This is a genomic window from Nocardia sp. NPDC005998 (assembly GCF_040614395.1).
In the GTDB taxonomy this organism is placed as follows: domain Bacteria; phylum Actinomycetota; class Actinomycetes; order Mycobacteriales; family Mycobacteriaceae; genus Nocardia.
In genome coordinates this window covers 309,856-367,526 of sequence record NZ_JBEXUI010000002.1, presented here as the reverse complement: position 1 = coordinate 367,526, position 57,671 = coordinate 309,856, and the positions used below count along the sequence as shown (strand labels likewise).

The window sequence follows — 57,671 nt, the reverse complement described above, 5'->3', positions numbered from 1 at the left end:
TCGAACTGGCCGGTGACGCGATCACTCCCGTCGCGGCGGTGGCGGCGATCAACCGCGCCACCGGCCGCACGGTGCGCTACGTCGAGGCGAGCGAGGCCGAAGCGGATGAACTCGGCGAACAGATCGGCAATACCTGGCGGCTCATCCGGCAAAACGGCGGCTGGCACGCCGACATCCCGGCGCTGCGCGAGATCTACCCCGCCCTCACCACACTCGAATCCTGGCTCACCACAACCGGAGCCGCCCTGATCAAGGCGCAATTCGACAACGACCGCCGCGTCGCCGCGCGCTGACCGAACAGCCGCACTCCTTGTCCGCGCCTTGCCGCGGCCGCAGTGCTGGTGGCCGTGGCAAGCTCCACGGGGTGAATGCAGCGCAGTAGCGCCCAGGTGCAAAGGCCGAAAGCGGGTGCGGCTGTAGTTCACCGGCTGCGGCGTACGCTCGATGTGGTGAATCTGCGCGAAAAGTGGACCAACCGCAAGCGCCGTGATCCGATCGGCGCCGAGGTCGACGAGATATTCAGCCCCGCGCGCAAGCACATTCACGAGCGCAAGGAATGGGTGGCGGTGGCCAAGTCGGACGACCGCGAATCCGCCGATGATCCGCTCGTCGACCTCGACTCCGGCGTCGCCACACTCCCCCCTCGGATAGGCCGATCGGCTCAGTAGTGCGGAAGGTGCGTATCCGGATCGCCATTGGTGCGGCCGAGCGCGCGGCGGATCCGGGTGAGCACGTCGAATCTGCTGGTGCTGCTGGCGATTCCATTGCGGCACGCGGCGCCGGTGCGGTGGGTGTCGGGGTGGTCCGGACCGAGGACCCGCAGTTGCACTTCGAGCAGTTGTTCGAATTCGACTGCGGCGGTCGCGGTGTCGCCAGCGTGGTGGCGCGCGTGGGCCAGGTGGTAGCGGGTGGCGAGGGTGCGCGGGTGGTCGACGCCGAGTATTCGACGTTCATCGGCGAGTAGCCGCTCGAGCTCACCGACGGCGGCACGGGAATCGCCGGATTCACAACGCCAGCGGGCCAATTCATTGCGATTCAGCAGTGTGTCGGGGTGATCGTCGCCGAGCACCCGGATGCGATCGGTGAGCAGTCCGGCCAACTCCGCTACCGCGGTGGCCGGATCACCGTCCGCGCCACGCCAGCACGCGAGATCGTGGCGGGTGCGGAAGGTGTTCGGATGCTGCGGTCCGTGCACCCGAATGCGATTGGCCAGTACGTACTCGAATTCCGGGAGCGCGGTGGCGATATCGCCGCTCTCGGCGCGGTAGTGCGCGAGATTGGCTCTGGTGCGCAGTGTGTCGGGATGGTCGGGGCCGAGTACCCGCTCGCGGGCCCGGAGCAGTTGCTCGAATTCGACAACGGCCGCGGCCGGGTCGCCGCTCTCGCCGCGCCAATATGCGAGATTGTGCAGTGAGGTCAGCGTGTCGTGGTGGTCGGCTCCGAGTATCCGACGCCGGTCGTCCAGCAGTTCTCGGTATTCGGCTATGGCGGTGGCGTAGTGGCCCGCTTCACCGCGCCACCTGGCCAGATTGTGCCGGGTGCGCAGGGTATCGGGATGCTCGGGTCCGAGCACACGCAGCCGGACCGGCAGTAGCTCCTCGAGTGCGGCGAGCGCGGCGGTGAGATCGCCGCCCTCGCCGCGCCAGAGCGCGAGGCGGTGCCAGGTGTGCAGGGTTTCGGGGTGGTCGGGCCCGAGGATCATGCGTTCGTCGTCGAGCAGCTGCTCGTATTCGGTAATAGCGGTGCCGATCTGACCGCTCTGACCGCGGAAGAATGCGAGACTGTGCCGGGTGCTGAAGGTCTCGGGGTGGTGCGGACCGAGGACCGCGAGTTCATCGCGGAGCAGCTGCTCGTAGTCCGCTACCGCGGTGGCGGGGTCGCCGCTTTCCCCACGCCAGTACGCCACGGCGTGGCGGGTGCGCAGGGTATCGGGATGGTCGATCGGCAGCACCCGCTGCCGATCGGCGAGCAGTTGTTGGTATTCCTCGACCGCGGTGGCCGGATTGCCACTCTCCCCGCGCCAGCAGGCCAGTTCGTGCCTGGTGCGCAGGGTATGGGGATGGTCGGGGCCCAGGATGCGGATCCGGATCGGAAGTATCTGTTCGAATTCGGCTACGGCGGTGAGATAGTGACCGATTTCGCCGTACAGGTGGGCCAGGTTGTGGCGCGAGAGCAGGGTAATCGGATGGTCGAGGCCGAGGATCCGCCGCTCATCGGCGATCAGCGCCACGAACTCCGCGATGGCGCTGCGGTGATCACCGCTTTCGCCCCGCCAGTAGGCGATGTTGTTGCGGGTGCGCAATGTGCGCGGATGCTCGGGTCCGAGAATGCGCGTCCGGTCGGTGAGCAATTGCTGGAATTCCGCGATGGCGGTGACGTGGTCACCGCTCACGCCGCGCCAGCGGGCGACGTCGTTGCGGGTGATCAGGGTGTGCGGATGGTCGGGTCCGAGCACGCGCTCCTGCTCGGCCAATAGCTGTTGGAACTCGGTGATCGCCCGCACATGATCGCCGCTCTCGGCGTGCAGCTGGGTAACCCGGTGACGGGTCTTGAAGAAGGCCGGATCGGCAGTGCCGGAGATGCGCTGCTGATCGACGAGCAGCTGGTGCAGCTCGATAATGGCGGTATCGATATCACCGCTTTCGCTGCGCCAGTAGGCGAGTTCGTAACGAGCGGTGAGCGCGTCGGGATGATCCGGCCCGAGTACGGCGAGTCGATCGGTGAACAGCCGCTGGAATTCGGCAATGGCCTCGGCCGTCTCGCCCTGCTCGCCACGAAAATGCGCGAGGTCGCCACGGGTCCGCAGGGTCGCCGGGTCATCGGCACCGAGCAGCCGGGTCCGGTCGGCGACCAACTGCTCGAATTCGGCTATGGCGGTGGGGAAAGCACCGCTCTCCCCGTGCCAGCGGGCGAGATTGGTGCGGATGGTCAGGGTGCCCAAGGCATCGGCGCCGAGCACCCGGGTGCTCTCGGCGAGTAGGTTCTGATGGTCGATGGTGGCGGTCGCCAGATCGCCGCTCTCTCCGCGCCAGAACGCGAGATTGTTTCGGGCGGTGAGGGTATCGGGGTGCTCCGGGCCGACCGACGCCTCGAACGCCGGAATCCAAGCGGCCCACAGATCGCGATTGTCCGCGGCGCGCGGGGTGTTCAACCGTTCCAGGAATATCAAGGCGGCGGCCGAATCGCCGTAGCCGAGATAGTGCCGCACGGCCGATCGACGGCTGTAATCAGTGATCTGGGGCGTGGGTCGGGTCGAGCGCGCGTCCTGCTCGAGTGCCTTTGCCAGCGCCCGATGCGCGTCTCGGCGCGCCACCGTGTGCCCCGCGGCGATGAGTGAGCGCCGAAACGCATTGTGCGCCAAGCCGAGCATTTCGCCCGAGGTGCCCGGGTGACCGCGGCTGACCAGTACCCCGAGCCGAACGACGAGATCACGAATTCGGTTGGTGCTCAACCCGATGCCGAGGAAATCCAGGGCACGTTCCAGCAGTTCGAGTGGCAGGATCGGGCCCGCGCCCGCCGCCACCAGGATGCCGAGCAGCGCGGAGACCGCCTGTGCCGTTGCGGGATCCGCATTGTCGACCACATCGCGAACCCGCCGCCGGACCAGGGCGTCCAGGCCGATCCCCCGGTCCAGATCCGAGGACGTGATATCGGAGTGGATCTCGATCAGCAGCCGGGCCAGCAGCCACCCACCGGTCGGAGTCTGCTGCAGCAGACCGTCGATCCACTCGCGCCAATTGGTGTGCTCGGTGTGGCCGCGGGCCGCCGCGACGGTATCGGCGATATCCGCAGTCGTCGGAGCTGGCACGTCGATGCGCCGCATATGGGCCAGCAGCGGCGAGTTCTCGATGCCGGTTCCCTCGCGGATGCCGACGATGAGATGCACGTGCCCAAGTTCCGGACGACGGGTCAACTCGGCGACCGCGTAGGACAGCAGGGTGCGACTGCCGCGCTTCGGATGATCGAGTCCGTCGACCAGGATGTGCACCGGTTTCGACGGGTCGAGCCGGGCCAGCGGCCGGAGGATCTTGATATCGAACTGGTCGAGTCGGCTGCTGTCCTGTTCGGCGAGGTCGAATTCGACCATGCGCGTTGCGGTTTTGAAGCCGTCGAGCCGCCTGCCGAGCTGCTGCGCCAACTCGGCGGTGAACGATTCCAATGAGCTGGTCACATCGAGAATCACCGCGGCCGTGATGTATTCGGCCTTGATCGGCAGCGTATCCACCCAGCCGGGCCGGATCAGCGTCGCGAGCAAGGTGGATTTGCCACAGCCCGCCGGGCCGACCACGCCGCGCAACCGATCCGCACCCGCGTCGACCACCTGGGCCAGCCGCTCGCGCAGCGGCTCCGAGATGACCAGACCGTTGATCAGTTGGTCGATGAATCCCGCGGCCGCGCTGCCGCTCACCGCATCCGCACGTCGTGCGACATTGGGCACCAGCCAGAGACCGGGATCGCTATTGGCCGTGCGGATTCCGGAGGTGAACGAGAACGACTGCGGCTCCAGCGCTGGGCATTGGCGCAGCGGTCGCACCAGATCCGAAGGCAGTAGGCTTTCACCGCCGTGCGGCACCCCCTTGCCGAATGTGGTGATGATCGTTCGAGTGAAACACCCGAAATAGGCGGGTCCATTACCGGTCGCGACCAACAGTTCGACACGTCCGTTCGGACCGGACGCCTCCGGCCAGCGCCGGGCCGCACCGCGCACGCCCTCCCCCGTCTCGCAGGCGTCGACCAGCACGATCAAACCGTCCAGCGTCGCGGCGCTGTTCAGGTGTTCCTGGATTTCCTGGGTCAAATGAAAGGCATTGCGCAGCTTGGGCAGCTGTGGGGAATCGTGGGCGAGCAGATAGAAATTCTCCGAGGCGGTCGTCATGCCGTGGCCGATAAAGCTGATCAGCAGCGTCGCTTGCTGATTCGAGGCGATCTCGAACGCATCGTCTACGGCGCGGGCCAATTCCTCGATCGTCGGATCCAACAGCGGCCCGCCGGTGCGGGTCGCCGATTGCCAACCCCCGAGCCCCCGCAGTTCGGTGTAGAGACCGGTGGCGAGTTCGCCGGTGAAACCCAATCTGGGCAGCGCTGCGCACTCCGAGCCAACTACCAGCGCCACCCTCCCGCCCATATTCGGCAACCTACTCCGCCCGTGCCCGCCCCAGGGCAACAACGGGAAATCGAAAAGGCCACGATCACAACGGCTTTGTTAGCAATTCGGCCCGATCAATCGTTCGACCACCCCGTAACGCCGTGCTTCCACCCCGCAGATATGCGCCGATTGCCCCGCTCAGCCCGCCGCCGCACCCACCGCGGCCAGATTCTCCCCGCGCAGGCGCTGACTGATCACCTGGGTAATGCCGTCCCCGCGCATGCTGACGCCGTAGAGGGCGTCGGCGATCTCCATGGTCGGCTTCTGGTGAGTGATGACGATCAGCTGACTCTTCTCGCGCAGCTGCTCGAACAGGCCGATGAGGCGGCGCAGGTTGGTATCGTCCAGCGCGGCTTCGACCTCGTCCATCACATAGAACGGCGAGGGTCGGGCGCGGAAGATGGCCACCAGCAGCGCAACCGCGGTCAGCGACTTCTCGCCACCTGATAGCAGCGACAGCCGCTTGACCTTCTTGCCGGGTGGGCGCGCCTCCACCTCGATACCGGTGGTCAGCATGTCCGACGGGTCGGTGAGTACCAGCCTGCCCTCGCCGCCAGGGAACAGCTTGGCGAAGACGCCGACGAATTCGCGTTCGACATCCTCATACGCCTCGGTGAAAACCTGCAGGATGCGCGCGTCCACATCGGCTACCACATCCAGCAGATCCTTGCGCGCGCTCTTGACGTCCTCGAGCTGGGTGGCGAGGAAGTTGTAGCGCTCCTCGAGTGCGGCGAACTCTTCCAGCGCAAGCGGATTCACCTTGCCCAGGGTGGTCAGATCCTTCTCGGCGCGTTTGGCGCGGCGTTCCTGGGTCTTGCGGTCATAGGGCATCGGCGTGGGCGCACTGACCTGCTCACCGCGCTCCTTGGCCTGCTCGTATTCCTGCCACTCCAGATCCGATGGCGGCAGCGGCACATCCGGACCGTACTCGGCGATGAGATCCGACAGCGCGATGCCGAACTGTTCGGCGATGGTCGCCTCGATCTGCTCGATACGCAGTGCCGCTTGGGCTTTGGCGACCTCGTCGCGGTGCACCGCGTCGGTGAGCTGGGCCAGCTGGGTGGTCAGCGCCCGGGCCCGCTCCTTGACCTGCTCGACCTGGGCGGCGCATTCGGTGCGGCGACGCACCAGTTCGTCGCGGCGCGCACCCGCTTGGGCCACAACAGATTCCAGTTCGGCGGCGACCTTCGCACCGGATTCGGCAACGGCGGCGGCGACGGCGGCGGCCTGTTTGCGCGCGGCCTGGGCACGTTCGGCACGGGCCCTGGTCTCGCGTTCGGCACGGGCCGCGCGACGCAACGAATCCGCTTTGCCGCGAACCGATTCCGCACGCTCCTCGGAGGTGCGCACCGCGAGGCGGGCCTCGACCTCCATGGATCGGGCCTCGGCCAATGCGGCGGCGGCCTCCTCCCGGTCGCGACCCGCCGATTCGGTACCCGCCATGCCCATACCGTCGTCGACATCGGATTCGAGTTCGGTACGGCGCAGCCGTTCTTCGAGATCGGCGAGCGCCGCCAGCGCCTCGTTCCGACCCGATTCGGTTTCCGCGCGCTGACCGGTGAGCCGGTCGACGTCGGCCTGGGCGGTGCGCGCCACCTCGCCGAGCCTGCCGAGCCGGTCGTAGATCACCACCAGGGCCTGATCGGATTCGTGTAGTGCGAGCAACGCCTGGTCGACGGCATCCTTGCGGTCGGCCTGTTCGGCCAGCGCACCGGAGAGAGCGGCCTCGAGTTCCTCGGCGCGGCGCTGGGCGGCGATCAGATCGGCCTTGGCGGCGTCGATATCGGCCTGGATCTCCAGCTGACTCGGTGCGCGATCGGATCCGCCGAGCACCCAACCGGTTCCGGTGAGATCGCCGTCGCGAGTGACCACACGCAATTCCGGCCGGGCGCGGACCAGTTCGGCTGCGGCGGCGAGATCGTCGACCACCGCGACACCGGCGGTCAGAGCGGCAATGGCGCCGCGCACGCTATCCGGGCCGTCCACCACGTCGGCGAGCCAGCGGGCCGCACCGGGCAATGCACCATTGGACCTCAGCGAACCACCGTGGGCATCGAACACGAGCGCGGCGCGACCGCCGTCGGCCTCCTTCAGCGCGCGCACCGCGGCATGGGCGGAGTCTCCGGTGTCCGCGGCAACGGCGTCGGCGAGTGGGCCGAGGGTCGCCGCGACCGCGGCCTCGAAACCACCGTGCACCCGAATCAGCCCGGACAGCGGACCGAGCAGTCCCTGCGCGCGATTCTCGACCAGCCAGGCCGCGCCGTCCTTGCGTGCCAGGCCCATGCCCAACGCTTCGATGCGGGCGCCGAGCGAGGCGACCCGCTTGGTGGCGTCGCGGTCCTGTGCACGCAGTTCGGTGACGCGCTGATCGGCCAAGGCAAGCGCCTGCACCGCATGCTCGTGCTGGGCGTCCAGACCCGCCTCACCGGCCTCGAGTTCACCGAGTTCGCCTTGGACGGTATCGAATTCGGCCTGGGCCGCCTCGCCGCGCTGCCGGGCCTCACCGATCGCGACGGTCAGCCGGGTGATCTCCGCATCCACCGACTGCGATCTAGTGCGCAGGGTCTCGACCTGACCCGAGAGCCGGGCCAGCCCCTCGCGCCGGTCGGCGATGGCGCGCACCGCGGCCAGATGCGCCTGTTCGGCGGCCTTGGCGGCCTGCTCGCGTTCGGCGAGTGCGTCGCGTGCCGCCTCCAGGGTTTCGGCCGCGATCTCGACGGCCTCGCGCAATTCGGCCTCCTCGGCCTCCACGCGGTCGGCCTCGGCCTCGAGCTGCTCGGGATCGCGGCCGCTGCCGACAGGCAGTTCGGTGTGCAGGTTGCGGGCCCGGTCGCCCGCGATGCGGATGGTGGCATTGACGCGCTCGGCCAGTGCGGACAGCTGGAACCAGATCTGCGCGGCGGCCTCGGCGCTCGGGGTGAGCCGGGACAGCTGGAACTCCTGCTGCGCCAGTGCGGCATTCGCGGCGTCGAGTTCGGTCTGCACGGTGATCTGCTGCTCGCGGGCGTAGGCCTCTTTGCTCTGCTGGCTCTCCAGCTCGTTTCGCCGGGTGACCAGATCGTCGGCGGCCAGGCGCAGGCGCGCGTCACGCAGGTCGGCCTGCACGGTCTGGGCACGGCGGGCCACCTCGGCCTGTCTACCGAGCGGCTTGAGCTGGCGGCGCAGTTCGGTGGTGAGGTCGGTGAGGCGGGCGAGGTTGGCCTGCATCGCCTCCAGTTTGCGGACCGCCTTCTCCTTGCGCTTGCGATGCTTGAGCACACCGGCGGCTTCCTCGACGAAGGCGCGGCGGTCCTCGGGGCGCGATTCCAGGATGGCGGACAGTTGGCCCTGTCCGACGATGACGTGCATTTCCCGGCCGATGCCGGAGTCGCTGAGCAGTTCCTGCACATCCATCAGACGGCAGGAGCTGCCGTTGATCTCGTATTCCCCCGCGCCGTCGCGGAACATGCGCCGGGTGATGGAAACCTCGGCGTAGTCGATCGGCAGCGCACCGTCGGAGTTGTCGATGGTCAGCGTGACCTCGGCGCGCCCGAGCGGCGCCCGGCCGGAGGTACCGGCGAAGATGACGTCCTGCATCTTGCCGCCGCGCAGCGCTTTCGCACCCTGTTCGCCCATCACCCAGGTGAGCGCGTCGACGACATTGGATTTGCCAGAACCGTTCGGGCCGACCACACAGGTGATGCCCGGTTCGAAGCGCAAGGTCGTCGCGGACGCGAAGGACTTGAATCCCTTCAACGTCAGACTCTTCAGGTGCAAATTCGACGACCCTTCCGTGCGCGGTGGTCGGACATACGTCGTCCCATGGAGCGACCAGCCATGCTATCGGTGCCCCACCCTGGACACTCGTAGGGTATCGACTCGCCCCGCGATATCCAGTATTTCAATGTGCGCTGGGTTTGCTCGGGCACGGGCTTGCGGTGGTGCGGCGGGCGATCCTGCATCGATTGCGCTTGCGCTATCGCCGAACTCCCGGGACGCATACGATCCAGTCTGATTCGCCAGGGAAACGTTCGTCGGGGAGTGCAGCGCATGCCATCGGCCAAGACCAGCACCGTACTCGGTCTGGTCCGTCATGCGACGACGCTGCGGCTGACCCGCATCGCCACGCTGGTCGCGGGCAGTCTGGTCTTTCTCTACGCATGTGAGGTCAGCCGGAAAAGCGATCTCTCCGATGTGTGGACCCAGCTCGCCATCGCCGCCGCGCTCGCCCTGACCGGCCTGATAACCGCCTGGTTCGAGGTGCGCGCCGCCGACCACGCGGTACTCCGTGCCCGCACCGAAATCCGCGGCTTCCTCATCGAATCCGATGGCATATCGGTGCGCGCCCGCATCACCCGCTCCGGCGACCTGGTCTTCCACGGCCACGATTCCACCGGGACCCACCCCGCGTACGAATGGGACTGGGCCTTCCGCGCCGGTACCTTTCCCGCCATCCGCGCCGCCCTCGGCGGCAAGGGTGACCTGCTGGAACTCCTGGAGTGCACGGTTCCGCACTGGGATCGCCGGGATCGCTACGACCCCGGCGCCTGGCTGCACAACCAGGGCATTCCCGCCGCCTTCCGCGAACGCGGCGACTCCTCCAGCCGCATCACTCGCGTCCTGCCCGTCATCAAGCCCGAACCCGAAATCGCCGACCATGATCGGGACGCCCCACCGTTCGGCGAATCCACCGGACCACAAGAACTGACGAGCACCCGACGCACCACATCGCCACACCGACGATCCCGCGCCGCAGACCACGATCGGCCCGAACGTTCGGGCCGCGGCCGCGAGCCAGCACCCGAACAAAGCGCACCAACGCCCACGCGCCGCAGAGCCCTCGCCGACCAACGCCGCTCCACCCCCTCGGCCGATGACCGCGCCGACCAACCGGCCGCACGCCGCGGCGAACTCCCAGCACGAAGACGCAACCAGCCGCCGAAAACCCAGCGATACGCACCCGCGAGCGACCCCTGGGACGCACCACTCAACGACGACTTCGACGAGCCACCCAACACCCGCTGGCACGAACCGCCTGGTGACCGTTGGGACGCACCATCGAGCGACCGCCACAACGAAGCACTCGGCGATCGCTGGGACGCACCGCTGAGCAGCGACCGGGACACACCATCGAGCGACCACCGAAGCGAACCATCGAGCGCCCGCTGGAATGCACCCCCGAACTCTCACTCGGATGCCCCGGCGAGTGACCGGTGGGAGGCGCAGCCGAGCGCCCGCTGGAACGAACCACCGAGCGACGGGTGGGACGTATCGCCGAGCGACCACCGGAACCAACCCCAGGCGTCCCGCCATGCGCGATCGGACACACCCGGCTACGTGCCATCGAACGATCGCCGCGCGGACCCACCAAGCCGACGCCGCGACGACTCACACCCTCGCAACACCGAAACCCCAAGTGGCAACTGGCCCGAGACACCGGACGCGCACCACCGCAACATCGCGCCGCGTCCCCGAAACCAAAACTCCGGGGCACACCGTCATGCCCTATCGGGCGCCAATAACCCCGAATCGCCGCACACGTCCGAATCGCAGAGCCAGCGATGGACCGAACCACCCGAACGCCGTCGCCGCAGATAAATCTCGCCATCCACCGCCCAGACCCCACATCGGCCGGGCCTGCGAACGCGGCTTGCCCGGTGGCCAACAGACCCGGGAGGCCCTGACCCGGGCAGGCGTGGATCGGGTTCTGACATCGCACTGATGCGCTGCGCCCGAAACGGGCTTGACATTCCACAATGGAGGGTGCATTCTGATTTCACCTTCCAATGTGGAATATGGATCTAGCTGTTAGGACCTGGACATGGAAATCTCGCCTGGTACTCGGGCCTCCGATGTGGAGCGCGAGAAGGTTGTGCGGCTGCTCGGGCGACATATGGCCGATGGTCGGATCGACCTCGCCGAATACGATCAGCGTGTCGCCCGCGTTTACGAGACCGGAGTGCGCGACGATCTGCAGCTGGTGCTGTCGGATCTGCCGAAACTGCCGAAAGAGTCCGCAGTACAGAAGAATTCGACCGCGCGCTTCCCGATCTGGCAGCAGATCGAAGGCACATCGTGGCTCGGCGTCAGCGTGCTGGTGCTCGCCATCTGGGGCGCGATCTCGATCAGCGTCGGTGAATTCACCTACCCGTGGCCGATCTGGGTCATCGGCCCGTGGGGTGCGGTGCTCGCCTTCCGGATGCTGGCCGGTTTCGAATCCGGCCGATTCGGGCGCCACACCAACTGACGTGCGGTCGCGGTCGGCAGCCGGGCACTGCTCGAGCCTTCAGCTGTGTCACACGGATGATGGTGTCGCACATCGGGTTTGCGCATCGATCCGCTGTGGTATTACGGAATCGTGAGGGCTTCAAAGTATTTGGCCTCGCTCGTGAGTGTGCTGGTGGCCGGTTTCGCGATTTCTGTTCTGACCGTTCGCCCTGCCGTCGCGGCGCCGCAGGTGGTCGATGAGGGTCCGCTGGATGGATCGGTATCGCGGGTGGATATCTATTCGCCGGCGATGGACCGAGTGGTGAGCAACAGGGTGATCCGGGCCGCGGGCGGTCCGGCACCGACGCTGTACCTGCTCACCGGTATCGGCGGTGGCACCGACGGCATCTCGTGGTGGGACGATACGGATGTCCGGCAGTTCTTCGCGGACAAGCATGTCAATGTGGTGATGCCGATCGGCGGGGCCTACAGCATGTACACCGACTGGCTCACCGACGATCCGGCGGTCGGCCGCAACCGGTGGCAGACCTACCTCTCCCGGGAACTCCCCGCGGTCCTCGACCCCCGGCTGGGCAGCACCGGTCGCAATGCGATCGCGGGTGTGTCGATGAGTGCGGGATCCGCGGTCGACCTGGCGATTCAGTCACCCGATGTGTACAGCGCGGTGGCGGCCTACAGCGGCTGCCCGTGGACCTCGGACGCGCTCGGGGTGGCGATGATCAGTGCGCAGGTGATCCGCGGTGGCGCCAATCCGGTCAATATGTGGGGCGAGCTGGGCCAAGGAATTTGGCGGGTGCACGACGCATTCACCAATGCCGCCGCGCTGACGGGCAAGACGATCTACCTGTCGGCCGCCACCGGCACCCCGGGCCCGATCGATGAGGGCGGGCTCGGCTTCCCGCCGATCGAGGCGATCGCCAGCTCGTGCACGGACGCGTTCGCCGACCGACTCCACGAGCTCGGGCTACCGGTCGTCCACGTCAACCGGCCCGAAGGGTCACATACCTGGGGTCAGTTCGAGACCGACCTGCACGATTCCTGGCCGCATCTGGCCCGCGCACTCGGCGTTTGATCGGGATTCGCCAGCCCGGCGACGCTACGGTGGGATGTCATGGACACCGTCGCCCGCCCGGAGCGCGCCGACGTCCCGTCCCCGCAGACCTCGCGAATGATCGGGCCGGTCCGGCCGGTTGTCGTCGCGGCCGGATGTCTCATCCTGCTGCAGTTGGCAGTTCGCTATTGGGTGGCCGATAGCGGTTACTTCTACTGGGACGACCTCATTCTGGTCGGCCGCGCGGGAACCTATCCGCTCTGGTCGACGGATCTGCTGCTGTACAACCACGATGGACATTTCATGCCGCTGGCCTTCGCCACGGCCTGGGTGGTGACCGCGGTGGCGCCGTTGACCTGGGCGGGGCCGGTGCTGTCGCTGCTGATCCTGCAACTCGGGGCGTCGGTGGCGGTGCTCCGGATGCTGATCGTGCTGGTCGGCGCGCGCTGGTCGATCCTGGTTCCGCTGGTGTTCTACCTGTTCTGCCCGCTGACACTGCCGGCATACGCATGGTGGGCCGCCGCCCTCAATGCGCTGCCGCTGCAATTCGCCCTCGCCTGGGTGATCGGCGATGCGGTGCGGCTGATCGACAGCGGTCGGCGCCGGTACGCGCTGTCGGGGACCGTGGTTTTCGCAGTAGCGCTGCTGTTCTTCGAGAAGTCGGCAATCGTCCCGTTTGCCGCCTTCGCCGTTGCCGTACTCACCCGCCACGTCGATGGTCTCGGATCCGCGATCCGCGTGGTTGTGCGGCGTGGCGCGGCGCTCTGGGCCGGATCCGGTGTGGTGATGCTCTGTTGGCTGGCCGGATATCTCACGGTCGTGAATGTTTCGGCGCTGCACAGCAGTCCGGGGGAACTGCGCGAGTTACTGCCCGGCGCAACATCATTGGGCATTGTGCCGACACTGTTCGGCGGGCCGTGGAGCTGGGAGCGCTGGCTGCCGTCGACGCCGTGGGCGAATCCGCCGGGCTGGGCGGTGGTGTTCGCGTGGGTCTGTTTGTCGGCCCTGGCGGTGCTGTCGATACGTGCCCGGCTTCGTATCGGGCCGGTGTGGGTGGCGACGGCGGTGTATGTGCTGGTGGCCCAAGTGCCGGTGGCGCTGGTCCGCAGTGGGCCGAATACCGCGGGCGAACTGCTGCAGTCCCTGCGCTACTTCGCCGATATGGCGGTGGTATTGACCGCGGCGGGTGCACTGATATTGCGTGCCCGCCCGCGTGACGTGTTGCGTGCCCGCCCGCGTGACGCGTTGCGTGCCCGCCCGCGTGACGCGTTGCGTGCCCGCCCGCGTGACGCGTTGCGTGCCCGCCCGCGTGACAACGTACCCGTGTTGCGTGACCAGGCGCCCGTGTTGGTTCCGGGCCCTGACGCCGACGCGCACCTCTCGCGTTTCTGGCCACGTGGCCGCGCCCGTATGTTGTTGTCCAGCTTGTGTGGCCGCACCTACGCGTTGCGGCTCGGTCCGCGCACCACTACCGCACTGACGGTGCTGTTCCTCGTGAGCAGCCTCTGGTCCACAACCACGTTCGTGCGCTCATGGCAGATAAACCCGACCAAAACCTATGTCACCAACGTGAAGTCGGCGTTGGCCCACTCCGACGGCGCACCCCTGCTCGAACAGGAAGTGCCGTGGACGGTCCTGAACCCGACGACATACCCCCAGAATCTGACCAGCCGCGTCCTCGCACCGCTCGCGTCCGGCACCACCTTCGCCGATTCGACAACACATCTGCGCATGATCACCGACAGCGGCACGATCGTCGAAGCGGCCGTCTGGTGGAACCGCAGCATCCTGCCCGGCCCGGACCCCAACTGCGGCTACCGCGTTCGAGGCCCCCAACCGACCGACATCCCGCTCGACGGCCCGATGCTCGAACACGAATGGACCGTCCAACTCAACTACCTCGCCAACCGAGACGACCGCATAACCGTCTCCTTCGAACACGGCGCCCCAGTCCCCGCCCCCGTCCGAACCGGCCTGAACACCGTCTACATCCGCGTAACCGGCAGCGGCTCCACCCTCCGAATCAGTCCCCGCACCCCCGGCCTCGACCTCTGCATCGGCGTCGGCCCCGTAGGCGTCGCCTCCTACGACAACTGACCACCCCACGGCGCATGCGTCATCTACCAGGAGGAACAGCCCCTACCACGGCATTCGCTACGCGCTTCAGCTCCGCACGTAATTCGGGCCGCCGACCGTTCTCGTGCACCGAAGCCTCGAATGTCACCGTTCCCGCTGCCAGGCCGGACTGCAGATTCCCAGCCACCTCGAATGCGATGTCGCAGAAGTAATCCGACTGCGCCCGATACAGCTGGACCGCAGGCCGGTCGCCGATTGTCAGCGGCGTACTCGCGCGACCGAGCGGACCGAACTACAGAATGGCGAAGGCGACGACCAGACCGAGCGCGAAGTGCGCCGCCGCCACCACGAGAACTTCGGTGGTGTAGGCATCGGCTGCCAGCACCGCACCGATATCGATGCCGAGTGCCCGCTCGATGACCCGGACCGAGATCACCTGCGCGACAATGCCGACCAACCCGTAGACGCTGGCGGCAATGAGCCCCTCGGACAGTTTGCCCGCCGAGGCGTAGGTCGCGAGCACCACGATGAGGGCCATGCTGACCATGCCCGCGGCGGTGACAATAATGGCATTGGGCTTACCCGCGGCGACCAGCGCGCGCAGTTTGCCGGGTGTGGTCAGATCGATGGCGTAGAAGCCGACGAGCATAAGGGCCAAGCCGACAATGGCGTAGAGGATGATGGCTCCGACGCCGGTGCCGAGCGAGTTCCAGTAACCCGATTCAAGGGCAACTGCGGTCATCGTGATCCTTCCGAGGTGAGGTCGCGTGCTGGCTTATTGCGTAATGCGGTGCGGGACAAAGGCGGAGCCATCGTCGGTGATCAATCCCGCGGTCTCGCGGATGCCAAGTCCGGCCGCATTGTCACCCACGATCCAAGCACCCAGAACGGGACGCATATCGTCGAATTCCGGCAGCGGGTCCAGCAATTGGTAGACGAAACCCTCTTCGCCGTAGACCCCGCCCGTCGCGGTCTCCAGCCCCGCGCCGACAATGGTCATATTCGCGCCCTCGCGCCCGAGTTTCGGCTTGCGGATATATTCGGTGAGCTCATTGGGCTGATCGAGGTAGGCGGGCAGCAGATTCGGATGTCCGGGGTACATCTCCCACAGCACCGCGAGAATCGCCTTATTGCTGAGCAATGTTTTCCATAGCGGTTCGACCCACATGGTCTGCGGCAGACTCGCGACCACCCGCTTGCCGAAATCGTCGTCGAGCACCCACTCCCACGGATAGAGCTTGAAGATCGCATCGATCGAGCCGTCGGCCAGATCGACGAAACGCTCCAGCTCGCTATCGAATCCGACCTCCTCGATGGGCAGCGCGATGGTGTCGAATCCGGCCTCGGCGGCGGTCTCCTGCATATACGCGGTGGTGACATTGTCCTCGCCGGTGGCATCCGCCCCGGACCAGGTGAAGTGCAGTTGCGACGAGGGCAGGATGTCGCGCAGCTCGGTCCAGCGCTCGACCAGCTTCTCGTGCAGTGAATTCCACTGATCGCCATCGGGATACAGCGCGGTCAGCCAGTGCCACTGCACAATTGCGGCCTCGAGCAGTGACGTCGGCGTATCGGCGTTGTACTCCAACAGTTTTGCGGGACGGCGCGCGTCATATCTCAGATCGAAGCGCCCGTAGACATGGGGGTCACTGCGCCGCCATGATTCGGCGATCGGCCCCCAACTCCACTCGGGCAGACCGAAATCCTTGTATCGCTCGGTGAGCACCACATGCTCGACCGCATTCAGGCACATCGAATGCAGCAATTCGACATCGGCCTCCAGCGCGAGAATCTCCGACATCTCGAATTCGTAGTGCACCGATTCGTCCCAGTACGGCCGGGGCAGACCACTCGCATCCCGTCCCGGTGCGCCGTAGACCAGCCCTTGCCCTTCGATGATCTGCTGCCACCCCGCTCGTGGGGCACTCCGTACTCGCCGCATTACGAACCACCGCCGCCGCTCTTGCTACTGGTGCCGAGACCGCCGCGGGTAACGGTGCTGCCGCTCTTGGTCGTGATCTGAGCGCCCTTGGGCTGCACCGTGGTTCCGCCCGTCGGCGGTTTGCCGACGGTATTGTTGCCGCCGTAGTAGTAGCGGTATTGGCTGCCGTTGTAGATGAATATCCCGTTGCTGAGCAGGTGCGCGCCGCCCGCCCCGGACCCGACGGCGTTCGAGGCCGTCTCGCACTGGTCGTCGGGTGTGACGATCTCCTGACCGTTCTGATCGATCACGGTGCAGTACGCGGTCACCTCGTCGGGCTTGGTCAGCGCCTTGTAGGCGAGGTAGCCACCGCCGACCAATCCCGCGACACCGACGATGGCGACACCGCCGATGAGCACGCGCTTGCGGGTGCGCTTCTTGTGCGCGGCGGCGGCCGCGGCCGCCTGCTGCGCCTCTTCGGCGCGCTTGCGGGCCTTGTCCCGCGCCCGCGCCTCGGCCACCGTCGGCGGACGCGGTTGGGTTACTCCGGGCTCTTGGCGCTGGATGCTGCCCGCTCGCGGCGGTGTTCCGAACCGACGGGGTTCGGTGCCCGGCGGTACCGGTGGGGGTGTTTCTGATTCGATGCCTGCGGAGCCGGGAGCTGCCGCGGAGTCGGCTGGACTCGGCTCTGATCCCGCCCCGGTTGCACCGGCGGCCGGTGCCGAAGGTACGACGCCCGGTGCGGATTCCGGTGCGGCCGACCGCGATCCAGCGGCATCAGCGCCCGGCGCCGAATCGGGCGCACCGGACGGCTCCGCATCGTCTCCCGTACCCGGACCCCCCGTACTCAACGATCACGTCCCTGGGTCGTCGCACCTACCACTAACGCTCCTCGAATCCGGACAAATCGCCCCGCGGGGGTTCCCAGCTTTCCACAACCAGGTCAACCCGACCAGGTGTATCACCCGAACGCAAGAGATCCAGCAACATTTCGCATGCGGGTCGCGGCCCCTCGGCCACCACATGCACCCGGCCGTCGCGCGAATTGGTGGCATATCCGACCACACCGAGCGCCAGCGCCCGCGAACGAGTCCACCAGCGGAAGCCAACGCCCTGCACGTATCCGTGCACCCACGCGCTCAGCCGGACCTGTTCCGGGTGCGGCGCCGCCATCACGCCTCGATATCGAAGGTCAGTGTCACCTTGGCACCCGCCTTCAGCGTCCGGCCGACGGTGCAGACCTTGTCGATGGCGCGCTGGACAGTGACCAGCAACCGCTCCCGCGCCTGCTCGTCCAGGTCGCTGAGGTCGAGTTCGAACACCTCGTCGAGCTGCGGGTACACCTCGTTCTCGCGGTCGGCGTCGCCGGAGACGCGAATGGTCGCGTCGAAACTGTCACCCAGCTTGCGCGCGAGCGGGACGTCCGCGCTCAGTCCGGAGCAGCCCGCCAGGGCGATCTTCAGCAGCTCACCCGGGGTGAACGCACCCGGTACGCCCTGCGATGCGATCAATACCTCGGCACCGCGCGAGCTGCGGCCGGTGTACGCCCTGGTCCCGGTGCGCTCGACCCACAGCGTGGTCGGCTCGGTCGCGGCGGGCGCGCTGGTCGGGGTCGCGGATGCGGTGGTCTGGTCAGCCATGGTTTCGATCCTGCCAGTTCCGCCTCTCCGAATATTCAGGCCATACCAGTTGGGTGCCCCTCGAGTCCGGCTCAGGTCCTGCGTCGTGTGCCTGGTCGGGTCTTGGGCGTACCCGACGAGTTACCCATGTTCTTCCGAAATCAGTTGTCATGTCGCTCGCAACAGCTGCCGCTACCGTCGCTATTCCTGGAAGCGGTATCCCATACCCGCCTCGGTCAGCAGATGCTTCGGATTCGATGGATCAACCTCGAGCTTGCGCCGCAACTGCGCGAGATATACCCGCAGATAATGGGTTTCGGTGGCATACGACGGTCCCCACACCTCGCGCAGTAGTTCACGCCGCCCGACCAGCTTGCCCCGATTGCGCACCAGCATCTCGAGCATCCCCCACTCGGTCGGGGTCAGATGCACCGGCTCACCGTTCTTGGTGACCTTCTTCGCGGCGAGGTCGACGGTGAACGAGGAGGTCACCACCACCGGATCGGCGGCATCGGTATCGGTGGCACCGCGCCGGACCGCGGCCCGCAGCCGCGCCAGCAGTTCGTCCATACCGAACGGTTTGGTGACGTAGTCGTCCGCGCCCGCGTCCAGCGCCTCCACCTTGTCGGTCGAATCGGTCCGCGCCGAGAGCACGATCACCGGCGCGGCGGTCCAGCCGCGCAGCCCGGCCAATACCTCGATACCGTCCATATCCGGCAGGCCGAGATCCAAGATGACCACATCGGGATGCTTATCAGCGGCAGCGCGCAATGCGGCGGCACCGGTGCCCGCGGTGATCACCTCATAGCCGCGCACCGACAGGTTGATGCGCAGGGCGCGCACGATCTGCGGTTCGTCATCGACCACCAGCACCTTGGTCGACGGTGCATCCTGCTTCTTGTCGGTCATCGCGACTTCCTGTGCGGTCCGGGGCAGCGGTGCTTCCACATCGGTTGTGATCATCATCGGCCGCTCACTTCGGTTTCGTCGGCAGGCAGGTCCACGATCATGGTCAATCCTCCGCCTGGTGTCGGTTCGGCGTGCACAGTGCCGCCCATCGCCTCGACGAATCCGCGCACCACCGACAGGCCGAGCCCGACTCCGGTGGTGTTGTCGCGATCGCCGAGCCGCTGGAACGGCTCGAACAATTGCTCCTCGGCCCCCGGCGGCACACCGGGGCCGACATCGATCACGGCGATCGACACGCGGTCGCCGTCACGTTCCGCGGTCACCCGCACGGGTGTGTCGCGCATCGAATGCCGCAGCGCATTATCGATCAAATTGGCGAGCACGCGCTCGAGCAGACCGCTGTCGGCCCGCACCGAGACCTCGCCGACCTCAACCTTCACCCGATCCATGGCCGCTCGTCGCAGCCCGCGCGCGCCCATCCCGACGCTCACCAGGGCCTGGTGCACCACCTCGTCCATGTACACCCGACGGAACTGCGGCTGTACAACACCGACCGCCAGGCGCGACGAATCGAGCAGATTGCCGACGAGCGCGGTCAGCTGATCCACCGATTCCTCGATCGTTTCCAGCAATTCGACGGTGTCCTCGGGCGAGAACTCGATGTCATCGCTGCGCAGGCTGGACACCGCGGCCTTGGCCCCGGCCAGCGGTGTGCGCAGGTCGTGGCTCACCGCGGACAGCAGCGCCCGACGCAACCGGTCGGCCTCGAGCAATGCCGCGGCGGCGCTGGCCTCCTCGGCGAGCCGGGATTGCCGGACCAACCCAGCCGCCTGGTTGGCGACCGCGTTGAGGACCGGTCGGTCGGTTGCGGCCAGTGGGCGTCCTGCCAGCAGCAACCAGCTCGTCGCATCGCCCGCCTGGATGGCGGTCTCGGCCTCCGATACGCGCTGCGGCGGACTGGTGCCGACCGCGGCGATCACCTCATCGCCGCACAGCATGCTGACCGCGCGCAGACCATAGGTTTCGCGGACCTGTTCCAGCAGATTGGGCAGATCCGCTCCGTGCAACACGGCACCGGCGAACAGCGTCAGCAACTCGGCCTGGTGGGAGGCCCGGCGCGCCTGGCGGGTCTGTTTAGCGGCCACATCCACCAGCGCCGCGACCGCCACTGCCACGATCAGCAACACCACAACCGTGACGAAACTGTCCGGTTCGGCAATCGTGAGGCTGTAGCGCGGCTCGACGAAGAACCAGTTCAACAGCATGCCCGACAGCAACGCCGACAGTGCCGCGGGGACAACGCCACCCAGCAGCGCGACCGCGACGACGCCGATGAAAAACAGCGCGCTGAGACCGCCGAGTTCGAGATAACCGTCGACCAGGGAGCAGATGACCGAGACCAGCATCGGTACCAGGACGGCCGCCAGCCAGGCCCGGATCGGCTGCCGCGGCATCAGCGAATAGCGGCGCATGCCACGGTGAGCTTCCTCATGCGTGACCATGTGCACGTCGATCTTGCCGGAGGCCTGCACCACCGCGGAGCCGATGCCCTCGTCGAGCATGCGCGCCCAGCGCGAGCGCCGCGACGTGCCGAGCACCAACTGCGTCGCGTTCACCTCGCGGGCGAACTCCAGCAGCGTATTCGGCACATCATCACCGGTGACCGTATGCAGCGACGCGTCCAGACTGGCGGCCAGTTCTCGCAATCGAGCCAGCCGCTCTGCCGACACACCCGCCAGTCCATCGCCGCGCACCACATGCACCAGCACCAGCTCGGCACTGGATTTGGTCGCAATCCGGCTGGCCCGGCGCACCACGGTCTCCGACTCCGGACCGCCGGTCACCGCGACGACGACGCGTTCGCGCGCCTCCCACAGATCCGTGATCTTGTGGTCGGCACGATATTTCGCCAGGGCGGCGTCGACCTGGTCGGCCAGCCATAGCAGCGCCAACTCGCGCAGCGCGGTGAGGTTACCCGGCCGGAAGTAGTTGCGCAGTGCCGCATCGACCCTGTCCGCGGCGTAGACATTGCCGTGGGACAGCCTGCGCCGCAACGCCTCCGGTGTGATGTCGACCAGTTCGACCTGGTCGGCACTGCGCACCACGGCGTCGGGCACCGTCTCCTTCTGCTGGATGCCGGTAATCTGCTCGACGACGTCGTTGAGGCTCTCCAAATGCTGCACATTGACCGTCGAGATCACATCGATCCCCGCGTTCAGCAAATCCTCGACGTCCTGCCAGCGCTTCTCGTGTTTGCTGCCGGGCGCATTGGTATGGGCGAGCTCGTCGACCAGCACCACCGTGGGCTGACGCCGCAGCACCGCCTCCACATCGAGTTCGGGCAGCGTGGTGCCGCGGTAGGCCACCATGCGCGGCGGGATCCGCTCGATACCTTCCAACAGCTCGGCGGTCTTGGCCCGACCGTGTGTCTCCACTACCCCAGCTACCACGTCGCGGCCGCGTTCGAGTCGGCGATGGGCCTCGCCCAACATCGCGTAGGTCTTACCGACTCCCGGGGCCGCACCGAGGTAGATGCGCAGTTGGCCGCGTTTCACTCTTTTATCATCGCGCGCCACGGCGTGTCGCCGGAGATCCGTACCGGGTCTGTCGCGGCAGCGGATTGCCATGCCCGCGCATCGCGCCCCTCCAACACCATCGACAGCGCGCGGATGGCCAGCGCGCACAGCACAAATCCGATGATCACCGCGACCGCGACAGCCGACATGACGACCCTTTCACCAACCGACAGAACCCCGGCCGCGCTGGATTGCTCCGCATGGCCGGACCATGACTTTCTACTCCCGTATAGGCCGCCCAACTCGATCTTTACGGTGTGTTGACGGCTTGTCGGCCGACCTTGACGGCATCCTTTCAACCGTGCCCGAACGGTTCGCGTAAATGAACCGTCAATGCTCTCCAATGGTCCGCTAAGGACCCGTAAACACACTCGGCACCAGCTCGAATGACCGCTTGACTCACCCTGTCGCGCTCCGTACAGGGAGCGCCATTGGAGGTTGTGTAAATGTCTGTCGTGGTGTTCACGGTGGTTACCGTGGCGATCTTCGCGCTGCTGGGTCTGGTCCAGCGGGGGGTGGAAAAACTGTGATCGCGAACCTGATCGGTTTGATTCTGGCCGTCCTCGTCGCGATCTACATGGTGGCGGCGCTGCTTTTCCCCGAGAGGTTCTAGGTGAACACGACCACAGCGGGGATCGCCTTCCTGGCGGCCCTGATCATCGCGCTCGCCCTGGTTCATGTGCCGCTCGGCGACTACATGTTCCGGGTCTACAGCGCCAAGAAACACTCCCGCGCCGAGCGGGTCATCTACAAGGCCATCGGTGTACAGCCCGAGGTCGAACAGAGCTGGGGCGTCTACGCCCGCAGCGTGCTGGCGTTCTCCGCGGTCAGCATTGTGTTCCTGTTCTTCTTCCAGCTGATCCAGGGCAAACTCCCACTGCATCTCAACGATCCGGGCACCGAGATGACCCCGGCGCTGGCGTGGAACACCGCGATCAGCTTCGTGACGAATACGAACTGGCAGAACTACTCCGGTGAGTCGACCCAGGGCCACCTGGTGCAGATGGCCGGGCTCGCGGTGCAGAACTTCGTCTCCGCGGCCGTCGGTATGGCGGTGGCGGTCGCGCTGGTGCGTGGCTTCGCCCGCAGGCACACCGGTGATCTGGGGAACTTCTGGGTGGATCTGGTGCGCGGCACCATTCGCATTCTGCTGCCGATCGCGTTCGTTTTTGCGATCGTGCTCGTCGCCGGTGGCGCGATCCAGAACTTCCACCTGCACGACCAGATCGCCCAGACCCTCAACGGCACCGAGCAAACGATCACGGGCGGGCCGGTGGCCAGCCAGGAGGTGATCAAGGAACTCGGCACCAACGGCGGTGGCTTCTACAACGCCAACTCCGCACACCCGTTCGAGAACCCCAACGCGTGGACCAACTGGCTCGAGATCTTCCTGCTGCTGGTAATCAGCTTCTCGCTGCCACGCACCTTCGGCCGGATGGTCGGCAGCAAGCGCCAGGGGTACGCGATCGTGGCGGTGATGGGCACGATCGCGCTGATCAGCGTGACCCTGCAGAACTTCTTCCAGCTGCAGCACCACGGCACCGTCCCGACCGCGATCGGCGCATCGCTGGAGGGTGTCGAAACCCGTTTCGGTGTGGCCGATTCCGCGACGTTCGCGACCGCGACCACGCTGACCTCGACCGGTGCGGTGGACTCCTTCCACGACTCCTACACCAGCCTCGGCGGCATGATGACCATGTTCAACATGCAGCTGGGTGAGGTCGCGCCAGGTGGTACCGGCTCGGGTCTGTACGGCATGCTCATCCTCGCGGTGATCACCGTCTTCGTCGCCGGTCTCATGGTCGGTCGCACCCCGGAATACCTCGGCAAGAAGATCACCCCGCGCGAGATCAAGCTCGCCGCTTCCTACTTCCTGATCAGCCCGCTCATCGTGCTGGTCGGCACGGCCGCCGCGATGGCCATGCCCGGACAACGCGCCGGAATGCTCAACTCCGGACCACACGGGTTGTCGGAAGTGCTCTACGCCTTCACCTCCGCGGCGAACAACAACGGCTCCGCCTTCGCGGGCCTGACCGGCAATACCGAGTGGTACAACACCGCCCTGGGCCTGGCCATGGTCTTCGGCCGCTTCCTGCCCATCATCTTCGTACTGGCCCTCGCCGGTTCACTCGCCCAACAGGGACAGACCCCCGAGTCGATCGGCACACTGCCGACGCACCGGCCACAGTTCGTCGGCATGGTCGTCGGCGTCACCGTGATCCTGGTCGCGCTGACCTTCCTGCCCGCACTCGCACTCGGGCCGCTCGCCGAAGGAATCCACTGATATGTCCACTACGACAACCGAACCGAACACCGCATCGGTCCACAATCGCGAGCGCAAACGTGGCGTCCAGCGGGGCGTGCTGGACCCGAAGATGCTGCTGACATCCATTCCCGACGCGGTGAAGAAGCTCGATCCGCGCGTCATGTGGCGCAATCCGGTCATGCTCATCGTCGAGATCGGCGCGGTCTGGTCGACCGTGCTCGCGCTGACCAAGCCGACGTTCTTCTCCTGGGCAATCGTCGTATGGCTTTGGCTCACTGTCATCTTCGCCAATCTGGCCGAGGCGGTGGCGGAGGGACGGGGTAAGGCGCAGGCCGATACTCTGCGTAAAGCCAAGACCGACACCATGGCTCGGCGACTGGTCAACTGGTCGCCCGGCGCGCGCATCGTCGAGGAAAGCGTCGGGGCTCCGACGCTGCAACGCGGCGACTATGTCGTGGTGGAGGCGGGCCAGGTCATCCCGGGTGACGGTGATGTCGTGGAAGGCATCGCCTCGGTGGACGAATCGGCCATCACCGGCGAATCCGCACCGGTCATCCGGGAATCCGGCGGTGACCGCTCGGCGGTCACCGGCGGCACCACGGTGCTCTCGGACCGGATCGTCGTCAAGATCACCCAGGAGCCGGGTGCGAGCTTCATCGACAAGATGATCGCCCTGGTCGAGGGCGCATCACGGCAGAAGACGCCGAACGAGATCGCGCTGAACATCCTGCTCGCGGCTTTGACCATCATCTTCGTCTTCGCGGTCGCCACACTGCAGCCGCTGGCGATATTCGCCAAGTCGAACAACCCAGGGGTGCCCGATACTTCGGCACTGGATGTGCACGGCGTCACCGGAATCGTGATGGTCTCGCTGCTGGTGTGTCTGATCCCGACCACCATCGGCGCGCTGCTGTCGGCCATCGGCATCGCCGGTATGGACCGTCTGGTCCAGCGCAACGTGCTCGCCATGTCCGGACGCGCCGTCGAGGCCGCCGGTGACGTGAACACCCTGCTGCTGGACAAGACCGGCACCATCACCCTCGGCAACCGCCAAGCCTCGGAATTCGTACCGATGCCCGGCATCCCGGATGACGAACTGGCCGATGCCGCACAGCTTTCCAGCCTCGCCGACGAAACCCCCGAGGGGCGCTCCATCGTCGTGTACGCGAAGCAGGCGTTCAACAAGCGTGAGCGCACACCGGGCGAGCTAACCGGCGCAACCTGGGTGGAATTCACCGCCCAGACCCGCATGTCGGGCGTGAACCTGGCCGACGGTCACCGGCTGCGCAAGGGAGCGGCGAGCGCCGTGACGGAATGGGTTCGCGCGCAAGGCGGGGACGTACCCAACGAGATCGGCGTGATCGTCGACGGCATCTCGGCCTCGGGTGGTACCCCGCTGGTCGTCGGTGAGGTCAATGACGGCAAGGCCCGGCTGCTCGGCGTGATCCACCTGAAAGACGTTGTGAAGCAGGGCATGCGGGAACGCTTCGACGAAATGCGCCGCATGGGCATCCGCACAGTGATGATCACCGGCGATAACCCGTTGACCGCCAAGGCAATTGCCGATGAGGCCGGTGTGGACGACTTCCTCGCCGAGGCCACACCAGAGGACAAGCTGGCGCTGATCAAGAAGGAGCAGGACGGCGGTCGGCTGGTCGCCATGACCGGTGACGGCACCAACGACGCCCCCGCATTGGCCCAAGCCGATGTCGGTGTCGCGATGAACACCGGCACCTCCGCAGCCAAAGAGGCCGGAAATATGGTGGATCTGGATTCGGATCCGACCAAGCTCATCGAAATCGTGGAGATCGGCAAACAGTTGCTCATCACCCGCGGTGCGCTGACCACGTTCTCGATCGCCAACGACATCGCCAAGTACTTCGCGATCATTCCCGCGTTGTTCGTGGCGCTGTTCCCGGGCCTCGACCTGCTCAATGTCATGCGTCTGTCGAGCCCGCAATCGGCGATCCTGTCGGCGGTCATCTTCAACGCGCTGGTCATCATCGCGCTGATCCCGCTGGCGCTGCGCGGGGTGAACTACACCCCCACCAACGCCTCGAAACTGTTGACCCGCAACCTGACGATCTACGGCCTCGGCGGCATCATCGCGCCGTTCATCGGCATCAAACTCATCGACCTCGTTGTCCAACTCCTCCCCGGGATGTCCTGATATGCGAATGTCAACTTGGATCCGGCAGCACCTGGCCGCGTTGCGTGCGCTACTGGTACTCACCGCGATCACCGGAATCGCCTACCCCATTGCGGTCTTCGCGGTCGCCCAGATTCCCGGCCTGCACGATAAGGCGGATGGATCGCTGATCACGGTCGACGGCAGAGTCGTCGGCTCCAGTCTGATCGGGCAGTCGTTCACCGATAAAGACGGCAACGCGCTGGCGCAGTACTTCCAGAGCCGCCCGTCGGCCGCGGGTGACGGCTACGACCCGCTCTCGACCGCGGCGAGCAACCTCGGCCCGGAGAGCATCGTGGACACCCTCGACGCGGATCCGGCGAACGTGAAGTTGAGCCTGCTCTCTACCGTGTGCTCGCGCAGCAAGGCGATCGGCGACCGTGAGGGGGTCGACGGCAGCCGTCCGTTCTGCACCAAAGACGGTGTGGGCGCGGTGCTCTCGGTGATCGGACCACGCGACGCCGACGGCGAGGTTTCGCATCCGGTGCAGGTCGTCAGCGTCAACGAGGCGTGCCCGACGACACCGTTCCTCGACACCTACAAAGGCGTCAAGGTCGAATGCGCCAAGCCTGGTGAGGACTACTCGGTCGGCCGGATCATCCCGATCCGCGGTGGCGCCTCGACCGACACCGCCGTGCCCACCGATGCGGTCACCGCGAGTGGTAGTGGCCTCGACCCGCACATCTCGCCGGAGTACGCCGCCATCCAGGTGACGCGAATCGCCAAGGCCCGCAATATCTCCGCAGATCAGGTACGTGAAGTCATCGACGCCCACACCGACGGCCGCACCCTTGGCTTCCTCGGTGAACCACGCGTCAACGTGGTCGAACTGAATATCGACCTCGACAGCAAGTACCCGTTCCGCGGGTAGGCCCAACATCGGCACGAGCGCCCATTCCCGAACGGAATCCACTGGATCACACCGGGAATGGGCGCTTCGCGCATTCCGGTCAGCTGTCCTCGACGCAACCGAAACAAAACGCCGCGGCGGCGAGATACTGACGGCATTCCGGGCCGTGCCCCGCGTGTGTACTGCAGATGAACCGCGCCCGGTCCAGATCCAGATCCATGATGGGCTCCGCGCTGCAATCACGGTGCTGTGTGATCCACAGATCCCTGATATCCAGTGATGTCTGCATCGTGCACCTCCAGCCTGCGAGTATCAGTGGAGAAGCATGGCAATTACCTGGCTGGCATACCCGATCCCGCGCGATTCATCCACATCAGGTGATCAACTGCCAGTCATCGGGCACGCGCGCGGCAGTGATCTGATCACCCTCCGCGACCAGATCGACCGTCACCGAATCCAACTTCAGATCGCTCAACGCGACCCTGCCCCACACCGATGGCAGCTGCGGATGCACGGTAAGCGTGCGGGCGGGTACGTCGGGATCCAAGCCGAAGAAGGCACGCACCAGCAGCAGCGGTGCCGCACTCGCCCAGGCCTGCGGTGAGCAGGAGGTCGGATACGGGACCGGAACCGCGAACTGGTCGCGCGGAAATCCGCAGAACAGCTCGGGCAGTCGACCGCCGAAAGACGCGGCCGCATCGAGTAATCCGCAAGCGAGCCGGGTGGCGAGCTCGACCGCGCCCGGTATATGCCGGTAGCGCAGTAGACCCGCGACAGCGATCGCGGTGTCATGCGGCCAGACCGAGCCGCAGTGATAGCTCATCGGGTTGTAGGCGCCCATCGTCGAGCCGAGCGTGCGCAGCCCGAAGCCGGTGTCCATCTCCGGGCCCCCCAGCCGCTCGATGAGTTGGGCGGCATGCTCGTCACTGGCGATGCCGGTCCAGAGACATTGCGCCGCATTGCTGGTCAGGGCGTCGACGTGCTGTTTGCGGCCGTCCAGCGCGACCGCATACCACCCTCGGCCCGGCAGCCAGAACTGTTCGGCGAATTTGCCGCGCAGTTCGGCGGCGCGCTCGCGCAACCGAGTCGCAGCACTCAGGTCGTCGAATGCCTCGGCCAACTCCGCGCGGGCCTGCAATGCGGCATACGCATAACCTTGCACCTCACACAGCGCGATCGGCGCCTCCGCGAGATGTCCTGCGGCATCGTTGATTCCGTCGAAACTATCCTTCCAGCCCTGATTGGCCAGGCCGCGGTCGGTGGCGCGACGGTATTCGATGAAGCCGTCGCCGTCGCGGTCGCCGAATTCGGTGATCCACTGCACCCCGGCGTCGGCGGCGGGCAGCAGTGCCTTGATCACCTCCGGATCCGCACCCCACCGATGACATTCCGCCAGCAGCATCACGAAAAGTGGGGTGGCGTCGGCGGTTCCGTAGTAGGTACTGCCGCCGAGCACGTGCCCGCTGGCCGGGCCGCGGCGCATTTCGTGCATGATCCGCCCCGGCTCCTCCTCGGTGAGCGGATCGACGCTCTGACCTTGCAGTTCGGCCAACTGCTGCAGTGTGCCCAGCGCGAGATCCACTTCCAACGGCAGCGCCATCCACGCGGTGAGCAGACTGTCCCGACCGAACAGGGTCATGAACCACGGCGCACCCGCCGCGACGAATGGACGGCTCTCGCCGGTTTCGTCGTGGATCTGCAAGGCGCCCAGGTCACTTTCCGAACGCCGCAACACCTGAGTGAGCACCGGATCCGCCGCGGTGATCTTCGTCGCCGTATGCCGCCAGGCCGCCATCTTCCGGCTCGGCGCACTGAGCCCATGGTGCTCCCCCGGCGCCAATGGCGCCTGCACCCGCTGATTGCCGACCGTCGGCTGGGCCACGATTTCGGTTTGCCAGGTTTCGCCTGGCGGCACGACAACCCGCCAGATCAGCGTGCCGGGCAGGAATACGGGCTCGACAGTCGCCGAGACCGAGAGCCCGCGGGTTCGATCGGCGCGGTCGTGCAGCAGCAATTCCCCTTCGGCCACCGTGACCTCGGCCCGACCGTGCGCGGCGCGGCCTTCCTTGACCGCGAACAGGTCGATGAAATCGGCGTCGACATGCAGTTCCAAGGCGACCGCAGTGGCCTCCCTACCCATATTCTGCAGGCTCAGCACCTCGTGCATGCCGTCGGCGACGAGACGTTCGCGCACCACCAGCAGTGTGCTGTCGGCCATTCCCGCCTGTGGCGGTCGGCGCAGCACAAATCTGGCGGCGAACGCCTCCGGGCTCAGCACCGACAGCGATTCGGCGGGTTTGCCGTCCACCAGCAACTCCCAGCGGGAGATGACGCGGGTGTCCCGGAAGAACAGCCCGTGCGGTCGCCCCGGTTCGACATCGCCGAGCCGGTCCGACAGACAGAAGGTGCCGCCCTCGACCAAGGTCACCGACCCCCCGCAGCCGCCGAATCCCGTTGGCTCACCGGCATTCAGCGGCGCGGGACTCGGCGTACTGCCGACTTCTGCGGTCATACTCGTTCGCTCGCCGGAATCCGGACCGGCATCGTCTCCCCGAGCAATCGTGCCGCACGAGTCTGTCGCCGCGAACGCAAGAGCTGGTGATAGACCTGCTCATAGCCGCGGCCCAGCGGACCAGCGCCGAAGTTCGCCTCGACGTGCGCGCGGCATACGGCCGGATCCACATCGCGCACTTCCTCTATCGCGGCGGGCAATTCGGCGGGATCATCGCAGATCCGGCCGGTGACACCGTCGATGACGACCTCCTCGACCGCGCCGCCGCGCAAAGCGACCACCGGCGTGCCGCAGACCATCGATTCGATCATCACCATGCCGAACGGTTCCTCCCACCTGATGGGGAACAGCAGGCAGCGCGCATTCGCGAGCAGTTTGCGCTTGGCCGTTGCGTCGGCCATGCCGAACAGATGATCTCGTTCGGTCAGCAGCGGGCGCACCTCTTTCTCGAAAAACGCCTGCTCGGGCGGTTCACTGCACTTGCCAGCGAGCACCAGCGGAATACCGGCCTCATGCGCGGCCTGCAACGCCAGATGCGGCCCCTTGGCCTCGGTGAAGCGCCCGAGGAACAGTGCGTAGTCGCCCTTCTCCACCTGGAACGGCCACTGGTCGACATGCAGGGCGTTGTGTACGCGACCGACCCAGTTCAGATCCGGAGCCAGTTCGCGCTGCCGGTCGCTGATGGCCACCAGCGACACTTCCTGGCCCAATTCGCGGTAATACCGGCGGGAATCGCCCTCGTCGACCGGCCCGTGCACGGTCACCACCGTGGGCAGGCCGAGGCCCATATAGGCCGGGGCGTTCAGCGGTCCGGCAAAGGTGTGGTCGTGCACCAGATCCACCCCGGAGGTGCTCGCGATCTGCTCGATCGCCCTTCGCACCTTCAATGCGTGGACGACCTCCGGGAACGGCTCGCCGAGCCGTTCGGGCAATGCGCGATCCCAGACCGGGATGAATTTAGCCTTGGTACCGGGTTCACCGGCACCGAACAAGGTCACGTCGTGGCCGCGGGCAACCAGTGCATCGACCAAATCGGCGACAACCGCCTCGACGCCCCCATAGGCCTTCGGCGGTACGTCGAAGTAGGGCGGAACAACCATGGCAATGCGGAATCGTTCACCGACGTGCTCAGTGGACAGCAGATCCGAAGAGGCAATGGGCGCCGCAAGCGGCGCGAATAAGCCTGCGCTCATGACCATCCTTCCAGGGACAACCTTGGGCACATCCACCCAGCGACTCGGTGCGCTGGGCGCCGAACAAGCTGGCCGCCGCGGCGGAGGTGGAGACAAAGCCTGCACCGCCGTCCATCAGGGCTCGGTTGGCCTGGTCACGCCGATCGCGCGAACAGGGGGGCCGCACCAAGACGTACCTCATCGCGACCCATTCAAACCAGGCAGTTTGTCCGAAATCTTACATAGTGAGATTTCAGACCGTGCTGACCGCCCTCGAAATCAAGGGGCCTTGCACGGTCTTGACATATATCGAAATGGTAGTGACGCCGGAGGCGGCCGGTCAGCGCGCAACCGTATCCGCGATGCCGCGCCGGACCTCGCCGGGGCTGTGCTCGACGCGCGGCACGGCTCGAGCGGCCGAGGAACGAAGTTGCCAAGGCACACTGGTCACCATCACCCCCGGCTCGAAGAGCAGGCGGGCCTTCAGCCGCAGTGAGCTCTGGTTGTGCAGCAGGTTCTCCCACCAGTGCCCGACCACGTACTCGGGGATGAAGATGCTGATCACATCGCGCGGCTGGGATTTGCGCATCCGCTTGATGTAATCGATGACCGGACGGGTGATTTCGCGGTAGGGCGATTCGATCACCTTGAGCGGTATGGCGACATCGTGGCGTTCCCAATCCTGGTGCAGCTGACGGGTATCGACGTCATCGACATTGACGGTGATCGCCGTGATGGTGTCCGGCCTGGTGGCACGGGCGAACTGAACGGCGCGCCGAGTTGCCTTGTGCCAGCCCGATACCAGCACCAGGGCATGTACCCGGGCGGGCAGGGTCTCCGACTCGTCATCGACATCGAGTTCGGCACGCACGGCGGTGTAGTGACGGTGGATCAGATACATCAGCACCACCAGGATCGGCATCGCGAAGACGACCAGATACGCGCCGTGGGAGAACTTGGTGATCATGACGACGACCAGGACGACGCCGGTGAAGCAGGCGCCGAACGCGTTGATCAGGCGCCCGCGATGGATGCGCAACTTCTCCGATGATGTTGTCGCGGTGGCCAGTTCGCGGTTCCAGTGCCGGACCATACCGGCCTGGCACAGGGTGAACGAGGTGAATACGCCGACGATATAGAGCTGGATCAGGCGTGTCGCCGAACCGTCGAAGGCGTAGATGAGTACGCCCGCGATGACCGCGAGCAGAATGATGCCATTGGAGAAGGCCAGCCGGTCGCCGCGGGTGTGCAACTGCCGCGGCATGTATCTGTGTTGCGCCAGAATCGAATTCAGCAGCGGAAAGCCGTTGTAGGCGGTGTTCGCCGCGAGGATCAGGATCAGCGCGGTCGTCACCATGAGGAAGTAGAACGGAATACTGTTGCCGCCGAAGACCGCGGCGGCGATCTGTGCGATCACGGTGCGTTGCGGATCGGCAGTGCAGTCGCCCGGAAATCCGATGAGATCGCAGGTGTTCTCGGTGACCCTGGTGTGGGTGATCATCGCGAGCGCGGTGACACCGCCGAACATGGCGATCGAGATGACACCCATCGCCGTCATCGTGCGGGCGGCATTGAGCGCCTTGGGCTTACGGAATGCGGGTACCCCATTGGAGATGGCCTCCGCGCCGGTCAGCGCGGTACAGCCGGACGAAAAGGCGCGCAGGACAAGGAAGGCCAACCCGGCCGCGCCGAGTCCGAACTGTTCGGCATGGATTTCGTAGTGCGCACTCTCGGCGACCGGCGCGTGCCCCAACGCAGTCTGGCCGAGTCCGACGACAACCATGACCATTACCCCGACCACGAACGCATAGGTCGGCACCGCGAACGCCCGCCCGGATTCCCGCACGCCGCGCAGATTCATTGCGGTCAGGAAGGCAATGAATACGATATTGATCGCGACCCGGTGTGCATTCAGATCGGGCACCGCGGAGATGATGTTGTCCACCCCAGCGGCGACCGAGACCGCCACCGTCATCACATAGTCGACGAGCAGCGCCGCCGCGACCACCAGGCCCGGCACCGCGCCCAGATTCTTGGCGACCACCTCATAGGAACCACCGCCGGACGGATAGGCCTGCACCACCTGCCGATAGGACAGCACGACGACGGCCAGCAGCACGATCACCGCACCGGCGACCCACGGCGCCAAATGCAGATAGGCCAGCCCGCCGAGGGTGAGAATGAGCAGGATTTCCTGTGTCGCATATGCCACCGAGGACAGCGGGTCGCTGGCGAAGATCGGCAGCGCGAGTCGCTTCGGCAAAAGCGTTTCACCGAGCCTGTCACTCCGGAACGGTCGCCCGAGAACGAGACGTTTGACGAGGTCGATCGGTGAAGCCACGATGGGCCAGCCTAAGGCCGCAGGATAGGCACGGCCGTGCCAGCAACCGTATTGATTTCGTAAAAATCGGTAGGGCGCTCCACAAAGATCTCATCAGGAACGGCCGCGTCGAGGGCCACGCGACTCGATCGATAGTCGCTCTACCATGCGCGGTATACGCATACATATAATATAGCCATGTTCGATCCGATCAGCCTCGCCGTCGGGGCCGCAATCGCCGGTGTCGGCTGGGCGGCCGGGCGCTTCGGGCGGCGCACGCCCGCCGAACCTGTCAAAGCGCGCTGCGGCTGCGGCCACGACCTCGCGCTACATGATCCCGAGGCGGGCGTCTGTCACTTCGAGACAAGTCGAAAGACCGGATACGGCATGCGCGCATGGGTTCGATGCGGTTGCCGCCGCTACACGGGTCCGATACCGGTCGAGGAATTCTTCAGTCGACCGATCATGCCGTCGACCGACTGATCAGGCATCGATCACCATGCACAGCGACCAGATGCCGGACGAGTTCGAACGGGGTCAGCTCGACCCGTTCCACCAGCATCTGGCGCAGCAGCGGGGTGCGGTTGAGCTGTCGCAGCGATAGTTCCGTCACGGCGCCCATTCTGGCCTAGGCGTAGCGATCGCTTGCTGGTCGCTCGAAAAGGCCAGCCACACCGACACATTGATCAGACAGCGGCGGGCTGCATGCGCAGCGGCACGCCGATCCGGTTCCACAGGTTGATCATCGCGGTGACCGCGACCAGACCGGCCCGCGCGCCCTCATCGAAGTTCTTCTCGACCTCGGCCCAGATCTCATCGCCGACACCGTGTTCGCCGAGCTTGGTGACCGCTTCCGCATAGGCGAGCGCGGCCCGTTCGGCCTCGGTGAATTTCACCGACTCCCGCCAGGCGTTGAGGTAATAGATCCGCTGTTCGGTCTCCCCCGACATCCGCGCGTCGGTGGTGTGCATATCGATACAGAACAGGCAGCCGTTGATCTGGGAGACGCGAATCTTGACGAGTTCCCGCACGACCGGGTCCAGCGGTCCGCGGCGGATGGCTTGTTCGGCGGCGAACCAGGCCTGATAGATCTCGGGTGCCACCTCGGCGAGCTGCATGCGTGACATAGGTCGTCCTCTCTCGATATCGCTTACCCGAGTTAGACGGGATGGCCGCCGAATCTGTGACAACGTCACGAAGTCGGCAGACAGCGACCGCGATCCGGCAGCTCACCGCACGGCTCATTGCCGTGCTCGCGCAGCACATCCTTACCCGTGAGATCGGTCAGGAAGTGCAGGAAGCTCGCGCCGAGCGAATCACCGGGGAGTTCGCCGTAGCTGTAGGCGTATTCGACGCCCCAGAACGGATAGGTGCGGTTGACGGCGGCGGCACGGTCGGCGGTTACGCCGCCGATGGCCAGGGTCTTGGCACCGGACTTCACCGCCTCGGAGAACTCGCTGTAGCCGATGGCACCCGGAATGTCGCTCACCGCCTTCTGCATATCCTTGGTGACCTGCACATCGCAATATCTGGCCGCCGAGGGCACCGAATCCTTGATCGCGACACAGCTGACATGCGGGCGATCGGGCTGCGGACCGCCGAGTATCCTGCGCTCCAACGTATTTCGGGTGCCGGATCCCGGTATCCGATTGACCAGCACAACGGGCAGGTCGGGACCGCCGAGTTCGCGCCAGTTGGTGATCCGGCCCTGATACAGATCCTGGATCTGCGCCACGGTCAGATCGGTGATGCCGACATCCTTGTGCACGATCATGGTGAACAGCGACAACGCGAGCGGACGGTCCAGCAACGGTTGATAGCCATCACCCTTCGGGCCGTCGCTGATCGTCAGCACATCGGGATCGTCCTTACCCTCTTCGGCGAGCCGGTCCAGACCGCGTTCGGTGCCCTCGAATCCGAAGGCGAATTCCGCTCCGGTGCAGCGCTTCCCATACTGGGCCGCCGCATCTCGTATGACAGGTTCGAACGCCGACGAACCAACCAACGTGAGTTTGCCTGCGGCACAATCCAATGGCGTCGGATCGGGCTCCACCGCGGATACGACCAGCTGGACGCCTATTACCGCGACCAGGAAGGCGACGAGCGCCACCATTACTCGCGAAATACCGGTGCGACTTTGGGTTTCGATGATCCGCCCACCCCTGATGCCACCGCGCAGCACCGGTGTCGCGTACTCCCCTGTGCCCTCCGAGCGCTGGAGAATCGCCAGGATCTTGTAGTGATCGGCGCGATTCAGCAGCACTCTCGGCAGATCAATGACACCGATATGCCCGGCCGTATCCTCGCGGACCGCGATGCCCGAATCGCGGTCCAGCGAATCGGCCAGCCCCGGATGGCTGAGCTCGGTCACCGCCATACCGATCACCCGGCGCTGCGGAAAGTTCAGATGTAGGCCGACCCGGCCCGCCTCGGGCGCCTGGTAGTCGTGCGTGTCGATCGGTGTCGCACCGCTGTTCTCGATGCGGACCAGCACCACCGACAGATCCTTCAGCGGCGGACTCACCCCATCGTGTTCCGGACGCAACTGGGGCAATACACCCGGAAAGACCGATTCGATCTCACCGGTGACCGGCGTATCCATCTGCACGCGATAGCCGAGTTCCTTGCGTCCGACGAATACGAACTCCCAGAGGAATGCGATGATCGGCACCACGATACCGATGAGCGCAAGCACGATTTCGATCGGAAATCCGCCCACCAGTGCAGCCACCCCCAAGAGATCTATGTGCCAACCATTTTCGGGCGTCATCCGGCCTGATCCCGAATCCCGCACGATTGTTCGGCAACAGTTAACCCGGCGGCCAACCCGGACGCGCGATCAGGTGTGTGTTACTGCGATGATTCGGTCGAGGTCGATCTGCCCACTCCGACGGCCACCGCGATCAAACCACGTCCGCGGTCGCCGACTCCGTCCATGCCAGCAGCTTGTCCACCGGCCAGGTATTGATAACCCGTTCCGCCGCAACACCATTCGCGACGGCGCGCTCGCAGCCGTAGCCCTGCCAATCCAATTGGCCCGGAGCATGCGCATCGGTGTCGATCGAGAAGTAACACCCCATCTCATCGGCCAGCCGCAGCAGCCGAGACGGCGGGTCGAGACGTTCGGGACGGCTGTTGATCTCCACGGCAGTGCCGTAACTCCGGCACGCCTCGAAGACCAACTCGGCATCGAAAGTCGACTCCGGCCGCGTGCCCCGCTCGCCGGTGATCAATCGGCCGGTGCAATGCCCGAGCACATCGACATTCGGATTCGCGACCGCGTACACCATCCGCTTGGTCATGGTCTCGCTCTCGGCGCGCAAATGCGAATGTACGCTCGCGACGACGATATCCAGCTCGGCGAGCAGATCTGCCTGCTGATCCAGGGTCCCGTCATCGAGGATGTCCACCTCGATCCCGGTGAGGATTCGAAACGGCGCCATCCGCTCGTTGAGCTCCGCGACCACATCCAGCTGCCGCCGCAGTCGGTCGGCGGAAAGTCCGTTCGCGACGGTCAGCCGCGGCGAATGATCGGTCAGTGCGCAGTATTCGTGACCGAGCGCGGCGGCGACACCCATCATCTCCGCGATCGGACTGCCGCCATCGGACCAATCGGAATGCGTATGCAGATCACCGCGCAACTGAGCCCGCAGCGGCTTACCGGGTGTGCCGATCGGCTGCGCGGCCTGCCGCAATTCGCTCAAATATGCTGGTACCGCGCCGGAATACGCCTGTTCGATGACGGCGGCGGTCTTCGGTCCGATGCCCGCGAGCTCGCGCCAGCTGCGCGCCGCACGATGGGTCGCGAGCTCGTCCTCCGGCATCCCCGCCACGATATCGGCGGCTCGCCGGTAGGCCTTCACCCGATGTGATTGCGCCCGTCCACGTTCGAGCCAGAAACCGATCTCGCGCAGCGCCTCCACCGGACCCGGACCATTGCCCGGATCCGGTACGGCGACCGAATCATCTTGCACCACAGCGGCTATCGAATCCTGCTGTACTTGATGAAGGCCACCCCGTCCTCGAATACCCGGCTGGTGATCACCCGGAACCTGGCCGCCTCCGGCAGTCGCGACCCGGAACCGAACAGTGAACGGCCACGGCCGAGTACGACCGGATACAGCTTCAGGAAGATCTGATCGATCTCCGGCAGCAACACCTGCGCCAGTTCCCCGCCGCCGCACAGCCAGATCCCGAGTCCGTTTTCCCGCTTCAGCTCTTGCACTTTCGCCAGCGGATCGGCCGAGATCAGCTCGACCGAAGGATCCGGGCTCTCCGGCAACGTCGTCGACACTACGAACTGCCGCAGATGCGCATACGGGCTCGAGGTTCCGGTGCGAACACCGAAGTCGTGGGTCTTGCGACCCATCAGCACGGTGTCGAAGTAACGGTTGCGCTTATCGATGCCGAGGGCCTCTCGCACCTTCGTCGGCAGGGTCTCGGGGTACTGCGCGGTGATCGCCGGGCCGTGATCGCCACCGACCGGAAAGAAGTCGACCGACCCCTCCTCGGTGGCGATGAACCCATCGATTGTCGAGGCGACGTAGTAGGTGAGTTTGCGCATTTGTCCTTCCTCCACGGCCGGTCTGGTTTCCGAACCGCCTAGAAGAACGGTAGCTCGCTAATGCGACCGGCGGCGGGCCTTCGGCTGGCAGCGCGGGCAGGAGTAGGAAGAACGATTCATGAACTTCTCGCGCAGGATGGGTGCACCGCAGCGACGGCAGGGTTCGTCTTCGCGGCCGTAGACCGCGAGCGCGCGTTCGAAGTAACCCGATTGGCCGTTGACATTGACATATAGCGCGTCGAAGGAGGTGCCACCGGCGGCAAGCGCCTCCCCCATCACGGCGCCGACCTCGGCGAGCAGGGTGCGCACGGCTGGTCTGGTCAAGCCGGACGCCAGCCGATTGCCATGGATTTTCGCGCGCCACAGCGATTCGTCGGCATAGATATTGCCGACCCCGGAGATCACCGTCTGATCGAGCAGAACGCGCTTGATCTCGGTCTGTTTGGCGCGCAGCGCAGCCACCACGACTTCGGGGTCATAGCGCGGATCGAGCGGATCCCGCGCGATATGCGCGACAGGCTCGGGCACCGAGGTGCCGTCCACCTCGACCAACGGCGCGAGCGACCACCCGCCGAAGGTGCGCTGGTCGACGAAGCGCAGCTGGCTGCCGTCGTCGAGGGTCGCCAGGATATGCGCGTGCTTCTCCACGGGGGCATCGGCAGGTTGCACCAGCATCTGCCCGCTCATTCCGAGATGGACCACCAGCGAGGTATCGGGTTCATCGAAGGTGAGCCACAAGTACTTGCCGCGACGTTCGGCAGCCGCGACCCGCAGACCCTTCATCCGAGCCGTCAGATCGTCGGCGCCTTCCAGATGGCGGCGCACCGACCTGGGGTGGGTCACCGTGACAGATTCGATGACCCGCCCGACGACATGTTCGGCGAGTCCGCGCCGAACGACCTCGACCTCGGGCAGTTCGGGCACGTCAGACTTCGTCGGTCAGCGACTGATAGGCGGCGCCCGCGGCCTTCTGCTCGGCTTCCTTCTTGGAGCGGCCGACGCCCTGACCGTACGGACGACCGCCGATCACGGTGGTCGCGGTGAATTCCTTGTCGTGGTCGGGACCTGTCGAGGTGATCTCGTAGCTGGGCACACCGAGACCGCGCTCGGCGGTGAGCTCCTGCAGACTGGTCTTCCAGTCGAGCCCCGCGCCCATTCTCGGGCCGCGCTCGAGCAGGTCGGCGAACAGCCGCAACACCACCTCACGCGCGACATCGATACCGTGCTCGAGATGCACCGCGCCGAGCAGTGACTCCATGCCATCGGCGAGAATGCTCGGCTTGTCCCGGCCGCCGGTGAGCTCTTCGCCCTTGCCGAGCAGCAGGTGCACGCCGAGCCCGCCTGCACCGAGCCCGCGCGCCACCTCGGCGAGCGCGTGCATATTCACCACGCTCGCCCGCAGCTTGGCCAGTTCGCCCTCGGACTTGTCCGGGTGCTCGTGGTACAGCCGCTCGGTAATGCTCAGGCCGAGGACCGAGTCGCCGAGGAATTCCAGACGCTCGTTGGTCGGCAGCCCGCCGTTCTCGTATGCGTACGACCGGTGCGTCAGCGCCAGCCGCAGCAGATCGGCCGACACGTCGACGCCGAGCGCCGCGAGTAGGCTCGCATGTTCACCGGACGGGCCGGGTTCGTCCTTGCTGGCGGTCACGTCGATACGACAGGTCGAACGATCAGACAGCAGCGGTAACCTGGCGGCCCTTGTAGGTGCCGCAGGAGGGGCACGCGATATGCGGCAGGGTCTTCTCGCCGCAGGCGCGGTTCGGGCACGTGATCAGGGTCGGCGCGGTGGCCTTCCACTGGCTGCGCCGCGACCTGGTGTTGGAACGGGACATCCGGCGCTTGGGAACGGCCACGACTACTTCTCCTCTTGTCCTATTGCTCGCCAGTTAGGCAGCACGGTCTTACTGGTCTGGTCTAAACGTCTGGGTCGGCACCCGCATCGGGGCTGCCGTTGCCGGGCGACTCGGCGGCGAACTTCGCCAACCCGGCCCAGCGAGGGTCAAGTATCTCATGCCGGTGGTCCGAACCCGCAATCGCCATCCTGACACCGCATTCCGGACACAGACCCGCGCAGTCCGGAGTGCACAGCGGCTGCAGCGGCAGCTCCAGACCGATCTGGTCCGTGATCACCGGTTCCAGGTCGATCTTGTCGTCCACCATGCGGTAGATCTCGTCGTCCTCGGTGGTCTGCTCGGTGGTGCTGTCCGGATAGGCGAACAGTTCCGTGAGGTGAATGTCCACCGTGCCGGTGAACGGTTCGAGGCAGCGCGAGCACTCCCCCGCCGTCGGCGTGGTGACCGTCCCGGTGACGAGCACCCCCTCGGACACCGCCTGCAACCGCAGATCGAGATCCACCTCGGCGCCCGCCGGAATGGCGATCAGATCCAGCCCGATCCGCTCGTCGGTGGTGACCACGCGATGCAGCTCTTTCATCGTGCCGGGGCGACGGCCCAGGCTGATGACATCCAGCACAAAACCCGCGTCCGGCGTGCGGCGCGAGGCCGTACGAGGACGCGATGCGGAACCGGAACCGGCGGACATCACGAACTCACTTCACATTCGAGGGGAAATGGGCAACCACTCCACAATACGCGAGAGCACGGTGTCCGCCCAAACCGTCTGAAACATGCCGAATCGGTGCGGAATATCAGCGGCGATAGTCGGCCGCGTAATCCGGAGCGCCCGCACCGGAACGCAGTTGGTGACGCCCGCCGCGGACGGTCCGCAGGGTGGCGTTGAGGTTCTCTTCGAAGTCGGCGAGCCTGCTGTCGACATAGTGGTCGCACTCGTCGCGCATCCGATCGACCTCTTCATGCGCCCCGTCGATGAGCCGGGCCGATTCGGCGTGCGCGGCGCGCACCACCTCGGTCTGCGTGACCAGGCGATCGCGCTCGGCCTCACCCTCGGCGACCGAGCGGCCATAGGAGGCCTTGCCCGCCTCGATCATCCGCTCGGATTCCACGCGCGCCCGGCCGGTGACGGCCTCGAATTCGGCATTGCCGTCGGCGACGATGCGGTCGGCCTCGGCCTGGGCGGTGTTGACGAGATGATCGGCGTGCGCACTGGCCTCGGCCACCATCCGGTCGGCGTGCGCCTTGGCGTCGGCAAGAATTCGGTCAGCCTCCTCGCGGGCCGATCCGATGGTCTGCTCGGCCTGTTCGTTCGCGGTCGTCACCGTGGTCTCGGCGGCGGAACGGGCATCGGAGACGATCTTGTCGCGATGGTCGAGCACATCCTGGGCGTCGTCGAGTTCGCCGGGCAGCGCATCGCGCACATCGTCGAGCAGTTCGAGCACGTCGCCGCGCGGGACGATACAGCTGCGGGTCGGCGGGATGCCGCGCGCTTCCTCGACAATGGCGACCAGCTCGTCGAGTGCTTCGAATACGCGATACATGCTCTTACCCCACTCTCCTGCAGACCTGCGGCGAAATTTCCGCCGAGGCCCAGTGTGCCCCTCGTCACGGCTCGTGCCGAGTCACCCATCGGTGTGTCGTGCGGGTGTCTCGTACGCCACAAAAACAAGTGGAGGATATGTCTCCACTTGGTGTTACATTTATCCAGAAGGTCCGAACAAGATCTTCTTAAGCGGATCGCAGGCCCCGACCGGGACTGTGGGGATAGAGGAGGCCAACCGGGCGGATTCCTTCGCCTCGACGATTGACTAGTTCCGATTGTTCAATACATACTGAACACACAATACGTGAGGAACCTCTCGAGAGTCGGCGGAAGGATGCGATGACCATCGCGGTTTTCCGTACCGAAGGCTCGTGTGGGATCGGAAAGACAATGACCGTACTGGAACTACCGCGGACGGCGGTACTGCCGACGAGTAGTTTGTACACGCCGTGGGTGGGGCCGTACCCGGTCCTGCGTATTGCGACGGCGTATCGGTTCGCCCAGCTCATGCAGTACCTGCGCGGCGACCGGGCGCTGGCCCAGTTGATCCGCTTCGCCCTGGTCGGCGGCTCCAGCAACGTTGCCTATGTGCTGTTGTTCTTCGCGATGCACGGCGTCGGCCCACTGGTCGCCAATATCGCCGGCTCGATCGTGAGCACCGTGATCGCCAATGAACTGCACCGTCAGCTCACCTTCCACGCGGCGGGCCGGGTCGGCTGGTTCACCGCACAGTGGGAGGGCGGCGGGCTTGCGCTGGTCGGGCTCGGCATCACCACCGCCGCGCTGGCCGCGCTCGAGGTATGGACCCCCGGTATGGGCGGCACGTTCCAGGCCACTGCCATCCTCGCCATTACCGCCGCGGTCGGCGGCATGCGCTTCCTCGCCCTGCGCGGCCTGGTCTTCTGAGATGCTCCCCCGCCTCCCCGCGCCATTTGCCGGTCGTAAGTGCCACGAAAATCACGTCGCGGACCGGCGGTTGGGAGTTGCATGTCGTTTGGGCGTACCCGGCGAGTTACCGTGTACGCACGAAATCAGTCGGCCAGTAACAGCCCTAATACGATTCGCCTCGGTCCCGAGCTTGGGACCGAGGCGAATCGTATTAAGAGCTCCGCTCAGCCTTTCCGTTCCGCCAGGCGATCGAGTAGGCGCTTGTGGACGGCGGGCGGGAGCATATCGGTGACATCGCCGCCGTAGGCCGCCACCTCCTTGACCAGCGAGCTGGACAGGTAGCTGAAGGCCGGGTTGGTGGCGATGAAGAAGGTGTCCACGCCGGAGAGCTTCTTGTTCATCTGAGCCATCTGCAGTTCGTAGCCGAAATCGGTGGCATCGCGCAGACCCTTGACGATTGCGGTGAGGCCCTCCTGCTTGGCGAAGTCCACGAGCAGGCCCTGCCAGGACTCCACCCGCACATTGGGCAGCTGCGCGGTGGCCTCACGCAGCATCTCCATGCGTTCCTCGACGCTGAACATGCCCTGCTTCTTGGGATTGACGCTGACGGTCACCACGACCTCGTCGAACTGCACCGCAGCCCGGGCGAAGACGTCGATATGTCCATTGGTCACCGGGTCGAATGAGCCCGGGCACATCGCTCCTGCCATGGACAGACGGTATCAGGAGCTCCGATGGCCACCTCGGACGCCGCGATGGCGGAGTTACTCCGGGGCGAATTCGGCTAGTTCGATGCGGGTTTCGCCATATTTACGCGCCTTCGCCGGGATATAGCCTGCGGGCCAGACGATCTCGGGTGAGCGGCTGGAGCGCTCGACGGCGACGAATGCGCCGGGCGCCAGCCAGCCGTGCTCGACCAAGGCGCGCAGGTCGGCGGTGACCGCGGCGGTGTCGACGTCGTAGGGCGGATCGGAGAAGACCACGTCGTAGGCCCCCGCACCGCCACCGGCCAGGACGCTGGCGACGGCCCCGATGCGGAGTTCGGCGCCGAGCAGCCCGAGATCGGCAATATTGCCGCGCACGATCGCGGCGGCCTTGCGATCGGATTCGATGAGCAGGGCGCTGGTGGCGCCGCGCGAGAGCGCCTCCAGACCGAGCGCGCCGGATCCCGCGTACAGGTCGAGCACCCGGACGCCGTCGAAATCGATGCGGGCGTCGAGCGCGCTGAACAGTGCTTCGCGCACCCGATCCGAGGTGGGCCGGGTACCGGCGGGCGGGACGCGCAGTCGCCGCCCGCCCGCGCTGCCCGCGACGATCCGGGTCATTCCGCCGCGGACTCGCGCACGGTCAGTTCGACCAGCAGGTCGCCACCCTCGACCTGCTGTACCTTGCCGATCGCGACCCGGCCGACGATGCCGGCGCGCGGTGCGGTGATCGCGGCCTCCATCTTCATCGCCTCGATGGTGCCGATGATGTCGCCCGCCGCGATCGAATCGCCTTCGGACACAGCCAAAGTGACCACACCGGCGAACGGCGCGGCGATATGGCCCGCATTGTTCTTATCCGCCTTCTCCGCGGCCGGGATATCGCTGGCGACGGAGCGATCGCGCACCGCGACCGGGCGCAGCTGGCCGTTCATGATGCACATGACCGTGCGCATACCGCGCTCGTCGGGTTCGGAGATCGCCTCCAAGCCGATCAGCAGGGTGACACCCTTCTCCAGTTGCACGCGGTGTTCCTCACCGCGGCGCAGACCGTAGAAGAACTGGTTGGCCGACAGGCCCATGGTGTCGCCGTACTTCTCCCGGTGGGCGTTGAATTCGGCCGTCGGGCCGGGGAACAGCAGCCGGTTGAGGGTGGCGCGGCGCTGTCCGGAGGTTCCGTTCAGGCCGGCTTCGTCCTCGGCGGTGAGCGGTGTCTCGGGCTTGGCCGGACCACGCCCGGCCAGTGCGCGACTGCGGAACGGTTCGGGCCAGCCGCCGGCCGGGGTGCCGAGTTCGCCACGCAGGAAACCGATTACCGAATCCGGAATGTCGTAGCGACCCGGATCGGCCGCGAAACTCTCGATGTCGACACCGGTGCCGACCAGTGCGAGTGCGAGGTCGCCGACCACCTTCGAGGACGGGGTGACCTTGACCAGGCGGCCAAGAAGCCGGTCCGCCGCGGCGTATTTCGCCTCGACCTCTTCGAAGCGGTCACCGAGGCCGAGTGCGATGGCCTGTTGCCGCAGATTCGACAGCTGACCACCAGGGATTTCGTGGGTGTACACCCGTCCGGTCGGCGCGGGCAGCCCGGATTCGAAGGGCGCGTACACCTTTCGCAGCGCCTCCCAGTACGGCTCCAGATCGCAGACGTTCTGCAGGTTCAGGCCGGTATCGAATTCACTGTGCGCCGCCGCCGCGACGATCGCGGAAAGTGCAGGCTGTGAGGTGGTTCCGGCCATCGCGGCGCTCGCACCGTCGACCGCGTCGGCGCCCGCATGCCAGGCGGCCAGATAGGTCGCGAGCTGACCGCCGGGGGTGTCGTGGGTGTGCACGTGGACCGGCAGATCGAAGTTACTGCGCAGCGCGGTGACGAGTGTCGCCGCCGCGGGTGCCCGCAGCAGACCCGCCATATCCTTGATGGCGAGCACATGCGCGCCAGCGTCGACGATCTGCTCGGCCAGCTTCAGGTAGTAGTCGAGGGTGTAGAGGGTCTCGTCCGGGTTACTCAGATCGCCGGTGTAGCTCATCGCGACTTCCGCAATGGCCGTACCGGTTTCGCGCACCGCATCGATGGCCGGACGCATCTGGTCGACATTGTTGAGCGCATCGAAGATGCGGAAGATGTCGATGCCCGTTGCGGTCGCCTCCGAGACGAACGCGCGCGTCACCTGCTCGGGGTAGGGCGTGTAGCCGACGGTATTGCGGCCGCGCAGCAGCATCTGCAGGCAGATGTTCGGAATCGCCTCACGCAACGCCGCCAGCCGCTCCCACGGATCCTCGTACAGGAAGCGCAGCGCCACATCGTAAGTCGCGCCACCCCACGCCTCGATGGAGAGCAGTTCCGGTGTCAGGCGTGCGACATGTCCGGCCACACCGAGTAGACCGTTGGTACGCACCCGCGTGGCCAACAGCGACTGGTGTGCGTCGCGGAAGGTCGTGTCGGTCACCCCGACGGCCTTCTGCGCACGCAGCGCCTGCGCGAAACCCTCGGGGCCCAAGCGCAGCAACCGTTGCCGAGAACCGTCCGGCGGGGGCACGCTCAGATCGATGGCGGGCAACTTATCGTGCGGATACACCGTGGTCGGGCGCTCACCATGCGGCTTGTTCACGGTGATATCGGCCAGGTAGTTCAGGATCTTGGTGCCGCGGTCGGCCGAGCCGCGCAGGGTCAGCAGCTGCGGGCGCTCATCGATGAACGAGGTGGTGACCCGGCCCGCCTTGAAGTCCGGATCGTCGAGCACCGCGAGCAGGAACGGAATATTCGTGGTGACGCCGCGGATGCGGAACTCCGCGAGCGCACGGCTGGCCCTGGCCACCGCCGCGGGCAGATCGCGACCGCGGCAGGTGAGCTTGACCAGCATCGAGTCGAAGTAGGCGCCGATCTCCGCGCCCAGATTCGCACCGCCGTCGAGGCGGATGCCCGCACCGCCGGGGGTGCGGTAGGCGGTGATGCGGCCGGTATCGGGGCGGAAGCCATTGGCCGGATCCTCGGTGGTGATCCGGCACTGCAGGGCAGCACCGCGAATGGTGACCTTCTCCTGGCTCAGGCCGAGCTGTTCCAGGGTCTCCCCCGCCGCGATGCGCAGCTGGGACTGCACCAGGTCGACATCGGTGATCTCTTCGGTCACCGTGTGCTCGACCTGGATGCGCGGATTCATCTCGATAAAGACGTGGTTGCCGCGCTCGTCGAGCAGGAATTCGACGGTGCCGGCGCAGCTGTAGCCGATCTGGCGGGCGAAGGCGACCGCGTCATTGCAGATGCGCTCGCGCAGTGCCGGATCGAGGTTGGGTGCCGGCGCGAGCTCGATCACCTTCTGGTGGCGACGCTGCACCGAACAGTCGCGCTCGAACAGGTGCATGACATTGCCGTGCTGGTCGGCCAGGATCTGCACCTCGATATGGCGCGGATTCACCACGGCCTGTTCCAGGAAGACCGTCGGATCGCCGAATGCCGATTCCGCCTCGCGGGAGGCGGCCTCGATCGATTCGCGCAGCTGTGCCGGATCGGCAACCCGCCGCATACCGCGGCCGCCGCCGCCCGCGACGGCCTTGACGAAGATCGGGTACTCCAGCTCCTGAGCGGCCATGAGCAGCTCGTCGACATCGGCCGACGGCGCGCTCGAACGCAGTACCGGCAGTCCGGCTGCCCTGGCCGCCTCGATCGCGCGGGCCTTGTTACCCGCGAGTTCGAGTACCGCGGCGGACGGGCCGATGAAGGTAATACCCTCGCGCGCACAGGCCGCCGCGAGGTCCGGGTTCTCCGACAGGAAGCCGTAGCCGGGGTAGATGGCGTCGGCTCCGGCGGACTTGGCCGCCGCGATGATCGCCTCGATGGACAGATACGCCCGGACGGGGTGGCCCTGTTCGCCGATCTGGTAGGACTCGGCTGCCTTCAACCGGTGGACCGAATTGCGATCCTCGTACGGGAATACCGCGACGGTTCCGATGCCGAGTTCGTAGGCCGCGCGGAAGGCACGGATCGCGATCTCGCCACGGTTGGCAACCAAGACTTTCGAGAACATTGACCTAAGGTACCCGGCCCGGAATGCAGCCCTGACAGGGAAGTCCCATTCGCAGGAATCTTCACAACCATTCCTAGCAGACTTGCGAAGTTGTGTTCATCCAGTCGTCACATACTGTGTTGAATTTGCCGCGCCTGCGGCGCGGCGTGTTCGCGGCCCCGAAAGTCAGCATCGCGTAGCGATTCGGTGCGGGGGTGGCGGTCGGGCGACGGGTGGGCCTGCGCAGCGAACATCATGATCACCGGTATGCCGTCAAACCGGTTGCGCGCCCGCCTATGCTTGGTGTTGCAGCTGGTTCGCCGTGCGCAGACGAGATGGAGCCCCAACGTCGCGTGAACGGAGTCGAGTTCGCCCACCGGAATACCGGTGTGCGGACGAGAGGGAACCCGGTGAGAATCCGGGACTGTCCCGCAGCGGTATGCAGGAACGACCGCCGTCATCAGCACTGGGTTACCACCCGGGAAGCGACGGCCAGTAGGTGAGCCCCGTACGGGGTCGGCCAGAAGGCCCGTGCCCGCAAGTCCGAAGACCTGCCAGCCGTGTCGGATACGCCGTATCCGGCGGCCACCGCCTCGTGGATTGGGCGCGCGGACCACCAGTGCGACCTGTCGGGCTCCATGGTTGGTTTTCCAGTCGTTGGATTTTCCGGCACGTCACTTGGTCTCCGTGAGCTCGTAGGGCGATGGTCTTCGATCTCAGCACTGGAGAAATTCGTGACTGTTTCGCATAACCCGTTCACCGCAACGGTTCTCGGTCTCCCGCGGGTGGGGCCGCACCGTGAGCTCAAGCGTGCCACCGAGTCGTACTGGGCCGGACATATCGACACCGAGCAACTGCACGCGATCGCACGCAACCTGCGGCGCAATCAGCTGACCGAATTGCATTCGGCCGGACTCGATGCCGTTCCGGTCGGCACCTTCTCCTATTACGACCAGGTGCTCGATACCGCCGTGCTGCTCGGAGCGCTGCCGCCCCGGGTGGCCGGAATCGCCGATCCGCTGGATCGCTATTTCGCCGCGGCGCGCGGCACCGATACGGTCGAGCCCCTGGAAATGACCAAGTGGTTCGATACCAACTACCACTATCTGGTGCCGGAGATCGGCCCGGAGACCACGTTCTCACTGCACCCGTCGAAGGTGCTGGATGAACTGCAGGAGGCGCTCGCCCTCGGGGTGCCCGCGCGGCCGGTGGTGGTCGGTCCGATCACCTTCCTGAAACTGGCGAAGGCGACGGGCGGTGCCGCGCTCGATCGCCTCGACGAGTTGGTACCGCTCTACCGTGAGCTGTTGCGGCTGCTGGCCGTGGCGGGTGCGGAGTGGGTGCAATTCGACGAGCCGGTGGTGGTCACCGATCTGACCGCCCACGAGATCGACCTGGTCCGGCGCACCTATGCCGAGCTATCGGCCGCGACGGATCGTCCGGCGCTGCTGGTGGCGACCTACTTCGGCAGTCCCGGTCCGGCGCTGGCCGCCCTGGCCGAGACCGAAATCGAAGGCATCACAGTGGACTTCACCACTGCCGCCGATCTCTCCGCGGTGGCTGGGGTACCGGCGCTCGCGAACAAGCTGCTGGTCGCGGGTGTGGTCGACGGCCGAAATGTCTGGCGGGCCGATCTGGATCGGGCGCTGACGACACTCGGCGCGCTGCTGGGTTGCGCGAAATCCGTTGCGGTGTCGAGTTCCTGCTCGCTGCTGCACGTGCCCTACACGCTGGCGCCCGAAACCGGCCTCGACGAACGGTTGCGCTCGTGGCTGGCATTCGGTGCGGAGAAGGTCGCCGAGGTGCGCTTGCTCGCGACCGCACTGAGCGCGGGGCCCGAGGCGATCACCGCCGAATTCGCCGCCGCCCGTTCGGCACTTGCTACCCGGCGCACCGATCCCAGGCTGGACAATCCGCAGGTCCGGGCGCGGTTGGCGGCGCTCGGTCCGGATGCCACCCGGCGGTCCCCCGCGCCGCAGCGACGGGTGCTGCAGGCCGAACGGCTGCGGCTGCCGTCATTGCCGACCACGACGATCGGTTCGTATCCGCAGACCTCGGCGATCCGGCTCGCGCGGGCGGCACTGCGCAAGGGCGAGATCGATGCGGCCGAGTACGTCCGTCGGATGCGCTCGGAAATCGCCGATGTCATTGCGCTGCAGGAGAAATTGGGACTCGACGTGCTGGTGCACGGCGAGCCGGAACGCAATGACATGGTGCAGTACTTCGCCGAACAGCTCGACGGATTCGCCGCCACCGAAGCGGGCTGGGTGCAGTCCTACGGCACCCGCTGCGTGCGGCCGCCGATCCTGTTCGGCGATGTGGCCCGACCCGCGCCGATGACCGTCGACTGGATCGGCTACGCGCAATCGCTCACCGATAAGCCGGTCAAGGGCATGCTCACCGGCCCGGTGACGATTTTGGCCTGGTCGTTCGTGCGCGACGATCAGCCATTGGCGGATTCGGCACGCCAGGTGGCATTGGCAATAAGGGACGAGACGATCGATCTGCAGGCCGCAGGCATTCGGATCGTCCAGGTCGACGAGCCCGCACTGCGGGAGCTGTTGCCGCTGCGCGCGGCCGACCAGGGCGCGTATCTGGAGTGGTCGGTCGGGGCGTTCCGGCTGGCGACCTCAGGGGTATCGGATGCCACCCAGATCCACACCCACCTGTGCTATTCGGAATTCGGTGAGGTCATCGATGCGATCGCCGGACTCGATGCCGATGTCACCTCGATCGAGGCGGCGCGTTCACATATGGAAGTGCTCGACGACCTCAACGCACGCGGCTTCGATCTCGGCGTCGGACCCGGTGTCTACGACATTCACTCGCCCCGGGTGCCGAGTGTGGAGGAGATCACCGCTTCGCTCCGCGCTGCATTGAAAGCCGTTCCCGCCGAACGACTCTGGGTCAATCCGGACTGCGGGCTGAAGACCCGCGGGCCGGTCGAGGTCGAGGCTTCCCTGCGCAATCTGGTCGCGGCCGCGGCCGCGGTGCGCTGAATATCTCGGCATGACCGAATAGCGCCCGCCCTCCCCCGTTCGCGGGGAGGGCGGGCGTATCGGCACCGGGATGCGTGGTCGAGGGGACCACCCGCGCCATCAATGAAATACACTACGTATCAAGGTGATTCGGCCCCAGGAAACGGTCGCAACCGGCGGCGGGGCGGGTACCTGTCACAAACCTCACCGTTGCGCACAATCGGCCGCATCCGCGACCGAGCACCCAATCCCCGTCGCCACCCCGCAGGACATCCCGAGCAACGATCCATACGTAACCCCTCCTCATACGTCGCCATCAGATATCACCCCCGATGCCCTATTCGACGCGCGCCCGACCGATTCGGTTCCCGAATTCCCAAAGATCTTTCCGGGCGGACATGGGGCGGGAACCGCTACTCGGCGGCGTCGGTGCCGAAGGCTCGGTTTATGGCAGCCATATCGAAGTAGTCGCGCCAGGCGGTGATGGCACCGTCGGCGACTTCGAAGACACCCATTACCGGCAGCGGGGTGTCTTTGCCGAGGCCGCGCAGGGTGTCGGTGCGTTCGTTCATCACGATATTGCCGCTGGCGACCTGGTGGTGGATATCGAAGTCGATGGATTCGAAGCTCGTGAGGAATCCGGCGATGAACTCGCGGATGGCGGCACGGCCGTGGATCGGCTCCATCGGAATGTTGTGGTAGACGGCGTCTTCGGCGAAGAAGGCACTGATCCGGTCCGGGTCGGGATCGGCCCAGCTGCGGCACATGGCGGTGACGATATCGTCGGGACTCGACATTCGGTTCGCTCGCTTCCTTGCGCCCATGCGATGGGCGCATCGGTCGATTCGATCTCACCGATTACACCAAACAGTCGCTTGGTCGAGGAGGGCTTCGCCGCGATCATCCGTCGAGTCAGAGCGCCGACGCCCCCGAGACCAGCAGTTCGCGCTGCGGCACCCCGACGTATTCGGACAGCGGACGGATGAGGGCATTGGCGGCGGACTGCTCGATGATGTGGGCGGTCCACCCGGTAATGCGGCTCATCACGAAGATGGGTGTGAACATCTCGATGTCGAAGCCCATCAGGTAGTAGGCGGGACCGGCTGGAAAGTCGAGATTGGGCTCGATGCCGGTGGCCTCGGCCATGGCCTGCTCCAATGCGGTATACATGCGCAGCCAGCGCTGACCGCCGGTCACCTCGGCAACTCGCGCAAGAGCATCGCGCATTGTCGGCACCCGCGAGTCGCCGTTCTTATAGACGCGATGCCCGAACCCCATCACCTTCTGTTTGCCGGACAGCTTCGCGCGCAACCACTCCGCAGCGCGTTCGGGCTCACCGATCTCCAGCATCATGTGCATGACGGCCTCATTGGCGCCACCGTGTAGCGGACCCTTGAGCGCGCCGATCGCCGCGGTGATCGCGCTGTACATATCCGAGCGAGTCGAGGTGACCACCCGCGCGGCAAATGTGGATGCGTTGAAACTGTATTCCGCATACAGGATCAGTGAAATCTCGAAGGCGCGCACGATGCGCGGATCCGGAACCTCTCCGAAGCACATATTCAGAAAGTTCTCCGCGAAGCCCAGTTGTGCGTGCGGCGCAATAGGATCCTGCCCATGGCGGCGGCGCATATCGGCCGCGATCACCGTGGGCAGCGCCGCGGTCAGTCGCAGCGACTTCGCCAAGAGCGCCCGATCATCCTGCGCGGCATCGAGATCCGGATCCTGGGCGCCCAGGTAGCTGACCACCGTCCGGACCACATCCATCGGATGACAGTTGTCCGGCAGCTTCTCGATCAGCGACAGGATCGATCGGTCGACGCGCCGCTGTGCGCGTTCACGCTGGCACAGTAGTTGGAGTTGGGCGGCATCGGGCAGTTCGCCGTACCACAGCAGATACGCGACCTCCTCGAAACCGCAGTGCCGCGCCAGATCCTGCACCGCATAGCCGCGATAGGTCAGCGAATTGGTCTCGGGTACCACCTTGGAGATGCTGGTGGTATCGACCACCACCCCGGCCAAGCCCTTCTTGATATCGGTCATGGTCACTCGCTCACGGTGAAATTGAATATTCCGGAATCGAAGTCGTTGTACTGCTGGTAATCCAGCAATTCGTAGAGTCGTGCCCGGTGCTGCATGTGCCGCACCGATCCGAATTGTGTTCCGGTGTCGGCGATTTCACGCAGACCCCGCTCGACCGCATACATCGCCAAGCGCAATGTGGTTACCGGATAGATAACGGCGTTATAGCCGAGATCGGCCAACGTGCCCGCGGACAGCAGTTCCGACTTGCCGAACTCGGTCATATTCGCGAGCAATGGAATATCCACCGCCGCACGAAACTTCGCGAATTCGGCGGCGTCGGTCAGCGCCTCGGTGAAGATCAGATCCGCACCGGCGTAGGCATATGCCCTGGCCCGGTCGATCGCCGCGTCGAGCCCTTCGGTCCCCCGCGCATCGGTGCGCGCGCAGACGACGAAATTCGGGTCACGCCGGGCCGCGACCGCGGCACGCAAGCGGCGAACCATCTCGGCAACCGGAACCACCGCCTTGCCGTCGAGATGACCACAGCGCTTGGGATTCACCTGGTCTTCGATATGACAGCCCGCCAACCCGGCATCTTCCAGCAGGGTCACCGTGCGCGCTGCATTCATCGGCTCGCCGAATCCGGTATCGGCATCGATCAGCACCGGCAGATCGGTCACCCGCGCGATCTGCTGTCCGCGCGCGGTCACCTCGGTGAGCGTGGTCAGCCCGATATCCGGCAGCGCGAGCTCGGCCGAAACCACCGCTCCGGAGACATAGACGCCTTCGAAGCCGAGCTGCTGAATCAGCTTGGCCACCAGCGGATTGAATGCCCCGGGCCAGCGCTGGAGCCGACCGGAGGTCAACCCGGCCCGCAGCGCCACACGCTTATCGGCCGCACTCGTGGCGGCGGCCAGCAGTCCGGTCACCGCGACCGCCGCCCTAGGCTGGACCGATGAGCGAAGCTTCGCACAGCGATTCGATGCCGGGTGGTGGGTCCGAAGATCACCGCCTGCGCTACCGACTGATCACCGGCGTCGACGACGCTACCTTCTGCGAGCGGATCAGCGGCCTGCTCGATCAGGGTTACCGGCTGCACGGATCGCCCGCCGTCACATTCAACGGCACCGAGGTGATCGCCGCACAGGCGCTGGTCTGGGGCAAGGAGTAGGACGAGCATCAGAAGATCCCCTCCCGTGCCATCGGCGCCCGCCTCAGGACCTCGGGCGATACGGTGAACGTCAGCTGATCCAGCGCACCGGCGGCCAATGCTGGCGTGCGCTGCACCGCGTCGAGGAAGCGTTGCTGCTCTGCGGGATCGATGACACCCTCGGCGAGCGTTCGGAACTTCGCGAGGTACTGCTCGCGGGCGAACGGCCGCGCGCCGAGCGGATGCGCATCGGCGACCGCGAGTTCGTCGATGATCGTTTCGCCGCTTTTCAGGGTCACGACAGCCCGTGCCCCGAATGCCTTTTCATTCGGATCAATGGCGTGATAGCGGCGGGTCCACTCCGGATCCTCGACGGTAGAGATCTTGCGCCACAGCGCGACGGTATCGGCCCGGCGTGCGCGCTCGGGCGCATACGACCGCTCGTGATGCCAGCCGCCGTCTTGCAGCGCGACCGCGAAGATATAAGGAACGGAATGGTCGAGCGTCTCCCGACTGGCCTGCGGATCGAACTTCTGCGGATCACCGGATCCGGTGCCGATCACCACATGCGTGTGCTGACTGGTGTGCAAAACGATCGTGGCGATCTGATCGAGATCGCCGATGCGCGACCGCATTCGGCGCGCGAGATCGATGGGTGCCTGACTCTGGTATTCGGCCGAATGCTCCTTGGTGTAGCTGTCCAGGATCGCGCGCTTGGCTTCGCCCGGGCTCGGCAACGGCACCTGGTATTCGGCGTCCGGACCGCCGAGCAGCCAGGCGATGACGCCGTCCGCGCCCTCCCAGATCGGCGCGGGCGCACCCTCGCCGCGCATGGCGCGATCCACCGCCTCCACCGCCATCTTCCCGGCAAATGCGGGGGCATAGGCCTTCCAGCTGGAGATTTCACCCTTGCGGGATTGCCGGGTCGCGGTGGTGGTGTGCAGCGCCTGCCCGATCGCCTGATAGATCGTCTCGGTGCCGAGTCCGAGTAGCGTCCCGATGCCCGCGGCGGCGGACGGACCGAGGTGGGCGACGTGATCGATCTTGTGCTCGTGCAGACAGATTCCGCGCGCCAGATCGATCTGGATCTCGTAACCGGTGGCCAGGCCACGGATCAGCTCGGCGCCGCTGCGGCCGGTGTGCTGGGCGACGGCGAGAATCGGCGCGATGTTATCGCCCGGATGCGAGTACTCGGCGGCGAGGAAGGTGTCGTGAAAATCGAGTTCGCGCACCGCGACTCCATTGGCCAACGCGGCCCACTCCGGCGACACCCGGTCGGGCGCGGACAGCCCGAAAACGGTGGCACCCGCCCGACCCGGCCGCGGCATGTACGGCTGCGCAAGAGCCTGTGCCCGCGCGCTGGCCACCGGTCCGCGGACCAGGGCGGCCGCGGCGACGGCCGCATTGTCGATGATCCGGTTCACGATCATCTCGGTCACCTCGGCGCGCACCTCGACCGGATCGGCGGCAACCTCGGCAATCTTGGCGGCCAGATGTTCCGAGCGCGGAAAGTCCTCGGCGGCGCCGCGGGCGCGTACGATATGTGTCTTCATCCATCCTCCGGTTCCATGCGGCGGGCCAGCTGCCCCACTTCGCACGCTACGCAGGATTGATCGACGGCAAAATCCCTTGCAACAGCAGATTTCTGCGGGCGAGAATCACGCATTTTGCGATGTTTGCAAATTCCGAGGGCTACCATCTTGCGGTGCGCAAGATGTACGCGGGCGCCCGACTGAGGCGGTTGCGCGAAGAACGGCGGATGACCCAGGCGGCACTGGCGAAATCTCTCGATCTATCGCCCAGCTACCTCAACCAGCTCGAGCGCGACCAGCGACCGCTCACCATCCCGGTGTTGCTCAAACTCAACGCCACCTTCGACCTCGACGTGCAATTTTTCGCCGCCGACTCCGATGCCCGCTTGGTATCGGATCTGCACGAGGTGCTGGTGGACGCGGCGGGTGGCGATAGTGCGCCGCTGACCGAGGTGGAGGAGCTCGCGACGCGACTACCGGAGGTCGCCCGGATCGTCGTCGCGATGCATCGGCGACTGCGCGCCGCGACCGATCAACTCGATCTGCTCTCGGCCCGGGTGGCCGCGCCGACCGGTGCTCCCGGTGTGCCCATGCCGTACGAGGATGTCCGGGACTTCTTCTACGACCACCACAATCACATCGCCCAACTCGATCACGCGGCCGAACAGCTCTTCGAGGAGTGCGGCCTGAGCATCGGCTCGCTCGATCGGCAACTCGCCAGGGTGGCCGAGGAGCGCGCCGGAGTGACCGTGCTGGTGCGTGGTGATGGCGCGGATCCGTCCATCCCGAAACGGCATTACGATCCGGACAGCCGCACCCTGACCCTGGCGCGGCGGCTGCGTCCCGGGCAGCGCGCCTTCCAGATCGCCACCACGCTCGGATTTCTGTTGTACGGCAGGGACCTGGATGCTGTGCTGGCCGAAACACCGTCACTCATCAGCGAATCCCGGACGCTGGCGCGGATCGGGTTGGCCAACTATTTCGCGGGTGCGCTGGTGCTGCCCTACGGGCGCTTCCTGCGGTCGGCCGAGGAGCTGCGCTACGACATCGATCTGCTCAGTCTGCGTTTCGAGGTCGGCTTCGAGACCATCTGCCACCGGTTGAGCACGCTGCAGCGGCAGGGGCAGCGCGGTGTTCCGTTCTTCCTCGTCCGCACCGACCGCGCGGGCAATATCTCGAAACGCCAGTCCGCCACCGCATTCCACTTCTCCCGAGTCGGCGGCAGCTGCCCGCTGTGGGTGGTGCACGAGGCCTTCGCGAATCCCGGCCGCACCCTGACCCAGATCGCTGCGATGCCCGACGGCCGCCGCTATTTGTGGATCGCCCGCACCGCACTGACGGCGCCGCACGGATTCGGCACGGCCACAAAGGACTTCGCGATCGGCCTGGGTTGCGATATCGAATACGCCGACCGGCTGGCGTATTCCACCGGGCTGCATCTGGACAATCCGGCCGCCGCGGTGCCGATCGGTGCGGGCTGCAAGGTCTGCGAGCGCCCCTCCTGCCCCCAGCGCGCGTTCCCGCAGATCGGCAGTCCGCTCGCGATCACCGAACATATGAGTACTGATCTGCCCTATCCACGGATCGGACGTTGATACCGGCGTGCACCCTCCGAAACTGCGCGATCTCCAGTCGCCAGGAGGTGGCATGCGCCGCATATCCGAGCCAGAATGGGGTGCTGCGCCAAATGCAAGTAGCCGCGTAGCGAGAATTCACTGCCACGCCGCGACGACATCGTCCGTAACCCAGAGGAGGTAGATTCTCGCCTGATTGGTCGCCTCGGCAATTCCAGCCCTAGACACCACTCCCAGTCCGGTCGGCCGGGTTCTCAGCCGGAAACCTGAACCGTCACCGCCCGCAGTGTTCCAAGATCCCGACAGTCGGTGCGACTGACTTCCTAGTATCAACACAGCGCGAAGACGACCTCGATGACGCCCATACCCGACACAGCGGGCGCGTCGACACCTTCGGGCGACTACAGCCCCATGCTGAAATCCGATTCAGCACGCCAATCTGCGCGGTCTAGTAGTTGAGCCGCTGCCGCCGATATGGTGGACGCGTCCACCATCCGCACCTTCAACTGGTGTTGGCATGCTAACTGAACGCGAGTCCGGTAATAGTCGTGAAATAGGTTATTGCCGAACTGATTTCGGGTGCACCTAGATGTTGGTAGATGGCGATAGCCTGCCTGAGTTCAATGACACCACTCAGTGTATCGCCGAGGTCAACATGGCAACGGGCACGACCCTCTAACGCGCGTCCTTCTTCAAGAGGAATACCTATCTTACGTGCAAGGGACAGCGCTTCAGTGAAGCTGTCCAACGCTACACCAGGCAGACCGATTGCGATAGACAGCGTTCCGAGCTCACTGAGGGTGTGGGCCTCACCGAACCGGCTCCCGAATGTCCGATAAAGGGCCAACGCTTTCTGGAGCAGATTTGTAGCTTCGATGTGGTTCCCTATCCTCCGTTGCATGGTGCCGAGGTGGTCGAGGGTGAGGGCTTCCACATGCCGCGCGTTGAGCTCGCAGCAGATGTCGAGTGCTTGTTGGTGCAGGGTTATGGCTTCGGTGTAGTTTCCCGTCATCTGTTCCGCGGTGCCGAGGTGGTCGAGGATGAGGGCTTCGCTAAACCGATCGCCAACTTCGCAGCAGATGTCGAGTGCTCGTCGGTGCAGGGTTATGGCTTCGGTGCAATTTCCTGTCAACCGTCGCACACTGCCGAGGTGGTCGAGAGCCGTGGCTACGCCGCGTCGCGTTTTGAGTTCGCGATAGAGGTCGAGTGCTTGTTGGTGCAGGTTGGCGGCTTCGGTGTAGTTCCCAGCGAATTGCTGCACGACGCCGAGATTATTGAGGGCGTTAGCTTCACCGTGTTGGTTGCCGAGTTTGCGATAGAGGGCCAGTGCTTGTTGATGCAGTTTGGAGGCTGCTATATGGGTCTCGGTCGTTCTCTGTAAAATACCCTGCTGGTCGAGCGTGTTAGCTTCACCGAGTTGGTTGCCGAGTGCACGGTAGAGCTCAAGTGCTTGCTGATGCAGAGTGGCGGCTTCAGTATAGTTGCCGATCAATCTCTGGAAGATTCCAAGATTATTCAATGTATTAGCGTGACCGTTCTTGTCGCCGAGTTCGCGATAGAGGGCCAGTGCCTGGTGTGACAGATCGGCGGCCTGTAGATATTTTGCGGTCCTCTTCCCCAGATCGCCGAGGCTGTAAAGAGTATTGGCTTCGCCCAATTGACTGTCGAGGCTGCGGTAGATCTCCAACGCCTGCTGGTGCAGGTTGGCGGCTTCAGCGTAGTCTTCGATTGCCGTTTGCAGAGTGCCCAACGTGTAGAGTGTGTTCGCTTTGCCAGCTTGGTCGCCGAGTTCTTGGTAGAGGGCCAGTGCCTCGCGTAGCAGTTCGGCGGCCTGAAGATATTTTGCGGCTATCCGCTGCAGATCGCCGAGCCGGTAGAGGGTATTCGCTTCGCCGAGTTGGTTACCAACGCTGCGATAGATCGCCAACGCCTGCTGGTGCAGGTTGGCGGCCTCAGCGTAGTCTTCGATTGCCGTTTGCAGAGTGCCCAACGTGTAGAGTGTGTTCGCTTTGCCAGCTTGGTCGCCGAGTTCTTGGTAGAGGGCCAGTG

At 65.6% G+C, this 57,671-nt stretch carries 47 protein-coding genes and 1 riboswitch (1 of these 48 running past the window's edge); of the genes, 15 read left to right on the top strand and 32 right to left on the bottom strand.

Going from position 1 to position 57,671, the window contains the following annotated elements:
* Together ABZ293_RS05255 and ABZ293_RS05250 are read left to right on the top strand one after the other, a co-directional pair.
* On the top strand, window positions 1-293 hold the final stretch of the coding sequence (locus ABZ293_RS05255) for an NmrA family NAD(P)-binding protein (protein WP_355177450.1). The gene continues 625 nt to the left of window position 1, outside the view; the window shows 293 of its 918 coding nt (coding positions 626-918); the start codon falls outside the window, past its left edge; the stop codon is at window positions 291-293.
* Window positions 294-449: 156 nt separating this feature from the next.
* Window positions 450-668 carry a hypothetical protein gene (locus ABZ293_RS05250; RefSeq protein WP_355177448.1) on the top strand — a complete coding sequence of 73 codons (219 nt, stop codon included), beginning with the start codon at window positions 450-452 and terminating at the stop codon, window positions 666-668.
* On the opposite strand, the gene ABZ293_RS05245 is transcribed toward ABZ293_RS05250, so the two are convergent.
* Together ABZ293_RS05245 and smc are read right to left on the bottom strand one after the other, a co-directional pair.
* Entirely contained in the window at window positions 662-5,125 is a 4,464-nt protein-coding gene (locus ABZ293_RS05245) for a tetratricopeptide repeat protein (protein ID WP_355177446.1), read from the bottom strand. The two genes, ABZ293_RS05250 and ABZ293_RS05245, sit on opposite strands and share 7 nt — an antisense overlap.
* A 159-nt stretch (window positions 5,126-5,284) precedes the next feature.
* Window positions 5,285-8,902, bottom strand: a complete 3,618-nt coding sequence (gene smc / locus ABZ293_RS05240) for a chromosome segregation protein SMC (protein WP_355177444.1) — start codon at window positions 8,900-8,902, stop codon at window positions 5,285-5,287.
* A 273-nt stretch (window positions 8,903-9,175) separates the two neighbouring features.
* On the opposite strand from smc, the gene ABZ293_RS05235 reads away from it, so the two are divergent.
* From ABZ293_RS05235 to ABZ293_RS05220, 4 genes are all read left to right on the top strand, one after another.
* Window positions 9,176-10,723, top strand: a complete 1,548-nt coding sequence (locus ABZ293_RS05235) for a hypothetical protein (protein WP_355177442.1) — start codon at window positions 9,176-9,178, stop codon at window positions 10,721-10,723.
* 223 nt (window positions 10,724-10,946) lie between these two features.
* Entirely contained in the window at window positions 10,947-11,372 is a 426-nt protein-coding gene (locus ABZ293_RS05230) for a DUF1707 domain-containing protein (RefSeq protein ID WP_355177440.1), read from the top strand.
* A gap of 111 nt (window positions 11,373-11,483) precedes the next feature.
* A complete protein-coding gene (locus tag ABZ293_RS05225; protein WP_355177438.1) occupies window positions 11,484-12,425 on the top strand; it encodes an alpha/beta hydrolase family protein in 942 nt (313 codons plus the stop codon).
* 39 nt (window positions 12,426-12,464) lie between these two features.
* Window positions 12,465-14,501, top strand: coding sequence for a hypothetical protein (locus ABZ293_RS05220; protein WP_355177436.1), 2,037 nt, complete (start codon window positions 12,465-12,467; stop codon window positions 14,499-14,501).
* Between the two features lie 271 nt (window positions 14,502-14,772).
* Here ABZ293_RS05220 and ABZ293_RS05215 read toward each other — a convergent pair whose 3' ends face one another.
* The 8 genes from ABZ293_RS05215 to ABZ293_RS05180 form a co-directional block, all read right to left on the bottom strand.
* On the bottom strand, window positions 14,773-15,222 hold the full coding sequence (locus ABZ293_RS05215; protein ID WP_355177434.1) for a DUF350 domain-containing protein: 450 nt from the start codon (window positions 15,220-15,222) through the stop codon (window positions 14,773-14,775).
* Window positions 15,223-15,255: 33 nt separating this feature from the next.
* Window positions 15,256-16,419, bottom strand: coding sequence for a glutathionylspermidine synthase family protein (locus ABZ293_RS05210; protein WP_355177432.1), 1,164 nt, complete (start codon window positions 16,417-16,419; stop codon window positions 15,256-15,258).
* Window positions 16,419-17,249, bottom strand: a complete 831-nt coding sequence (locus tag ABZ293_RS05205) for a hypothetical protein (RefSeq protein ID WP_355177430.1) — start codon at window positions 17,247-17,249, stop codon at window positions 16,419-16,421. The genes ABZ293_RS05210 and ABZ293_RS05205 overlap by 1 nt, the downstream gene beginning before the upstream one ends.
* Before the next feature lie 31 nt (window positions 17,250-17,280).
* Window positions 17,281-17,571, bottom strand: a complete 291-nt coding sequence (locus ABZ293_RS05200) for an acylphosphatase (RefSeq protein WP_354957103.1) — start codon at window positions 17,569-17,571, stop codon at window positions 17,281-17,283.
* Complete coding sequence (locus tag ABZ293_RS05195; RefSeq protein WP_354957102.1) at window positions 17,571-18,038, bottom strand: OsmC family protein; 468 nt, start codon at window positions 18,036-18,038, stop codon at window positions 17,571-17,573. Before ABZ293_RS05195 ends, ABZ293_RS05200 begins: the two co-directional genes overlap by 1 nt.
* Before the next feature lie 180 nt (window positions 18,039-18,218).
* Window positions 18,219-18,926, bottom strand: coding sequence for a response regulator (locus ABZ293_RS05190; RefSeq protein WP_355177863.1), 708 nt, complete (start codon window positions 18,924-18,926; stop codon window positions 18,219-18,221).
* Window positions 18,927-18,979: 53 nt separating this feature from the next.
* Window positions 18,980-21,481 carry a sensor histidine kinase KdpD gene (locus tag ABZ293_RS05185; protein WP_355177428.1) on the bottom strand — a complete coding sequence of 834 codons (2,502 nt, stop codon included), beginning with the start codon at window positions 21,479-21,481 and terminating at the stop codon, window positions 18,980-18,982.
* Entirely contained in the window at window positions 21,478-21,651 is a 174-nt protein-coding gene (locus tag ABZ293_RS05180) for a hypothetical protein (protein ID WP_355177426.1), read from the bottom strand. Before ABZ293_RS05180 ends, ABZ293_RS05185 begins: the two co-directional genes overlap by 4 nt.
* Window positions 21,652-22,028: 377 nt before the next feature.
* Between ABZ293_RS05180 and ABZ293_RS05175 the strand changes: the two genes are divergently transcribed.
* Genes ABZ293_RS05175 through ABZ293_RS05160 form a run of 4 tightly spaced genes read left to right on the top strand, consistent with a single transcriptional unit; the run spans window position 22,029 to window position 26,827 of the window.
* Complete coding sequence (locus ABZ293_RS05175) at window positions 22,029-22,115, top strand: potassium-transporting ATPase subunit F (RefSeq protein WP_355177861.1); 87 nt, start codon at window positions 22,029-22,031, stop codon at window positions 22,113-22,115.
* Complete coding sequence (gene kdpA / locus ABZ293_RS05170; protein WP_355177424.1) at window positions 22,116-23,786, top strand: potassium-transporting ATPase subunit KdpA; 1,671 nt, start codon at window positions 22,116-22,118, stop codon at window positions 23,784-23,786.
* A 1-nt stretch (window position 23,787) separates the two neighbouring features.
* Window positions 23,788-25,938, top strand: coding sequence for a potassium-transporting ATPase subunit KdpB (gene kdpB / locus ABZ293_RS05165; RefSeq protein WP_355177422.1), 2,151 nt, complete (start codon window positions 23,788-23,790; stop codon window positions 25,936-25,938).
* A gap of 1 nt (window position 25,939) precedes the next feature.
* Window positions 25,940-26,827, top strand: a complete 888-nt coding sequence (locus ABZ293_RS05160; protein ID WP_355177420.1) for a potassium-transporting ATPase subunit C — start codon at window positions 25,940-25,942, stop codon at window positions 26,825-26,827.
* A gap of 79 nt (window positions 26,828-26,906) precedes the next feature.
* Here ABZ293_RS05160 and ABZ293_RS05155 read toward each other — a convergent pair whose 3' ends face one another.
* The 4 genes from ABZ293_RS05155 to ABZ293_RS05140 form a co-directional block, all read right to left on the bottom strand.
* Complete coding sequence (locus ABZ293_RS05155; RefSeq protein WP_354957095.1) at window positions 26,907-27,095, bottom strand: hypothetical protein; 189 nt, start codon at window positions 27,093-27,095, stop codon at window positions 26,907-26,909.
* Window positions 27,096-27,179: 84 nt separating this feature from the next.
* On the bottom strand, window positions 27,180-29,318 hold the full coding sequence (locus ABZ293_RS05150; RefSeq protein ID WP_355177418.1) for a glycogen debranching N-terminal domain-containing protein: 2,139 nt from the start codon (window positions 29,316-29,318) through the stop codon (window positions 27,180-27,182).
* Window positions 29,315-30,418 carry a glycosyltransferase family 4 protein gene (locus tag ABZ293_RS05145; protein WP_355177859.1) on the bottom strand — a complete coding sequence of 368 codons (1,104 nt, stop codon included), beginning with the start codon at window positions 30,416-30,418 and terminating at the stop codon, window positions 29,315-29,317. The genes ABZ293_RS05150 and ABZ293_RS05145 overlap by 4 nt, the downstream gene beginning before the upstream one ends.
* A 412-nt stretch (window positions 30,419-30,830) precedes the next feature.
* Window positions 30,831-32,831 (bottom strand): APC family permease, encoded by a 2,001-nt coding sequence (locus ABZ293_RS05140; RefSeq protein ID WP_355177416.1) that lies wholly within the window; start codon window positions 32,829-32,831, stop codon window positions 30,831-30,833.
* Between the two features lie 177 nt (window positions 32,832-33,008).
* On the opposite strand from ABZ293_RS05140, the gene ABZ293_RS05135 reads away from it, so the two are divergent.
* Window positions 33,009-33,293 (top strand): hypothetical protein, encoded by a 285-nt coding sequence (locus ABZ293_RS05135; protein WP_355177414.1) that lies wholly within the window; start codon window positions 33,009-33,011, stop codon window positions 33,291-33,293.
* Here the strand turns inward: ABZ293_RS05135 and ABZ293_RS05130 are convergent.
* The 10 genes from ABZ293_RS05130 to ABZ293_RS05085 form a co-directional block, all read right to left on the bottom strand.
* On the bottom strand, window positions 33,274-33,423 hold the full coding sequence (locus ABZ293_RS05130) for a hypothetical protein (protein WP_355177412.1): 150 nt from the start codon (window positions 33,421-33,423) through the stop codon (window positions 33,274-33,276). The two genes, ABZ293_RS05135 and ABZ293_RS05130, sit on opposite strands and share 20 nt — an antisense overlap.
* A gap of 73 nt (window positions 33,424-33,496) precedes the next feature.
* Complete coding sequence (locus ABZ293_RS05125) at window positions 33,497-33,937, bottom strand: carboxymuconolactone decarboxylase family protein (protein WP_354957090.1); 441 nt, start codon at window positions 33,935-33,937, stop codon at window positions 33,497-33,499.
* A gap of 65 nt (window positions 33,938-34,002) precedes the next feature.
* The gene (locus tag ABZ293_RS05120; RefSeq protein WP_355177410.1) at window positions 34,003-35,580 is read right to left on the bottom strand and encodes a substrate-binding domain-containing protein; all 1,578 of its coding nucleotides are present in this window, start codon (window positions 35,578-35,580) and stop codon (window positions 34,003-34,005) included.
* A 133-nt stretch (window positions 35,581-35,713) separates the two neighbouring features.
* Window positions 35,714-36,787: a PHP domain-containing protein gene (locus ABZ293_RS05115; protein WP_355177409.1), complete on the bottom strand. Its 1,074-nt coding sequence runs from the start codon at window positions 36,785-36,787 to the stop codon at window positions 35,714-35,716.
* A gap of 5 nt (window positions 36,788-36,792) precedes the next feature.
* A complete protein-coding gene (locus ABZ293_RS05110) occupies window positions 36,793-37,374 on the bottom strand; it encodes a dihydrofolate reductase family protein (protein WP_355177407.1) in 582 nt (193 codons plus the stop codon).
* A gap of 57 nt (window positions 37,375-37,431) precedes the next feature.
* Window positions 37,432-38,298, bottom strand: a complete 867-nt coding sequence (mutM, locus tag ABZ293_RS05105; protein WP_355177405.1) for a bifunctional DNA-formamidopyrimidine glycosylase/DNA-(apurinic or apyrimidinic site) lyase — start codon at window positions 38,296-38,298, stop codon at window positions 37,432-37,434.
* 1 nt (window position 38,299) lies between these two features.
* The gene (gene rnc / locus ABZ293_RS05100; protein WP_355177403.1) at window positions 38,300-39,022 is read right to left on the bottom strand and encodes a ribonuclease III; all 723 of its coding nucleotides are present in this window, start codon (window positions 39,020-39,022) and stop codon (window positions 38,300-38,302) included.
* A 22-nt stretch (window positions 39,023-39,044) separates the two neighbouring features.
* Window positions 39,045-39,227: a 50S ribosomal protein L32 gene (rpmF, locus tag ABZ293_RS05095; RefSeq protein ID WP_014987105.1), complete on the bottom strand. Its 183-nt coding sequence runs from the start codon at window positions 39,225-39,227 to the stop codon at window positions 39,045-39,047.
* 61 nt (window positions 39,228-39,288) lie between these two features.
* Complete coding sequence (locus ABZ293_RS05090) at window positions 39,289-39,915, bottom strand: DUF177 domain-containing protein (RefSeq protein WP_355177401.1); 627 nt, start codon at window positions 39,913-39,915, stop codon at window positions 39,289-39,291.
* A 106-nt stretch (window positions 39,916-40,021) separates the two neighbouring features.
* The gene (locus ABZ293_RS05085) at window positions 40,022-40,768 is read right to left on the bottom strand and encodes a DivIVA domain-containing protein (RefSeq protein ID WP_355177399.1); all 747 of its coding nucleotides are present in this window, start codon (window positions 40,766-40,768) and stop codon (window positions 40,022-40,024) included.
* A gap of 341 nt (window positions 40,769-41,109) precedes the next feature.
* Between ABZ293_RS05085 and ABZ293_RS05080 the strand changes: the two genes are divergently transcribed.
* Complete coding sequence (locus ABZ293_RS05080; protein ID WP_355177397.1) at window positions 41,110-41,676, top strand: GtrA family protein; 567 nt, start codon at window positions 41,110-41,112, stop codon at window positions 41,674-41,676.
* 206 nt (window positions 41,677-41,882) lie between these two features.
* On the opposite strand, the gene coaD is transcribed toward ABZ293_RS05080, so the two are convergent.
* The 3 genes from coaD to ABZ293_RS05065 are packed head-to-tail and all read right to left on the bottom strand — an operon-like array spanning window position 41,883 to window position 46,384.
* Window positions 41,883-42,368: a pantetheine-phosphate adenylyltransferase gene (coaD, locus tag ABZ293_RS05075; RefSeq protein WP_355177395.1), complete on the bottom strand. Its 486-nt coding sequence runs from the start codon at window positions 42,366-42,368 to the stop codon at window positions 41,883-41,885.
* Window positions 42,369-42,422: 54 nt separating this feature from the next.
* Complete coding sequence (gene rsmD / locus ABZ293_RS05070; RefSeq protein ID WP_355177393.1) at window positions 42,423-42,983, bottom strand: 16S rRNA (guanine(966)-N(2))-methyltransferase RsmD; 561 nt, start codon at window positions 42,981-42,983, stop codon at window positions 42,423-42,425.
* A complete protein-coding gene (locus ABZ293_RS05065) occupies window positions 42,980-46,384 on the bottom strand; it encodes a pyruvate carboxylase (protein WP_355177390.1) in 3,405 nt (1,134 codons plus the stop codon). Before ABZ293_RS05065 ends, rsmD begins: the two co-directional genes overlap by 4 nt.
* Before the next feature lie 331 nt (window positions 46,385-46,715).
* Window positions 46,716-46,937, top strand: a riboswitch (cobalamin riboswitch).
* 160 nt (window positions 46,938-47,097) lie between these two features.
* On the opposite strand from ABZ293_RS05065, the gene metE reads away from it, so the two are divergent.
* A complete protein-coding gene (gene metE / locus ABZ293_RS05060; RefSeq protein ID WP_355177388.1) occupies window positions 47,098-49,362 on the top strand; it encodes a 5-methyltetrahydropteroyltriglutamate--homocysteine S-methyltransferase in 2,265 nt (754 codons plus the stop codon).
* A gap of 392 nt (window positions 49,363-49,754) precedes the next feature.
* Here the strand turns inward: metE and ABZ293_RS05055 are convergent, their stop codons facing one another.
* The 3 genes from ABZ293_RS05055 to prpB form a co-directional block, all read right to left on the bottom strand.
* Complete coding sequence (locus ABZ293_RS05055) at window positions 49,755-50,138, bottom strand: limonene-1,2-epoxide hydrolase family protein (RefSeq protein ID WP_354957522.1); 384 nt, start codon at window positions 50,136-50,138, stop codon at window positions 49,755-49,757.
* A 115-nt stretch (window positions 50,139-50,253) separates the two neighbouring features.
* Window positions 50,254-51,384 (bottom strand): bifunctional 2-methylcitrate synthase/citrate synthase, encoded by a 1,131-nt coding sequence (locus tag ABZ293_RS05050; RefSeq protein WP_355177857.1) that lies wholly within the window; start codon window positions 51,382-51,384, stop codon window positions 50,254-50,256.
* 2 nt (window positions 51,385-51,386) lie between these two features.
* A complete protein-coding gene (prpB, locus tag ABZ293_RS05045) occupies window positions 51,387-52,295 on the bottom strand; it encodes a methylisocitrate lyase (RefSeq protein ID WP_355177386.1) in 909 nt (302 codons plus the stop codon).
* 26 nt (window positions 52,296-52,321) lie between these two features.
* Here prpB and ABZ293_RS05040 point away from each other — a divergent pair, with 26 nt between their 5' ends.
* Entirely contained in the window at window positions 52,322-52,537 is a 216-nt protein-coding gene (locus tag ABZ293_RS05040; protein WP_355177384.1) for a DUF1737 domain-containing protein, read from the top strand.
* Window positions 52,538-52,545: 8 nt separating this feature from the next.
* Here ABZ293_RS05040 and ABZ293_RS05035 read toward each other — a convergent pair whose 3' ends face one another.
* The gene (locus tag ABZ293_RS05035) at window positions 52,546-54,069 is read right to left on the bottom strand and encodes an MmgE/PrpD family protein (protein ID WP_355177382.1); all 1,524 of its coding nucleotides are present in this window, start codon (window positions 54,067-54,069) and stop codon (window positions 52,546-52,548) included.
* A gap of 152 nt (window positions 54,070-54,221) precedes the next feature.
* Between ABZ293_RS05035 and ABZ293_RS05030 the strand changes: the two genes are divergently transcribed.
* The gene (locus ABZ293_RS05030; RefSeq protein ID WP_354957526.1) at window positions 54,222-55,643 is read left to right on the top strand and encodes a short-chain fatty acyl-CoA regulator family protein; all 1,422 of its coding nucleotides are present in this window, start codon (window positions 54,222-54,224) and stop codon (window positions 55,641-55,643) included.
* A gap of 499 nt (window positions 55,644-56,142) precedes the next feature.
* Here ABZ293_RS05030 and ABZ293_RS05025 read toward each other — a convergent pair.
* Window positions 56,143-57,671 (bottom strand): tetratricopeptide repeat protein (locus tag ABZ293_RS05025; RefSeq protein ID WP_355177381.1); only part of this gene is annotated, 1,529 nt, incomplete at its 5' end.

Coding starts and splice junctions, on each gene's coding strand:
- ABZ293_RS05245 (WP_355177446.1), bottom strand. CDS start 5,125: ATGGGCGGGAGGGTGGCGCTGGTAGTTGGCTCGGAGTGCGCAGCGCTG.
- ABZ293_RS05235 (WP_355177442.1), top strand. CDS start 9,176: ATGCCATCGGCCAAGACCAGCACCGTACTCGGTCTGGTCCGTCATGCG.
- ABZ293_RS05230 (WP_355177440.1), top strand. CDS start 10,947: ATGGAAATCTCGCCTGGTACTCGGGCCTCCGATGTGGAGCGCGAGAAG.
- ABZ293_RS05220 (WP_355177436.1), top strand. CDS start 12,465: ATGGACACCGTCGCCCGCCCGGAGCGCGCCGACGTCCCGTCCCCGCAG.
- ABZ293_RS05215 (WP_355177434.1), bottom strand. CDS start 15,222: ATGACCGCAGTTGCCCTTGAATCGGGTTACTGGAACTCGCTCGGCACC.
- ABZ293_RS05210 (WP_355177432.1), bottom strand. CDS start 16,419: ATGCGGCGAGTACGGAGTGCCCCACGAGCGGGGTGGCAGCAGATCATC.
- ABZ293_RS05200 (WP_354957103.1), bottom strand. CDS start 17,571: ATGGCGGCGCCGCACCCGGAACAGGTCCGGCTGAGCGCGTGGGTGCAC.
- ABZ293_RS05195 (WP_354957102.1), bottom strand. CDS start 18,038: ATGGCTGACCAGACCACCGCATCCGCGACCCCGACCAGCGCGCCCGCC.
- ABZ293_RS05190 (WP_355177863.1), bottom strand. CDS start 18,926: ATGACCGACAAGAAGCAGGATGCACCGTCGACCAAGGTGCTGGTGGTC.
- ABZ293_RS05180 (WP_355177426.1), bottom strand. CDS start 21,651: ATGTCGGCTGTCGCGGTCGCGGTGATCATCGGATTTGTGCTGTGCGCG.
- kdpB (WP_355177422.1), top strand. CDS start 23,788: ATGTCCACTACGACAACCGAACCGAACACCGCATCGGTCCACAATCGC.
- ABZ293_RS05160 (WP_355177420.1), top strand. CDS start 25,940: ATGCGAATGTCAACTTGGATCCGGCAGCACCTGGCCGCGTTGCGTGCG.
- ABZ293_RS05155 (WP_354957095.1), bottom strand. CDS start 27,095: ATGCAGACATCACTGGATATCAGGGATCTGTGGATCACACAGCACCGT.
- ABZ293_RS05150 (WP_355177418.1), bottom strand. CDS start 29,318: ATGACCGCAGAAGTCGGCAGTACGCCGAGTCCCGCGCCGCTGAATGCC.
- ABZ293_RS05145 (WP_355177859.1), bottom strand. CDS start 30,418: ATGGTTGTTCCGCCCTACTTCGACGTACCGCCGAAGGCCTATGGGGGC.
- ABZ293_RS05135 (WP_355177414.1), top strand. CDS start 33,009: ATGTTCGATCCGATCAGCCTCGCCGTCGGGGCCGCAATCGCCGGTGTC.
- ABZ293_RS05125 (WP_354957090.1), bottom strand. CDS start 33,937: ATGTCACGCATGCAGCTCGCCGAGGTGGCACCCGAGATCTATCAGGCC.
- ABZ293_RS05120 (WP_355177410.1), bottom strand. CDS start 35,580: ATGACGCCCGAAAATGGTTGGCACATAGATCTCTTGGGGGTGGCTGCA.
- ABZ293_RS05110 (WP_355177407.1), bottom strand. CDS start 37,374: ATGCGCAAACTCACCTACTACGTCGCCTCGACAATCGATGGGTTCATC.
- ABZ293_RS05090 (WP_355177401.1), bottom strand. CDS start 39,915: ATGTCCGCCGGTTCCGGTTCCGCATCGCGTCCTCGTACGGCCTCGCGC.
- ABZ293_RS05085 (WP_355177399.1), bottom strand. CDS start 40,768: ATGTATCGCGTATTCGAAGCACTCGACGAGCTGGTCGCCATTGTCGAG.
- ABZ293_RS05080 (WP_355177397.1), top strand. CDS start 41,110: ATGACCATCGCGGTTTTCCGTACCGAAGGCTCGTGTGGGATCGGAAAG.
- coaD (WP_355177395.1), bottom strand. CDS start 42,368: ATGGCAGGAGCGATGTGCCCGGGCTCATTCGACCCGGTGACCAATGGA.
- rsmD (WP_355177393.1), bottom strand. CDS start 42,983: ATGACCCGGATCGTCGCGGGCAGCGCGGGCGGGCGGCGACTGCGCGTC.
- ABZ293_RS05065 (WP_355177390.1), bottom strand. CDS start 46,384: ATGTTCTCGAAAGTCTTGGTTGCCAACCGTGGCGAGATCGCGATCCGT.
- ABZ293_RS05055 (WP_354957522.1), bottom strand. CDS start 50,138: ATGTCGAGTCCCGACGATATCGTCACCGCCATGTGCCGCAGCTGGGCC.
- ABZ293_RS05050 (WP_355177857.1), bottom strand. CDS start 51,384: ATGACCGATATCAAGAAGGGCTTGGCCGGGGTGGTGGTCGATACCACC.
- ABZ293_RS05040 (WP_355177384.1), top strand. CDS start 52,322: ATGAGCGAAGCTTCGCACAGCGATTCGATGCCGGGTGGTGGGTCCGAA.
- ABZ293_RS05035 (WP_355177382.1), bottom strand. CDS start 54,069: ATGAAGACACATATCGTACGCGCCCGCGGCGCCGCCGAGGACTTTCCG.